Source organism: Janthinobacterium sp. 13, from assembly GCF_002749695.1.
GTDB classification, from domain to species: Bacteria; Pseudomonadota; Gammaproteobacteria; order Burkholderiales; family Burkholderiaceae_D; genus Janthinobacterium; species Janthinobacterium kumbetense.
Map to the genome: position 1 here is coordinate 1774488 of NZ_PEEQ01000001.1, position 57671 is coordinate 1832158.

General features: G+C 61.1%; 49 protein-coding genes. 23 read left to right on the plus strand and 26 right to left on the minus strand.

Features of this window, described 5'->3' with window-relative positions; all coding sequences use genetic code 11:
* Nucleotides 1–9: 9 nt before the first annotated feature.
* The 3 genes from CLU94_RS07830 (at nucleotide 10) to CLU94_RS07840 (ending at nucleotide 2501) form a co-directional block, all read left to right on the plus strand.
* Nucleotides 10–675 carry a DUF1345 domain-containing protein gene (locus CLU94_RS07830; RefSeq protein WP_099665226.1) on the plus strand — a complete coding sequence of 222 codons (666 nt, stop codon included), beginning with the start codon at nucleotides 10–12 and terminating at the stop codon, nucleotides 673–675.
* Between the two features lie 224 nt (nucleotides 676–899).
* A complete protein-coding gene (locus CLU94_RS07835) occupies nucleotides 900–1277 on the plus strand; it encodes an HPF/RaiA family ribosome-associated protein (protein ID WP_034781728.1) in 378 nt (125 codons plus the stop codon).
* A gap of 258 nt (nucleotides 1278–1535) precedes the next feature.
* A complete protein-coding gene (locus CLU94_RS07840) occupies nucleotides 1536–2501 on the plus strand; it encodes a GGDEF domain-containing protein (RefSeq protein ID WP_099389628.1) in 966 nt (321 codons plus the stop codon).
* Nucleotide 2502: 1 nt separating this feature from the next.
* Here the strand turns inward: CLU94_RS07840 and CLU94_RS07845 are convergent, their stop codons facing one another.
* Complete coding sequence (locus tag CLU94_RS07845; RefSeq protein ID WP_257218719.1) at nucleotides 2503–3132, minus strand: DUF5610 domain-containing protein; 630 nt, start codon at nucleotides 3130–3132, stop codon at nucleotides 2503–2505.
* A 147-nt stretch (nucleotides 3133–3279) separates the two neighbouring features.
* On the opposite strand from CLU94_RS07845, the gene sbcB reads away from it, so the two are divergent.
* On the plus strand, nucleotides 3280–4728 hold the full coding sequence (sbcB, locus tag CLU94_RS07850) for an exodeoxyribonuclease I (protein WP_099665228.1): 1449 nt from the start codon (nucleotides 3280–3282) through the stop codon (nucleotides 4726–4728).
* 144 nt (nucleotides 4729–4872) lie between these two features.
* On the opposite strand, the gene pyrF is transcribed toward sbcB, so the two are convergent.
* Nucleotides 4873–5697 carry an orotidine-5'-phosphate decarboxylase gene (pyrF, locus tag CLU94_RS07855; protein ID WP_077400487.1) on the minus strand — a complete coding sequence of 275 codons (825 nt, stop codon included), beginning with the start codon at nucleotides 5695–5697 and terminating at the stop codon, nucleotides 4873–4875.
* A 167-nt stretch (nucleotides 5698–5864) separates the two neighbouring features.
* Between pyrF and CLU94_RS07860 the strand changes: the two genes are divergently transcribed.
* From CLU94_RS07860 to CLU94_RS07880, 5 genes are all read left to right on the plus strand, one after another.
* Nucleotides 5865–6479 carry a LemA family protein gene (locus CLU94_RS07860; RefSeq protein ID WP_099665229.1) on the plus strand — a complete coding sequence of 205 codons (615 nt, stop codon included), beginning with the start codon at nucleotides 5865–5867 and terminating at the stop codon, nucleotides 6477–6479.
* Between the two features lies 1 nt (nucleotide 6480).
* The gene (locus CLU94_RS07865) at nucleotides 6481–7317 is read left to right on the plus strand and encodes a TPM domain-containing protein (RefSeq protein WP_099665230.1); all 837 of its coding nucleotides are present in this window, start codon (nucleotides 6481–6483) and stop codon (nucleotides 7315–7317) included.
* On the plus strand, nucleotides 7317–7838 hold the full coding sequence (locus CLU94_RS07870) for a TPM domain-containing protein (RefSeq protein ID WP_099665231.1): 522 nt from the start codon (nucleotides 7317–7319) through the stop codon (nucleotides 7836–7838). Before CLU94_RS07865 ends, CLU94_RS07870 begins: the two co-directional genes overlap by 1 nt.
* An 87-nt stretch (nucleotides 7839–7925) precedes the next feature.
* Nucleotides 7926–8690 (plus strand): SDR family NAD(P)-dependent oxidoreductase, encoded by a 765-nt coding sequence (locus CLU94_RS07875; protein WP_099665232.1) that lies wholly within the window; start codon nucleotides 7926–7928, stop codon nucleotides 8688–8690.
* A gap of 549 nt (nucleotides 8691–9239) precedes the next feature.
* Nucleotides 9240–9665: a VanZ family protein gene (locus CLU94_RS07880; protein ID WP_257218720.1), complete on the plus strand. Its 426-nt coding sequence runs from the start codon at nucleotides 9240–9242 to the stop codon at nucleotides 9663–9665.
* Between the two features lie 21 nt (nucleotides 9666–9686).
* On the opposite strand, the gene CLU94_RS07885 is transcribed toward CLU94_RS07880, so the two are convergent.
* Nucleotides 9687–9965 (minus strand): hypothetical protein, encoded by a 279-nt coding sequence (locus tag CLU94_RS07885; RefSeq protein ID WP_143451371.1) that lies wholly within the window; start codon nucleotides 9963–9965, stop codon nucleotides 9687–9689.
* A 220-nt stretch (nucleotides 9966–10185) separates the two neighbouring features.
* On the opposite strand from CLU94_RS07885, the gene CLU94_RS07890 reads away from it, so the two are divergent.
* The gene (locus tag CLU94_RS07890) at nucleotides 10186–10674 is read left to right on the plus strand and encodes a hypothetical protein (RefSeq protein WP_099665234.1); all 489 of its coding nucleotides are present in this window, start codon (nucleotides 10186–10188) and stop codon (nucleotides 10672–10674) included.
* Between the two features lie 95 nt (nucleotides 10675–10769).
* Here the strand turns inward: CLU94_RS07890 and CLU94_RS07895 are convergent, their stop codons facing one another.
* Nucleotides 10770–11897: a M24 family metallopeptidase gene (locus CLU94_RS07895; protein ID WP_099665235.1), complete on the minus strand. Its 1128-nt coding sequence runs from the start codon at nucleotides 11895–11897 to the stop codon at nucleotides 10770–10772.
* 194 nt (nucleotides 11898–12091) lie between these two features.
* Entirely contained in the window at nucleotides 12092–13597 is a 1506-nt protein-coding gene (locus CLU94_RS07900; protein WP_099665236.1) for a dipeptidase, read from the minus strand.
* Nucleotides 13598–13811: 214 nt separating this feature from the next.
* Between CLU94_RS07900 and CLU94_RS07905 the strand changes: the two genes are divergently transcribed.
* Together CLU94_RS07905 and CLU94_RS07910 are read left to right on the plus strand one after the other, a co-directional pair.
* Nucleotides 13812–14810 (plus strand): LLM class flavin-dependent oxidoreductase, encoded by a 999-nt coding sequence (locus CLU94_RS07905; protein ID WP_099665237.1) that lies wholly within the window; start codon nucleotides 13812–13814, stop codon nucleotides 14808–14810.
* A 195-nt stretch (nucleotides 14811–15005) separates the two neighbouring features.
* Entirely contained in the window at nucleotides 15006–16226 is a 1221-nt protein-coding gene (locus CLU94_RS07910) for an MFS transporter (protein ID WP_099665238.1), read from the plus strand.
* A gap of 46 nt (nucleotides 16227–16272) precedes the next feature.
* On the opposite strand, the gene CLU94_RS07915 is transcribed toward CLU94_RS07910, so the two are convergent.
* The 6 genes from CLU94_RS07915 to CLU94_RS07940 all read right to left on the minus strand — a co-directional run bounded on the left by CLU94_RS07915 (nucleotide 16273) and on the right by CLU94_RS07940 (nucleotide 23607).
* Nucleotides 16273–17895, minus strand: coding sequence for a M28 family peptidase (locus CLU94_RS07915; RefSeq protein ID WP_099665239.1), 1623 nt, complete (start codon nucleotides 17893–17895; stop codon nucleotides 16273–16275).
* Nucleotides 17896–18045: 150 nt separating this feature from the next.
* A complete protein-coding gene (locus CLU94_RS07920) occupies nucleotides 18046–18882 on the minus strand; it encodes an HDOD domain-containing protein (protein ID WP_077400451.1) in 837 nt (278 codons plus the stop codon).
* A 121-nt stretch (nucleotides 18883–19003) separates the two neighbouring features.
* Nucleotides 19004–20080, minus strand: a complete 1077-nt coding sequence (locus tag CLU94_RS07925; RefSeq protein WP_099665240.1) for a BMP family ABC transporter substrate-binding protein — start codon at nucleotides 20078–20080, stop codon at nucleotides 19004–19006.
* 21 nt (nucleotides 20081–20101) lie between these two features.
* Entirely contained in the window at nucleotides 20102–21031 is a 930-nt protein-coding gene (locus tag CLU94_RS07930; RefSeq protein ID WP_099665241.1) for an ABC transporter permease, read from the minus strand.
* The gene (locus CLU94_RS07935; protein WP_099665242.1) at nucleotides 21024–22100 is read right to left on the minus strand and encodes an ABC transporter permease; all 1077 of its coding nucleotides are present in this window, start codon (nucleotides 22098–22100) and stop codon (nucleotides 21024–21026) included. Before CLU94_RS07935 ends, CLU94_RS07930 begins: the two co-directional genes overlap by 8 nt.
* Entirely contained in the window at nucleotides 22093–23607 is a 1515-nt protein-coding gene (locus CLU94_RS07940) for an ABC transporter ATP-binding protein (RefSeq protein ID WP_099665243.1), read from the minus strand. The genes CLU94_RS07935 and CLU94_RS07940 overlap by 8 nt, the downstream gene beginning before the upstream one ends.
* 440 nt (nucleotides 23608–24047) lie before the next feature.
* On the opposite strand from CLU94_RS07940, the gene CLU94_RS07945 reads away from it, so the two are divergent.
* The 9 genes from CLU94_RS07945 (at nucleotide 24048) to gluQRS (ending at nucleotide 32918) form a co-directional block, all read left to right on the plus strand.
* Nucleotides 24048–24860: an outer envelope protein gene (locus tag CLU94_RS07945; RefSeq protein WP_081922859.1), complete on the plus strand. Its 813-nt coding sequence runs from the start codon at nucleotides 24048–24050 to the stop codon at nucleotides 24858–24860.
* A gap of 78 nt (nucleotides 24861–24938) precedes the next feature.
* Nucleotides 24939–26804, plus strand: coding sequence for a type VI secretion system baseplate subunit TssF (gene tssF / locus CLU94_RS07950; protein WP_099665244.1), 1866 nt, complete (start codon nucleotides 24939–24941; stop codon nucleotides 26802–26804).
* Nucleotides 26768–27808 (plus strand): type VI secretion system baseplate subunit TssG, encoded by a 1041-nt coding sequence (gene tssG / locus CLU94_RS07955; RefSeq protein WP_099665245.1) that lies wholly within the window; start codon nucleotides 26768–26770, stop codon nucleotides 27806–27808. Before tssF ends, tssG begins: the two co-directional genes overlap by 37 nt.
* Before the next feature lie 171 nt (nucleotides 27809–27979).
* Complete coding sequence (locus tag CLU94_RS07960; RefSeq protein WP_099665246.1) at nucleotides 27980–29305, plus strand: RHS repeat-associated core domain-containing protein; 1326 nt, start codon at nucleotides 27980–27982, stop codon at nucleotides 29303–29305.
* Nucleotides 29302–29766: a hypothetical protein gene (locus tag CLU94_RS27970; protein WP_143451372.1), complete on the plus strand. Its 465-nt coding sequence runs from the start codon at nucleotides 29302–29304 to the stop codon at nucleotides 29764–29766. Before CLU94_RS07960 ends, CLU94_RS27970 begins: the two co-directional genes overlap by 4 nt.
* Before the next feature lie 41 nt (nucleotides 29767–29807).
* Nucleotides 29808–30230: a hypothetical protein gene (locus tag CLU94_RS27975; protein ID WP_143451373.1), complete on the plus strand. Its 423-nt coding sequence runs from the start codon at nucleotides 29808–29810 to the stop codon at nucleotides 30228–30230.
* Nucleotides 30231–30260: 30 nt separating this feature from the next.
* Entirely contained in the window at nucleotides 30261–30557 is a 297-nt protein-coding gene (locus tag CLU94_RS27980) for a hypothetical protein (RefSeq protein ID WP_143451374.1), read from the plus strand.
* Between the two features lie 443 nt (nucleotides 30558–31000).
* A complete protein-coding gene (locus CLU94_RS27985; protein ID WP_143451375.1) occupies nucleotides 31001–31456 on the plus strand; it encodes a hypothetical protein in 456 nt (151 codons plus the stop codon).
* A 604-nt stretch (nucleotides 31457–32060) separates the two neighbouring features.
* The gene (gene gluQRS, locus CLU94_RS07965; RefSeq protein ID WP_257218721.1) at nucleotides 32061–32918 is read left to right on the plus strand and encodes a tRNA glutamyl-Q(34) synthetase GluQRS; all 858 of its coding nucleotides are present in this window, start codon (nucleotides 32061–32063) and stop codon (nucleotides 32916–32918) included.
* Nucleotides 32919–32992: 74 nt separating this feature from the next.
* Here gluQRS and CLU94_RS07970 read toward each other — a convergent pair whose 3' ends face one another.
* Complete coding sequence (locus CLU94_RS07970; protein ID WP_099665248.1) at nucleotides 32993–35218, minus strand: TonB-dependent receptor; 2226 nt, start codon at nucleotides 35216–35218, stop codon at nucleotides 32993–32995.
* A gap of 508 nt (nucleotides 35219–35726) precedes the next feature.
* On the opposite strand from CLU94_RS07970, the gene CLU94_RS07975 reads away from it, so the two are divergent.
* A complete protein-coding gene (locus CLU94_RS07975; protein ID WP_180278615.1) occupies nucleotides 35727–38402 on the plus strand; it encodes a hybrid sensor histidine kinase/response regulator in 2676 nt (891 codons plus the stop codon).
* Complete coding sequence (bla, locus tag CLU94_RS07980) at nucleotides 38395–39288, plus strand: class A beta-lactamase (RefSeq protein ID WP_099665250.1); 894 nt, start codon at nucleotides 38395–38397, stop codon at nucleotides 39286–39288. The genes CLU94_RS07975 and bla overlap by 8 nt, the downstream gene beginning before the upstream one ends.
* Here the strand turns inward: bla and CLU94_RS07985 are convergent, their stop codons facing one another.
* The 14 genes from CLU94_RS07985 to CLU94_RS08050 all read right to left on the minus strand — a co-directional run bounded on the left by CLU94_RS07985 (nucleotide 39289) and on the right by CLU94_RS08050 (nucleotide 57387).
* On the minus strand, nucleotides 39289–39723 hold the full coding sequence (locus CLU94_RS07985; protein WP_099665251.1) for a DUF695 domain-containing protein: 435 nt from the start codon (nucleotides 39721–39723) through the stop codon (nucleotides 39289–39291).
* A gap of 38 nt (nucleotides 39724–39761) precedes the next feature.
* On the minus strand, nucleotides 39762–40424 hold the full coding sequence (locus CLU94_RS07990) for a hypothetical protein (protein WP_143451377.1): 663 nt from the start codon (nucleotides 40422–40424) through the stop codon (nucleotides 39762–39764).
* Nucleotides 40425–40520: 96 nt separating this feature from the next.
* Nucleotides 40521–40787, minus strand: a complete 267-nt coding sequence (locus CLU94_RS07995) for a PAAR domain-containing protein (protein ID WP_099665253.1) — start codon at nucleotides 40785–40787, stop codon at nucleotides 40521–40523.
* 13 nt (nucleotides 40788–40800) lie between these two features.
* Complete coding sequence (locus CLU94_RS08000; RefSeq protein ID WP_099665254.1) at nucleotides 40801–42417, minus strand: type VI lipase adapter Tla3 domain-containing protein; 1617 nt, start codon at nucleotides 42415–42417, stop codon at nucleotides 40801–40803.
* 57 nt (nucleotides 42418–42474) lie between these two features.
* Nucleotides 42475–44769: a T6SS effector phospholipase Tle3 domain-containing protein gene (locus CLU94_RS08005; protein ID WP_099665255.1), complete on the minus strand. Its 2295-nt coding sequence runs from the start codon at nucleotides 44767–44769 to the stop codon at nucleotides 42475–42477.
* Nucleotides 44770–44787: 18 nt separating this feature from the next.
* Nucleotides 44788–47583, minus strand: a complete 2796-nt coding sequence (locus CLU94_RS08010; protein WP_099665256.1) for a type VI secretion system Vgr family protein — start codon at nucleotides 47581–47583, stop codon at nucleotides 44788–44790.
* A 242-nt stretch (nucleotides 47584–47825) separates the two neighbouring features.
* Nucleotides 47826–48689, minus strand: a complete 864-nt coding sequence (locus CLU94_RS08015; RefSeq protein ID WP_099668207.1) for a hypothetical protein — start codon at nucleotides 48687–48689, stop codon at nucleotides 47826–47828.
* 74 nt (nucleotides 48690–48763) lie between these two features.
* Nucleotides 48764–49759 carry an extracellular catalytic domain type 1 short-chain-length polyhydroxyalkanoate depolymerase gene (locus CLU94_RS08020; protein WP_099665257.1) on the minus strand — a complete coding sequence of 332 codons (996 nt, stop codon included), beginning with the start codon at nucleotides 49757–49759 and terminating at the stop codon, nucleotides 48764–48766.
* A gap of 84 nt (nucleotides 49760–49843) precedes the next feature.
* On the minus strand, nucleotides 49844–52048 hold the full coding sequence (locus tag CLU94_RS08025; protein WP_099665258.1) for a TonB-dependent receptor: 2205 nt from the start codon (nucleotides 52046–52048) through the stop codon (nucleotides 49844–49846).
* 148 nt (nucleotides 52049–52196) lie between these two features.
* Nucleotides 52197–53003, minus strand: coding sequence for an alpha/beta fold hydrolase (locus CLU94_RS08030; RefSeq protein WP_099665259.1), 807 nt, complete (start codon nucleotides 53001–53003; stop codon nucleotides 52197–52199).
* A gap of 116 nt (nucleotides 53004–53119) precedes the next feature.
* Nucleotides 53120–53758, minus strand: coding sequence for a TetR/AcrR family transcriptional regulator (locus CLU94_RS08035; protein ID WP_218965280.1), 639 nt, complete (start codon nucleotides 53756–53758; stop codon nucleotides 53120–53122).
* Nucleotides 53759–53865: 107 nt separating this feature from the next.
* Nucleotides 53866–54822: a bifunctional helix-turn-helix transcriptional regulator/GNAT family N-acetyltransferase gene (locus tag CLU94_RS08040; RefSeq protein WP_099665261.1), complete on the minus strand. Its 957-nt coding sequence runs from the start codon at nucleotides 54820–54822 to the stop codon at nucleotides 53866–53868.
* Nucleotides 54823–54896: 74 nt separating this feature from the next.
* Complete coding sequence (locus CLU94_RS08045) at nucleotides 54897–55325, minus strand: hypothetical protein (protein WP_099665262.1); 429 nt, start codon at nucleotides 55323–55325, stop codon at nucleotides 54897–54899.
* Nucleotides 55326–55431: 106 nt separating this feature from the next.
* Entirely contained in the window at nucleotides 55432–57387 is a 1956-nt protein-coding gene (locus CLU94_RS08050; protein ID WP_143451378.1) for a PKD domain-containing protein, read from the minus strand.
* Between the last annotated feature and the right edge of the window lie 284 nt (nucleotides 57388–57671).

The window sequence follows — 57671 nt, forward strand, 5'->3', positions numbered from 1 at the left end:
ATCCGCACCATGAAAATCACGCTTCCATTCCACGGCTTCATCCGCAGCCGCCCCCACCTGAGCATGGCTACGGCCATCGGCGTGGCGGCCGGCCTGCTGCTGCCCGCATCCTGGCAACAGATGACGCGTTTGCTGACGGCGTGGAATGTCGCCGTCTGGTTCTACCTGGCGACGATGGCCTGGATGATGATGCGCGCCAACCACCACAAGGTCAAAGCCATGGCGGCGCGCCAGGATGAGCGGGCGGCAACCGTCCTGTCGGCCCTGTCCGTCGCATCCGTGATGAGCCTGGTGGCCATCGTTTCGCAGCTGTCCTCGATGAAAGACATGGCGCCGGACGAGCGCGCGCTGCATTACGGCCTGACGATCCTCACCCTGGTCGGTTCCTGGTTCCTCGTCGGCACCCTGTTCTGCTTTCATTACGCCCACCTGTACTACCAGGCCGATCCCGCGCTGCGCCCCCTGAAGTTTCCCGACGACGAGCAAAGCCCCGATTACTGGGATTTCCTGTATTTCGCCTTCACCATCGCCGTCGCCGTGCAAACGTCGGACGTTTCCGTGCAGACGCGCATGATGCGGCAAATCGTGCTGGGACAATCCGTGCTGAGCTTTTTCTTCAACCTGGTCGTGCTGGGACTGTCGATCAATATCGCGGCCGGTCTCATCAATGGCTGAGGGTAAATAATTTCGTAGTGGAAACTTGACCTGGCTGAAGGGTTAAGCTCATCTTAATCGTGCGCACCCTCTTGAAATACTGGAAAGAGGAGTAAGATAAGTCATGCACAGGGATCAAGTGCATGAGGCAAGAACCAGGCGCCGACGCGCCCCGGCAGCGGGTTTGACCACTGCCATGCAAGGCGCCTGAGATGGGTTTTTTTTGAATTGACAGGAGTAAGCATATGCAAATCAATATTCATACCGACAGCACCATCGCCAACACCGCTGGACTGAACGAACATGTGCAATCCGTACTTGAAAGCGCACTGAACCGCTTCCGCGACAACCTGACCCGCATCGAAGTCCACATCAGCGACACGAATGGCCCGAAAGGCGGCGCCGACGATATCCGCTGCGTCATGGAAGCACGCGTTGCTGGCTATCAACCGATCGCCGTGACCGAACAGAACGCCACCGTGCATCAATCCGTTGCCGGCGCCACCGACAAACTGAAACGCGCCATCGATAGCGCCCTGGGCCGCCTGCAAGACAGCAAGCGCCACGCCACCGGCAAGAATGCCGTGATCGATACGGCCGAAGCGGAAGAAACCGCCGAGTAATCCCCACCCGCAGGATTTCCAGAGACTGAGGCAGCCGTTCAAGGCTGCCTTTGCACATCCGGCCCGCCTTTCGCGCGCGGCAACATCCATAACAAAACCGCAAGCATTCCTGCGTATTGACGCGGCAATGAAATAATTGTCGTATTTCTCACAGTAAGTGACCTCAAGCAAGCCTTTGGCGTTACAGCCAAGGCCGCTTTACGCTATCATGAAGCTACCGGCCCCCTGCTCGCGCGCCGGCTTTTTGAAAGTGTGATTGTGGAACAGATCGGCAACTTCGGCGCTTCAGGCTGCAACATCGGCGATTTACAGCTATTTCGCGATGGGGCGGATAGCCAGACGGCCGCCATGCTGGCGCCCTGCCCCGTGATGCGCCTGGAAGCGGGCGAAGCCATTGCCGACACGCAAGGCGCCAGCCTGTACATCGTCCTGCGCGGCTCGCTGGCCGTGGCCGCCGACACCCACACGGGCATGGATGACGGCACCGTCAGCAAGGTCTTGCCCGGCGAAAGCGTGGGCGAACAATCGGTGCTCGATGAAGCGAGCAACCTGGCCGCCATTTCCGCCCTGGAAGAAACCGATTTGCTGGTGATCGACGCGGCCATCGTCTGGGAATTGATCGAACAGTCGAACGGCCTGGCGCGCAACCTGCTGCGGCTGCTGTCCTTCCGCATCCGCGCCGCCAATGCCCTGCTGCGCCGGCGCCAAAAACTGGGCGAATTCTACCGCCAGCTGTCGATGGTCGACAGCCTGACGGGCTTGTACAACCGCGCCTGGCTGACGGATTTACTGCCCAACATGATCGTCACGGCCCACGCCAGCGGCTCGCCGCTGTCGCTGGTGATGATAGACCTCGACCATTTCAAGCGCTTCAACGACACGCACGGCCACCAGGCGGGCGACCAGGCACTGCGCATCGCCGCGCAAGTGCTGGGCGCAGCCCTGCGGCCCACGGATTTTGCCGTGCGCTACGGTGGCGAGGAAATGATGGTGATCTTGCCCGATACCAACGAACACGTGGCCTTGCGGGTGGCCGAGCGCTTGTGCGAGCGCATGCAGCTCGCCGTCATCTTCGCCGACATGCGCAGCGCCTTGCCGCACATCACGGGTTCCTTCGGCGTGGCCAGCCTGGCGGCCGAACAGGACGACCATGCGCTGATCGCCGCAGCCGACGCGGCGCTCTATCGCGCCAAAGCATCGGGCCGCAACAGGGTCATGCTGTAGTTCAGGCAGCCTTGCTGTCGGCCGGCTTGCCAGCATCCGGCTTGGCGGCATCATCCTTCTTGCTGCTGTGCGCGGCGATGAAGTCGGCATAGCCCTTTTGCACCAGCTCGTACGTCTTGTCGATATTGCCGGCGATGTCGCCATTCAGCACTTTCAAGCCGCCCAGGATGTCGCGCGCTTCCTTGAAGCCTTTTTCCATGCCGCCGCTGATGGTGTCCATGAACTTGGTCAAGGCCGTATCGTCGTCCAGGCCGGGATTCTGTTTCTTGAAAGCATCAAAAAATCCCGTCGACAGCGATACAATGCGGTTCGCCGTCGCTTCGGCGCTGTTATCCTGCGAGGCCGCGTTCTGGATCGCGTCCTCGCCGTACTGGCCCTTCAGCGCTTCATTGATGTTGGTGATGGCCGTCTTGTACAGCAGCGCCAGCGGCTCGTTCTCGGAACCGATCGACACGTTCAGCGACGCCTGCATGATGGAAGCGTTCAATTGCAGCTTGGTGCGGTCATTCACGCTCATTTCAGCGTTGACGCCGTCCTTTTGCTGGACTTTATCGTCCTTGCCGGCAACGCCCGTACTGACGGAAGTCACGGAAGGGGTGGAATTGCCGCTTGCGGCGATGGGAATTGACACGATAGACCTCCTTGAACGGGCAATATATGCCACCATGCGGGAAACGCGATGATGACCATCCTCTCGTGTAGTATCGGCAGGTTTTCAGAAAACTGTAGCAGCGGCCGCTTTTGGCGGCCCGGATAACCAATCAAGCAACGACCATCAATGACTAACCAGACCTTTCTTTGGCACGACTACGAAACCTTTGGCGCCCAGCCGCGCCGCGACCGCCCGGCCCAGTTCGCCGCCATCCGCACGGATGCCGACCTCAACGAGATCGGCGAACCCATCATGCTGTATTGTCAGCCTGCCAATGATTTCCTGCCCGACCCGCAATCGTGCCTGATCACGGGCATCACGCCGCAGCAGTGTCTGCAGCTGGGCGTGCCCGAACACCAGTTCGCCGCCACCATCGAAGCGGCCTTTTCGGAGCCAGGCACCATCGGCGTGGGCTACAACACCATCCGTTTCGACGATGAAGTCACGCGTTTCCTGTTCTGGCGCAACCTGATCGACCCGTATGCGCGCGAATGGAAGAACCATTGCGGCCGCTGGGACATCCTCGACGTGGTGCGCATGACACACGCGCTGCGCCCGGAAGGCATCGCATGGCCGAAGCGCGACGATGGCCAGACCAGTTTTAAACTGGAACACTTGAGCAAGGCCAATGGCCTGGTCCACGAAGCGGCGCATGATGCACTGTCCGACGTGCGCGCCACCATCGCCCTGGCACGCCTGATCAAGGAAAAGCAGCCGAAACTGTTCGAATTCTGCCTGGCGCTGCACAAGAAGGACAGGGTCGCCAGCGAAATGGGCATGCACCTGGCCGCCGGCGAGCGCCAACCCTTCCTGCACGTGTCGGGCATGTTCCCCGCCGAACGGGGCTGCCTGGGCGTCGTCTGGCCGCTGGCCACGCATCCGAGCAATAAAAATGAAATCCTCGTCTGGGATTGCGCCTACGACCCGCGCGAACTGTTTACCCTGGACGCCGACACCATCCGCACGCGCCTGTTCACGCGCAAGGACGCCATGCCGGAAGGCATGACGCGCCTGCCCGTGAAAAGCGTGCACCTGAACAAGTCGCCCATGCTGGTCGGCAATTTAAAGACCTTGTCGCCGGCCATGGCCGCGCAATGGGGCATCGATCTGGACGCGGCGAAGGTCAACGCGCAATTCGCCGCCACGGCGCCGAACATGGATGCCGTCTGGGCCGAAGTGTTCCAGCGCCCGGGCGCGAATGCCGCGCTGGACGTGGATGAGGATTTGTACAATGGTTTCGTCAGCAACGACGACCGCCGCCTGCTCGAATCCTTGCGCCGCGACACGCCGGCCAAGCTGGCCACGGCCCGCCCCTCGTTTGCCGATGAACGCCTGCAGGAACTGCTGTTCCGCTACCGCGCCCGCAATTTCCCGCAAACCCTGAGCGAAGCGGAAAGCCTGCGCTGGGAACAGCACCGCGCCGCCCGCCTGTTCGACGGCGACGCCGGCGCCCGCACCATCGAAATGCTGTTTACGGAAATCGACGTGCTGTCGGAATCCGTCGATGAGCGGGGCGAGGAAATTCTGGGAGAACTCTACGATTACGCGGAGATCGTTGCCCCGCAGCGCGATTAGTCGCACCTAACCAAACCTACTGCGCGTCGGTATAGGTGGCCTGCGATGCTCACCGTACTCCAGTACGGTTGCGCTTCTCGGCCACCTCTCCCTTCCGCTCGCTACGGTTTTGTTAGGCGCTGTGAGGCTGACTGTATATCGTTTTTAAACCGAACGGTGCGCGTTGATGGCATCGCGCGTTTCAATGGCCACGCGGCGCGCCGCGTCGGCGAAGTCTTCGCCCGCCTGCGGCGTGGCGTAGATGATGGCGCGCGACGAGCTGATCATCATGCCCATGCCGTTCGCCGTCTGGCCCGCGCCGACGGTGGCGGCGATGTCGCCGCCCTGGGCGCCGATGCCCGGCACCAGCAGCGGCATGTCGCCGACGATGGCGCGCACCTGCGCCAGTTCTTCAGGGAAGGTGGCGCCGACGACGAGCGCGCACTGGCCGTTTTTATTCCACTTTTCGGCCACCAGGCGCGCCACGCGCTGGTACAGCGGTTCGCCGTCCGTATTCAGGAATTGCAGGTCCGAGCCGCCCGGGTTCGACGTGCGGCACAGGATGATCACGCCGCGGTCTTTCCACGCCAGGTAGGGATCGAGCGAATCCTCGCCCATGTACGGGTTCACGGTGACGGCATCGGCGCCGTAGCGCTCGAACGCTTCGCGCGCGTATTGCGTGGCTGTCGCGCCGATGTCGCCCCGTTTCGCGTCGAGGATCAGGGGGATGTGCGGATAATTCTCGCGCACGTAGCGGCAGATGTCTTCCAGCTGCTTTTCCGCGCCCAGCGCGGCAAAATACGCGATCTGCGGCTTGAAGGCGCAAGCCAGGTCGGCCGTGGCATCGATGATGCGCGTGCAAAAGGTGGTGATTCCATCAGGCAGGTCGCGCAGTTCGGCCGGCAGTTTCGCCAGGTCGGGGTCCAGGCCCACGCACAGCAGGGAATTATTGGCCGTCCACGCGGCGGATAATTTATTGATGAAATTCACGGCACACCTTCTCTATATTCAGTTGCAAACCCCGTATTGTAACGCGGCGCAGGCTTGCCACGGCGTCACAAGGCGGTCGGGGCCGGCGGCCGGCGCTTATTAAACCGACATTACGGGCCGTTTCAGGTATATTTGCCTCACCTCCCTTACTCTGCACGGAACCCATCATGCAAATCACCAATCAATTCACCAAATGGCTGCGCCTGGCGCTGAGCGTCACCGTCCTGGCCGGCGTCCTGACGGGCTGCGGCTACAACGACTTCCAGAGCAAGGATGAAGCCACCAAGGCCGCCTGGGGCGAAGTGGTCAACCAGTACCAGCGCCGCGCCGACCTGATCCCCAACCTGGTGAACACCGTCAAGGGCTACGCCACGCATGAAAAGGAAACACTGGAAGCGGTGACCAAGGCGCGCGCCGCCGCCACCAGTTTCCAGATCACGCCAGAAGTGCTGAACGACCCGGCCGCGTTCGAAAAATTCCAGCAAGTGCAGGGGCAGCTGTCGTCGGCCCTGTCGCGCCTGATGGTGGTGTCCGAGAAGTACCCGGACTTGAAGGCCGACACCAGCTTCCGCGACTTGCAGTCGCAGCTGGAAGGCACGGAAAACCGCATCACCGTGGCGCGCCAGCGCTACATCGTTGCCGTGCAGGATTACAACGTGCATGCGCGCAGCTTCCCGAACAACCTGACGGCCATGGTCTTCGGCTACAAGGTCAAGCCATCGTTCACGGTGGAAAATGAAAAAGCCATCTCGACCGCACCGACCGTCAACTTTGGCAAATAAGATGAAAGCCTGGTCCTATCTCGCGGCGCTGGCGACGGCGCTGCTGCTGTGGACGATGCCGCCAGCCGGCGCACAGGGCTTGCAGCCCGTGCCGCCGCTGGCCGCGCGCGTGACGGACAACGCCGGCATGCTGGACGCCAATCAAAAGGCGGCGCTGGAAGGCGTGCTGGCCGATTATGAAGCCAAGACGGGCAGCCAGATCGCCGTGCTGCTGGTCAAGAGCACGGAACCGGAAGCCATCGAGCAATACAGCATCCGCGTGACGGATGCCTGGAAGCTGGGCCGCAAGGGCGTCGATGACGGCGTGCTGCTGATGGTAGCGAAGGACAACCCCTCGTCCCTGCGCCGCCTGCGCATCGAGGCGGGCCGCGGCGTGCAGGGCGTGCTGACGGATGCGCAATCGAAACGCATCCTGCAAGACGTGATCGCCCCCCATTTCAAGCAAAACGATTACTACGGCGGCCTGGTGGCCGGCGTGGGGTCGATTGCCACCCTGCTGAACCAGGAGCAATTCCCCGCTGCGGCGCAGCAGAAGGCGCCAGCCACCGTGGAAGCGGGCGGCATGACTTTCTGGCTGCCGCTGCTGTTCTTCGGCTTCCTCGTCGTGCTGACCCTGTTCCGCTCGCGCGGCGGACCGACGCGCCTGCAGCGCGGCAGCAACTGGTCCAGCGGCGCCACGGGCGTCGTGCTGGGTAGCATCCTCAGCCAGGCGCTGAACAACCGCGGCGGTGGCGGCTTCGGCGGCGGCGGTGGTTTTGGCGGTGGCAGCGGTGGCGGCGGTGGTTTCGGTGGCGGCGGCGGCGGTTTTGACGGCGGCGGCGCCTCGGGAGATTGGTAATGACGAAACAACTGACATTCGGACAACGCTGCGGACGGGCCTTGAAACATTTGCGGGGCACGCCGGCGACGGCGCGCCACGCCTTTCCGGAACGCACCCTGAAAGCCATCGAGACGACGATTGCCGACGGTGAAGCGATGCACCAGGCGGAAGTGCGCCTGATCGTCGAAGCGGCCCTGACGCCGGGCATGGCGTACCAGGGCGTGAGCAACCGCGAGCGGGCGCGCGAACTGTTCGCCCAGTATGGCGTGTGGGATACGGAAGACAACGTCGGCGTGCTGATCTACATCAACCTGGCCGAGCACCAGGTCGATATCGTGGCCGACCGCAACGTGGGGCGCCGCGTCACGCCGGAACAGTGGCAAGCCGTGTGCCGCACCATGACCAAAGGGTTCAAGGATGGCAATTACCACGACAGCACCCTGGAAGCGCTGGCGCAGCTCAATACCCTGCTGCAAAGCCACTTCCCCGCCAACGGCACGCGCGGCAACCAGTTGCCGAACGAGCCCATCCTCCTCTGATTCCTGCCCAGGGATTAAAATCTGCCCATTGCCGCGCGGGCTGGTGTTCCTGGCAGCGCGGCCCCCATACCCCGCCGAGGAGCACACATGAAATTAGTCAATAAAACCGCCATCGTCACGGGCGCCACGCAAGGCATCGGCCTGGCTTGCGCCACCCGCCTGATCGCCGAAGGGGCGCAAGTGATGCTGGTCGACATCAAGGAAGAAGGCGCGCAGGCGGCCGCCGCCCTCGGCCCGCAGGCGCGCTTCTTTTGCGCCGACGTCAGCCAGAAGGCGGACGTGGACGCCATGCTGAAGGAAACCCTGGCGCAGTTCGGCCACATCGATATCCTCGTCAACAATGCGGGCGTCACGCACGCGGCCGACTTCCTCGACGTCTGCGAAGACGATTTCGACCGGGTCATGCGCATCAACCTGAAATCGATGTTCCTGTGCGGCCAGGCCGTGGCGCGCGAAATGGTCAAGCGCAACAGCGGCTGCATCATCAACATGTCCAGCGTGAATGCGGAACTGGCCATTCCGAACCAGGTGCCGTACGTGGTGTCGAAGGGCGCCATCAACCAGCTGACCAAGGTCATGGCCCTGAACCTGGCCTCGCACGGCGTGCGCGTCAACGGCATCGGGCCGGGCACCATCCTGACGGAACTGGCCAAGCAGGCGGTGCTGTCGAGCCCGGAAGCGCGCCACACGATTTTGTCGCGCACGCCGCTGGGCCGCTGCGGCGAACCGGAAGAAGTGGCCGGCATCGCCGCCTTCCTGGCCAGCGACGACGCCACCTACATGACGGGCCAGACCATCTATGTCGATGGCGGGCGCATGGCGCTCAATTACACGGTGGCCGTGAAGGAATGAAGGCAGGCGCGGCAAGTTATATCGAAAAAGAATAATGGTTATCCGAAAAGATCATTAGACACATATCGTGCAACGCAGCATAATGCACCTGTCTCCACTATTCTCCTCCAAGAAAATAGTTTTAAGCCCGCTTTCACCAGCGGGCTTTTTTTTCGCTATCAGTCTTGAAACATGGCTATTCTTGCCATGCTCCACACTCTTTCCGACAATTTGCGCTGCCGCAAAAAAATGTTGCGGCGTGTCATCAGGCCGTCATCTTCGCCCCCTATACTTGCTTCATCTGCTGTACAGGCAACCGATATGCCTGACTACAGACAGGTGTGCCGCGATGGCACACCACTCCCCTTTCATGACCGTGGCGGGCGCCTGCAAGGCGCGCGACATGGTAAGTACCGAGCAACTCTCAACTCTTGACCCATTTCATTTGGGTTTTTGGCCCGCGCCCCCGCGGGCCTTTTTTTTGCCTGTCCAGCAAGCTCTTGCGCAAAAACACGGTGGCCCGCCACGCGCATGATATTGTGGCGTCCTTTCCACCTGTCCTGACGCCTCATGCCTGCACCCTTGCCCGAACTGTGTTTTGCCGACCGTTACGAACGCCTGCGCTACCGCACCGCGCTGGTGCTATATGTGCTGGTGATCCTGATCGGCGATATTCCCGGCGTGCGCGCGGACGTGGGCCAGTATGCGTCGGGCGGCGTGCTGCATTCCTTCGGTTATGGCGTGCTGGCCCTGATCCTGTTCAGCGGCACGGGCGGCGGCATGGCGCGCCGGGCACTGCTGTCGGTGCTGATGGTGGCGGCCATGGGCGCGCTGGACGAATTCATCCAGAGTTTCCTGCCCTACCGCCATGGCGCCGTCAGCGACTGGGTGGTCGATGTCACGGCCGCCACGGCGGTCTGCCTGCCGCTGTATTTCCTGTGGCCGAAAATGGTCGCCGCTGCCCTTGGCAAGGACGCGCCGCTGCCCGAAGCCTGAACGGGGGATGGCTCGCGCCCGTCAGGCGCGGTCCGCTTCGCTATCTTGCAATGCCAGCCGCAACTGTCCCTGGCCCCGCTTGCCCAGGCGCCGCATCAGGGCGCGCGTCTCGCGCCGGCTGCCGGCCCCCATGGCGCGTGCCGTATCGCGCTGCATCTCCAGCAACTGTTCCGAGCGCGCCAGCCGCACCAGGCCATGCAAGGCCTGGGCCAGCACATGGCGCGCACGGACATCGTGCGCAGTGCCGCCGATGGCCAGCACCAATTCATCGATCAGTTTTGCTGTAGGGCCAGATGACATTTTTTCTCCCGATTGAACAGTGAGGAAACGTGCAGCCGCACGAAGTGGTAATTGCCAGCATCGTTTATACCAAGCACGGCAATTAGACACTTGATCTAGCTCAATCGACAATGACGGCCGCCGAACATCCCTGTTCCGCCATGCTCTTACATGCAGCAATCGCCGCCATCCGCATCACCGCGGGTGCCGATCCTGAGTGTGCGACCATGAGGAGACCAAGATGAGATCAAAAACCACCCTGCTGCTGACCGGCCTGACATGCGCCTTGCTGGCAGCCTGCCATTCCACGGACAAGACCAGTCTGGCGCGCAGCAATAGCGGCGAAACCTATGCCGCGCCGGCCGGCACGACGCCGCAAAGCAGCACGGCCAGCACCGCCAGCAGCACGGCCGCCGATACGAACAACGCCCAGAGCAGCATGGGCAGCGACATGCGCAACGACGCGAACCAGTCCACCATGAACATCAGCTCGGCCACAGTGCAGTCGATAGAAACCGTGCCGCGCAGCATGGAGCAAGGCAGTGGCGACATGCAGGCGGGCACGTCGGGCACGGCCGGCAGCACTTCGGGGGCGGCGGGCAACATGCTGTACCGCGTCACCTTGCGCCTGGACGACGGCACGACGCGCACCTTTGTGCAAAACACCCAGCCCGCCTTCCAGATCGGCGACCGGGTCAGCGTGCAAAAAGGCGTGATGCAGCGCTATTGATCGGTATATTGATCGATATCAACGCTGGCCGGCGTTGGCCGATTTCCTCCACGCCTGACCGCACTTGGCACGTATTTGGCACGCAGTTATCATTTTCAAGCCAAGGCCAGGGTCAGCGGCCGGCTGCGCCCCTGCACCAGGGCCGAGGGCCAGGCCGGGTCATGCGTCAGGTTGTGCAATTGGCTGCCGTCGAGCAAAAACGTGTCTTCCACCGTGCTGCCGGGCAGGCTGGGGTGGAAGGCCAGCGCCATGCCCCGCTTGAGGATGATTTCCGTGTGCGCGCCGGCCGCCACTTCGGGCGCCAGGTAGCCGTGGATGCCGCCCTGCCGGCTGGTGCGTACCGTGTCGGGCTGGCCTGCATACGCGTAGGCGCTGTCGAGCGCGTGATACACCATGCTCAGCGCATGGCCCGTTTCGCAAGCGTCGAGCGCCACCGCTTCCAGCGCCAGCATGGCCGCATCGGCATCGTCCATGACCACCGCCGCGCCATCGGCGCGATGCTGCGCCGGGCCGAAGCGCCGTTGACGGCTGAGGCTAGCGCACAGGCCGAAACGCCGCGCGCACAGGGCCAGCACGGCTTGCGGGCCCAACTCCACCTGGGCTGGCGGTGCGCGACGATACCGCTGTTGACGCTCCGCCCCGCTGACCAGCACGTGCACGGCCTGCAAGCCCCGCAGCCACAGCGCGCGCGCGCAGGCGGCAGCCAGTTCCAGCTCGCTCCAGTCGGGGCGGGCCTGGCGCAGCGCATCCGCGGCCGCGCGGGCAGCCAGCTGCCCCACCTGCCGGTAGCGCAGCTGTTCCGATTCCAGCAGCACCAGCCGCTCTTCGCGCAAGGCCACGGGCAGGCTGCGTTCGTGCAAACCCGGCCGGTCGGACAGGACCGGCGCGCCCCCGGCCGCATGCTGCACGAAATGCTCGCGCAATTCATACAGCTGCGGCTGCATCCAGGGCGACACTTGCCACGTCCATGGCCCGCGCACTTCTTCCTCGCGCATGCGCATGGCTTCCGCTTCGTCCGTCAAGATATAGGCGGCGTCGCGCGTCACCAGCACTTCCGCGCAGCCGCACTCGGCCGTATGGTAGTGGCTGTTCGACGCGCCCGCCGTGGCCCACGCAAACCAGTCCCCGCCGCGCAGGCGCACGGCGCCGGCACGCTGGTCTTCCAGCCAGCCCCGCATCTGCGCCAGCTTGTGCGCCACTTCCAGTTCCAGCGGCCAGTTCATGACCGCCCCTCGTGCGGGCTCCGGCGCGGCGCGACGCCGCCTGCCCTGCCTGGCGCCAGCCGGGTCTCCTGTTGTGCATGCATAGCTGCTCCCTTCCTACATGGAAACGTAAGACCGGCGCCCCCATCAAAAGTTCAGTGCCCGGATGCGTCTCAGGCTTGCAGTCTATGACTTCCCTCTGTTTTTGCAAGCCGCTATTTCGCCAGCTCGATCAGGACAGCCGTGTACATCTGCAGATTCAGCAACAGCTGTTTTTCCGTGATGAACTCGTGTTCGGAATGCCCCGTGTACACCGTGTGCGGCATGGCCGGGCCGAAGCTGACGGCGTTCGGGAACAGGCGCGAATTGGTGCCGCCGCCGATGGCGACCGGTTGCGGATGCGCGATGCCCGTGTAGTGCCCGAACACGGACAGCAGGGTGGGAATCTGCGGCGCGTCCGTCTGCAGCCACGGTTCGCCGATCTGCACCTGCAGGGTAGCGGGCACCTGGCGCCGCGCCTTCCAGCCATCGAAGGCGGCCGTCACCTGCTGCTGCAGCAAGGCCGCCGTCTTGCCTTGCGGACGGCGCAGGTTGATGTTCAGTTCCAGCGCGCCGCCATCTTGCTTGAGCACGGTAGGCGCTACCGTCATCGGTCCCATGAAGCCGTCGCGGTAGGCGATCTGGCCGAAGCGCTCACCGTAGATGCCGGTGCCCACCAGTTCATTCAGGAACGACAGCATGTCGGCCGCCTGCGTGCCCTGCCACGGCTGCACGGCCAGCGCGTCGGCCAGCATGCTGATGGCGTTGACGCCGTCTTCCGGCTTCGACGAGTGGGCCGACACGCCCAGCGCCGTTACCGTCAAGGTATCGCCAGTGCGCGCGTAGCTGTAGCGCACGCCCTGCTGGCCCTGCGCGCGGGCGCGGATGGCCGCTTCCAGCGCGGCTGGCGCGTGGTCGATCACGGCTTGTGCGTCTTCCGGGATCTGGCTGCCGAAAAAGCCGCCCGCCAGCTTCGCCAGCACGGGTCCGCCCTTGGCCGGCAAGGCCGTGCGCGGCGGCAGGGTCAGCTTGATGGAACCGTAGCCCTTCTCGGCCGTCACCACCGGGTATTCCGCATCGATGGTGATGTTGACCTGCGGCGGCGTATGCGTTTTCAGGAATTGTTTCAACGGTTCCCAGTCCGATTCCTCGGCCATGTACACGTACAGCTCGATGCGCTTGCTCAGCGGCACCTGCTTATCCTGGATGGCTTTCATCGCGTACAGGGCCGTGGCGATGGGCCCCTTGTCGTCTTCCGTGCCCCGTCCCAGCAGCTTGCCCGGTTCGCTGCCGCGGTCCAGCTCGAACGGCGAACGGGCCCATTTCGCGGGGTTCACCGGCTGCACGTCGCCATGCGTGATCACGCCCACCCGTTCGCTGCCGCTGCCCATGCCGATGATGAGCACGTGGCCGTGATCCTGGAAATCGAATCCCAGGCGCTGCGCCTCGGCCGCCAGGTAGCGCTTGAAGCCCGTGTGCTGTGGATTGTCGGCAAAGGGCACGGCCGGGTCGGCCACCGTGTTGTAGCTGATCATCTTCGCCAGGCTGGCGATCAGCGGTTCCGGATAGGTGGCCAGCGCGTAGCGGGCCGTGTCCTGCGCCTGCTGGCTGACGGGCGCGGCGTGAACGGAGGGCTGCAGCAGCAGACTCATCAAAGTCAGCAGGATGGGTTTCTTGAACATGGCGGGACGCATAAAGTGGGGAGGCCAACTCTAGCATCGCCCGCGCCGATTTCCAATCGATACGAGTTTTTTACCGATCAGTACGCAAATTCCCGATTCGCATTATCATGTGCACAGCCTGTCATCCCTGCCGCTTCCAAGGCCGACCCTACTGGGGTCAGGGGATAGACAAATCGTCCATTGTGATTTTCCACCACGTCCCGATATCGCTACCATGATTCCATTTTCCATACTCGACCTGGCCCCCATCGCCGAAGGCAGCGACGCCAGCCAGTCGTTCAAGAACACGCTCGACCTGGCGCAGCACGGCGAGCGCTGGGGCTACAACCGCTACTGGCTGGCCGAACACCACGGCATGCCCGGCATCGCCAGCGCCGCCACGGCCGTCGTGATCGCCCATGTGGCGGCCGGTACCAAGACCATCCGCGTGGGCGCGGGCGGCGTGATGCTGCCGAACCACTCGCCGCTGGTCATCGCGGAACAGTTCGGCACCCTGGAAGCGCTGCATCCGGGCCGCATCGACCTGGGCCTGGGCCGCGCGCCCGGCTCCGACCAGACGACGGCGCGCGCCCTGCGCCGCGACCTGCAATCCGACGCGGAACAGTTCCCGCAAGACGTGCTGGAATTGATCGACTACATGTCCGACGAGCCGCGCCAGCGCGTGCTGGCCGTGCCCGGCAAGGGCGCGAAAGTGCCCGTGTGGATACTCGGGTCCAGCCTGTTCGGCGCCCAGCTGGCCGCCCACCTGGGCTTGCCGTATGCATTCGCCTCGCACTTCGCGCCGCAGATGATGATGCAAGCCGTGGCGTATTACCGCGAACACTTCAAGCCGTCAAAACAATTGGCGAAACCATACGTGATGCTGGGCTTTAACGTGTTTGCCGCCGACACGGATGAGCAAGCGCACCTGCGCGCCACGTCGATGCAGCAAGCGTTCGTCAACCTGCGCACGGGCCGCCCGTCGCGCCTGCAGCCGCCCGTGCCCGGTTACCTGGAGCAATTGGGTCCGCAGGAACGCGCCATGCTCGACTCCGTCCTGTCGTGCACGGCCATCGGCGCGCCGGACACCGTCAAGGCGAAGATGGCCGCCTTCATCGCCGAAACGGGCGCTGACGAGCTGATGATCACTTCGCAGATCTTCGACCACCAGCACCGGCTGCGCTCGTATGAAATCACGGCGCAGGTGCACGCGGAGCTGGCGCGCGCTCGTTAAGTTTTAACTCTCCCCCGGTATATCCCCCTATACCCTTTTCCCGGCCGTCGGCAACGATCGCCGGGATTTTTTTGCCTGCCGTTTTGCCTGCCGTCTTGCCTGCCCCCTGCCGCAAAATCGGCCCTGCCCGGCAGGAAATGTGCAGCCCCGCTATCATGCTCATCCAAAAGCATTATTCCAAGAAAGCTGTACCGCATGAAATCTGCAAGCTCTTCCGTCGATGCCAGCACCCTGCTGAGCTCCACCCGCATCCTGTTGTTCGCCCTGTCCGCCGGCGTGCTCGTCGCCAGCCTGTATTACGTGCAGCCGCTCACGTCCATGCTGGCCGCTTCGTTCGGCGTCAGCGTGCCGCAAGCCGGTTACCTGGTCACGGCCACGCAGATCGGCTACGTGCTGGGCATCGTGTTCCTCGTGCCCCTCAGCGACGTGCTGAACCGCCGTCAGTTGCTAACGTGGATGCTGATCGCCAAGATCGGCGCCCTGCTGTTGGCCGCTACCAGCCAGAATATTATCGTCTTTGCCATCGCCAGCGTCTTGATGGGGATCACGTCCAGCGCATTGATGGTGGTCACGGCCATGGTGGCGTCGTATGCGCCGGATCACAGCCGGGGCCGCATGGTGGGCACCGTCATGACGGGCTTGTTGCTGGGCATCTTGCTGGCGCGTACCGTGTCCGGCACGGTGTCGCAGATCAGCGGCGGCTGGCGCACCGTCTACGTGCTGGCCGCCATCGTCGTGGCCGCCCTGCTCGTCATGCTGCGCCGCATCCTGCCAAACGAGGCGCCACGCGGCAAGCTGCAATACGGAAAATTGATGGCCTCGCTGGCCGACATCATCCACCAGGAACCGCTGCTGCGCCAGCGCGCCCTGTTCTCGGGCCTGGGCCTGGGCACCTTCAGCGTGTTCTGGACGGGCCTGACCTTCTTGCTGAGCGGCGCGCCATATCACTACTCGGAAATGCAGATCGGCCTGTTCGGCCTGGCCGGCGCCACGGGCGCCTTTGCCGCGAATACGGCGGGCCGCATGGCCGACCGCGGCTATGCGCGCCAGGCCACCTGGCTGCTGGCCGTCGCCTCGATCGCAGGCTGGGCCTTGATCGGCTTTGGCGCCCATTCGCTGGTGCTGTTGTTGATCGGCATCGTCCTGCTGGACATGGGCGTGATGGGCCTGCAAGTAACGCACCAATCCATCATCTATAAACTGGCGCCGCATGCGCGGGCAAGGGTTACCACCGTCTTCATCGCGGGCGGCTTCATCGGCGCCTCGGCAGGTTCGGCCCTGGCCAGCGCCAGCTTTGCCGCCGGCGGCTGGCCCGCCCTGTGCATGGTGGGCGGCGCCATGCCGCTGCTGATGCTACTGGTGTGGAGCAAGTATCGCCACACGCAGCGCCGGCTGGAACGGGCAAGCGCCACCTGAACCAGCGCGAAAAAAAACCGCTCGGCCGAGCGGTTTTTTTACGTCCCTATTTCGCTGGCGCGCGCGCCTTGCCGAATGCATCGCCCGCCTTCCAGGCCGGCATCTTCGCGCCATTTGCCACGGCTTGCCCCAGGTTCAGGGTGAACTGCGCCTGCTGCGTCATGCCGGACAAATCCCAACTGGCGTCGTACTCATCCGTGACTTGATGGTAGCGGGGGCCGTAGGCGGCCGCCTTGGCTTTCGATGCCTCGACATCCTTGATGTACTCGCGTCCGCCATTGATGGAAAACGCGGGCACGCCCGCCTTGGCAAAACTGAAATGGTCGCTGCGGAAATAACCGCCGGCCAGGTCGGGACGGGCTGGCGCGATGTGCATGCCCATGGCTTTCGCCACCGTGGCGGCGATCGCGCCCAATTCCGTGCGCTCGCTGCCCTGCGCGCCGATGTCGTGCGTGGCGCCCACGAAGTTCAGGCTGTCGAGGTTGAGCGCGGCGGCCGTCTTGTCCAGCGGCCACAGCGGATCGGCCGCGTAGGCGGCGCTGCCCAGCAAGCCTTGTTCCTCGGCCGCTACCCACAGGAAGATCTGCGTGCGCTTCGCGGGTTGCTTGACGGCTTCCTGCGCCATGGCCAGCAAGCCGGCCGTGCCGGAGGCGTTGTCGACGGCGCCGTTGTAGATGGTGTCGCCCGCTTTTTCGTCATCCTTGCCCTGCTTGCCCAGGTGGTCCCAGTGGCCGCTGTAGATGACGGCTTCATCCTTCAGTTTCGGGTCCGTGCCCGGTACCATGCCGGCGATATTGAATTGCTCCACCTTGCGCACGGCCGACTTCATTTCGCCCGACAGTTTGGCGTTCAGCGCGACGGCCTTGAAGTCCTTGTTTTCCGCCTGCGCGCGCAAGGCGTCCAGATCCTGCCCGCCGGCCGCAAACAGACGGCGCGCAGCGTCTTCCGCGATCCAGCCCTGCAGCGGCGTGCCGGCAGTGCGGTCCGCCAATTGGAAGCGCTCGCTGCCGCTCCAACTGTTCTGCACCACGCTCCAGTCATACGAAGCCGACGGTTTCGTGTGGATCAGCAACACGCCTGCCGCGCCCTGGCGCCTGGCTTCCTCGAATTTGTACGTCCAGCGGCCGTAATAGGTCAGCGCCTTGCCGGCAAAACGGTTCGGATCAAGCGCAGTCGGTTGCGGGTCGTTGACCATCATGACGACGATCTTGTTTTTGACATCGACACCCTTGAAATCGTTCCAGCCTTCTTCCGGCGCCGTGATGCCGTAGCCGACGAACACGAGCGGCGCATCGAAGGTATGCGCGGCAACGGAGTCGCCCGTGGCCCACACCCAGTCCGGGCCGAACGCCAGCGGCACGGCCTTGCCGCCCGCCACGACTTGCAGGCTGCTCTCTTGCGGGAGGGATTTCACGCCGGCAATTTGCACGCTCTGGCGGTAGCTGTTGCCGCGCACGGGTTGCAGCCCGGCCATCTGCGCCTGGGTTTCCAGGTAAGCCACCGTCAGGTCGGCGCCGCGCTGGCCCGTGCCCCGGCCTTCCAATAAATCGTTGGACAGGAAGGCCAGGTGGGCGCGCAGGGGCGCTTCCTGCACGATGGGCAAACCGCTGGCGGCTTGGGCGGAAAACGCCAGCGCAGTCAGGGCGAGGGAAGAAAACAGCTTCTGCATAATATCCTTTGGGTAAGAGGAGGAAAGCGGTCCGGCGGATGGCCGAGCCGGCGATTGTATGCCATGGGGAAAGATGGATCAAAATGCGGACGAAAAAAATCCCCGCGGCAAGGGCGGGGATGGGCGATGGAAGCTGCGTCAGACCAGCAATTACACGAGCAAGGCCGCCGCCAGCGATTCGATCTCTTCCGCCGATTCGTCGAGGATGGTGTGCAAGGTGCTGCCGCCGATGCCGAAGTCGATCTTCGCGGCCGCCTGGCGCCGCGCGGCGCTTTCCGGCGGATGCAGGGGCGAGCCGACAGGCGACAGATCGTTGGCCAGCACCAGGGTCGCGCCCAGGGTGCGGGGCGGGAACGGGCTGCCGCCATGCCACATGCCTTCCACGGCCTGCAAGACCATGTCGGGCACCTGCAGCTGGCGCAGCACGCCGCGGCCGATCAGCTTTTCGCCGTATTCGATCCAGTCTTCGGTATTGTCGTCCAGCAAACCCGGATATTCCTCGGCGCGCGACAGCAGATAAAAGCCGCCCACTTCGTGCACGATGGCGGCGAACATGGCCGTTTCCACATCGACATGCGTGACTTTCCGCGCGATCACCTGGCTCAGCGCGGCCACGTGGGCCGTGTGTTCCCACAGCTTGGCCGCCTTGGCGCGCAATTGCGGGTCCGTGATCTGGCTGCCCAGCTGGCGCACGATGACGGACGCCACCATCGACTTTAACGTGGCAAAGCCCAGGCGCGAGACGGCCGCGCGCACGTTGGCGATTTCATTGCCGGAACGGTTGTAGGCGGCCGAGTTGGCCAAGGCCACGACCCTGGCCGACAACAGCGGCTCGGCCATGACCATGCGGGCGGCCGCTTCGATATGGCAATCGGGGTCGTCCAGCGCTTCCTGCAGCTTCAAGGTGGCCTTGACGTTGGCGGGGAACGTCAGCTCGCCCTTGCTCGCTTGCAGCGCGATAATCTTGAATACTTCCAGTCTATCCATGGGTCAATCTCCGGTACGGGCTTGTTCAAGCTCTGCTCTGTGGGTGGGCCGGGAACGCGCATGTATCCCCGGCCCTGCTCCCGTTTCCGGCAATATTACAGCAAGTTTATACTCAAACCTATTACTTTCCGGAAACTTTCCCTGCCACGCCTTCGACAAAATAATCCATCTTCGTCAGCGCTGCATCGTCCAGCACGCCTTTGTCCAGGCGCACTTTGCCATCGTTATCCTTGATCGGCGCGCTGAAAGGATTGAGCTTGCCAGCTACCAAGTCTTTCTCGCGCGCCAATACAAACTGTTTCACATCGGCGGGCACGGCGGCGTTGATGCCTTCCAGCTTGACCATGCCATCCTTGATGCCGCCCCAGGTGCTGCTGGACTTCCACGTGCCGTCCAGCACGGCTTGCGCCTGCTTCGTATAGTAGTCGCCCCAATGGTGGGTGACGGCGGCCAGCTGCGCCTTCGGACCGTACTTTTTCATGTCCGAGTGGTAGGCGATCGCATACTTGCCCTTCTCTTCCGCCGCTTGCACCACGGCGGTCGAGTCCGTGTGGTGGGTGACCACGTCGGCGCCCTGGCCGATCAGCGTGATGGCCGCGTCGCGCTCCTTGCCCGGGTCGAACCAGCTATTCACCCACACCACTTTCACTTCCGCCTTCGGGTCGACGCTGCGCATCCCGCGCGTGAAAGCGTTCACTCCCTGCAACACTTCAGGGATCGGGAACGCCGCCACATAACCGGCCACATGGGTCTTGCTCATCTTGCCCGCCAACACGCCTGCCAGGTAGCGGCCTTCATAAAAACGCGCATTCGTGTTGGCCACGTTGACGGCGGTCTTGTAGCCAGTCAGGTGGATGAACTTCACATTAGGAAATTGCTTCGCCACTTTCAAGGTGGGATTCATGTAGCCGAACGAAGTCGTGATGACGAGCTTGCTGCCCGTTTGCGCCAGGTCGCGGATCACCCGTTCCGCATCGGCGCTCTCCGGCACGTTTTCCACATACTTGGTGGTGATCTTGCTGCCCAGCGCCTTTTCCATTTCCTTGCGGGCCAGGTCATGCTGGGTGGTCCAGCCCGCGTCGCCGATGGGGCTGATATACACGAAGCCGACATTCAGCGGCGCCGTCGCGGGAGCGGCGGCCATGACGGGCATCAAAACAGCACTGCAAACGGCGGCGCATACTAGTTTCTTGGACATGGTTTTCCTTGTGGTGAGTGATTAATTTCCGGGATTGAAATTTTTCCCCAACGAAGCGGGCATGTTGAGCTTGATGTAATTGGCATTGCTGGAAATAAGCACCAGCACGACGATGGCCGCCAGGTACGGCAGCATCGACAGCAGTTGCGACGCGATGGGCACGCCCAGCGCCTGCGCGTGGAAAGTCAATATCGTGATGCCGCCGAACAGGTAGGCACCGCCCACCACGCGCGCCGGGCGCCAGGTGGCAAAGGTGGTCAGCGCCAGCGCGATCCAGCCCCGCCCCGCCACCATGCCCTCGACCCACAGGGGCGTGTAGACGAGCGACAAAAAGGCGCCGGCCAGGCCGCAGCAGGCGCCGCCGAACAGCACGGCCGCCAGGCGGATGCGCCGCACGGGATAGCCGAGCGCATGCGCGGAAGCGGGCGACTCGCCCACGGCGCGCAGCACGAGGCCCGCCCGCGTGCGGTACAGGAACCAGGCGATGGCCACGCACAGCAGCAAGGACAGATACACCATCGCATGCTGGCGGAACAGGGCCGGCCCCAGCACGGGAATGTCTTCCAGGTAAGGGATGCCGAAGCGGCCATTCTGCAAGCTGTTGCCCACATACTTCAAGCCGATGTACGTGGACGCGCCCGCGCCGAACAGAGACAGGGCCAGGCCCGTCGCGTACTGGTTCGTGCCCAGCCATACGGTCAGCCAGGCAAAGAAGCCGGACAGCAGCATGCTGGCGCCCGCTCCCGCGAGAAAGCCCAGGGTGGGACTGCCTGTGTTGACGGCCACGGCAAAGCCCGTGATGGCGGAGACCAGCATCATGCCTTCCGCGCCCAGGTTCACCACGCCCGCCTTTTCATTCACCAATAAACCGAGGGCGGCCAACATCAGCGGCGTGCCCGCATTGATGCTGGCGGCGATCAGGGGCGCGATGGTGAAAGCCAGGTTATCCATGTTTCCTCCAGCGCAGTTTGTATTGGATCAGCACGTCGCAAGCGAGCAAGGCGAACAGCAAGATGCCCTGGAACACGCCCGTGATGGCGCTGGGCAAGCCGAGGCGCGATTGCGCCAGTTCGCCGCCGATATAAAACAGGGCCATGACGAAGCTGGAAAAAATCACGCCCACGGGATGCAGCCGCCCCACGAAGGCGACGATGATGGCGGCAAAGCCGTAGCCGGGCGACACCGTGGGCGTCAACTGTCCCATCGGCCCCAGCACTTCGCAGGCGCCCGCCAGGCCGGACAGGGCGCCGCAGATCAGCAGGGACGACCACAAGGTCTTGCGCGAGGAAAAACCCGCATAGCGGGCCGCGGCCGGCGCCATGCCGCCCACGCGCAGGCGAAAACCCGAAATGCTGCGCGACAGATACAGCCAGCCGCCCAAGGAGGCCAGCAAGGCGAACACGATGCCGATGTGCAAGCGCGTATCGCTGATCACCATCGGCAACAGCAAGCCATCGGACAGCAGTTTCGACTGGGGGAAATTAAACCCTTCCGGGTCGCGCAGCACGCCATATACGAGATAACTGAGCAGCAATTGGGCGATGTAGACGAGCATCAGCGAGACGAGGATTTCGCTGGCGTTGTAGCGGTCGCGCAGCCAGGCCACCAGGCCCGCCCACACCATGCCGCCGGCCATGCCGGCCAGCAAGGACACGCCGATGATGGCCGCGCCGCCCACGCCGTCGTCGAGGTACAGGGCGGCCGCGCCGCCGCAGATGGCGCCCAGGGTCAGCTGCCCTTCCGCGCCGATGTTGTAGATGTTGGCGCGAAAGCAGATGGCCAGGCCCACGGCGATCAAGAGCAGGGGCGCCACCTTGATGCCCAGCTCGGACCAGCCATGCGCGTCGCGCAAGGGTTCCACGAAGAAGACGGCCAGTCCCGCCAGCGGATCGTGTCCCAGCGCAAGAAACAACAGCGCGCCGCACAGCACCGTGAGCAGCACGGCCAGCACGGGCGACAGCCACGACATCAACCGCGACGGTGTGGGACGGGCTTCCAGCCGCAAGGCGAACTTAGCCATGGATAGCCTCCTGTGGCCACAGCCCACTCATCCATTGCCCCACCTGCGCCACGCTGGCTTCGCCCACGTCGAGGGACGGCGAAATTTTTCCCTTTGCCATCACCAGCAAGCGGTCGCTGATGTCGAACAATTCATCGAGTTCCTCCGACACGACCAGCAGCGCGCAACCCGCGTCGCGCAGCGCCAGCAGTTCGGCGCGGATTTGCGCGGCCGCGCCCACGTCCACGCCCCAGGTCGGCTGCGCCACCACCAGCACGGTGGGTTCGCGCATGACTTCGCGCCCAACTATGTATTTCTGCAAGTTGCCGCCCGACAGGCTGCGCGCCAGCGCCTGCGGCCCGCCCGCCTTCACCTGGAAGCGGGCGATGATGGCGGCCGCCCGCTGCGCGATGACCTTGTGGCGCACGAAGCCGTGGCGGATGGTGGCCGGTGTCTGCAAGCTCAACAGCACATTGTCGGCCAGTCCCATGTCGGGCACGGCGCCCCGTCCCAACCTTTCTTCCGGCACGAAGCCGAAGCCCAGGGCGCGCCGGCGTCCCGGCGGCAAGCGGCCCGCCGGCGTGCCGTTCAGCACGATGCTGCCGGCGGCCGCGCGCATGTCCTCGCCCGACAACGCGGCCAGCAATTCCTGCTGGCCATTGCCGGACACGCCCGCGATGCCGACAATTTCTCCCGCGCGCACGTCGAAATTGATATCCGTCAATTGCGTGGCGAACGGGTGGCTCTTCGGCAGGTCCAGCTGCCGCACGCTCAGCATGGCAGCGCCCGGCGTGCGCGCCACGCGCGTGACGGCGGGCGGCTCGGCGCCGATCATCATGCGCGACAGGCTGGCCGCCGACTCTTGCGAGGGGTCGCACACGCCCGCGTTCTTGCCGGCGCGCACCACCGTACAGGTATGGCACAGGGCGCGGATCTCGTCGAGCTTGTGGCTGATATACAGGATGCTGCAGCCTTCCGCCGCCAGCTGGCGCAAGGTGGTAAACAGTTTTTCCACGGCGCCCGGCGTCAGCACGGACGTCGGTTCATCGAGGATCAGCAGTTGCGGCTTGGCCAGCAAGGCGCGCACGATTTCCACGCGCTGGCATTCGCCGACGGAAAGCGTGTGCACGTGGCGCTGCGGTTCCAGGTCCAGGCCGTACTGGCGCGCCGTCGCTTCGATGCGCTGCGCCAGCTCCGCCATGTTGGTACCAGCCGGCAAGCCGAGGGCGATGTTTTCCGCCACCGTCAAAGTGTCGAACAGGGAAAAGTGCTGGAACACCATGGCGATACCGAGCGCGCGCGCGGCCGACGGGTTGGCGATCTCGACTTCACGGCCATTCCACAGGATGCGGCCGCCGTCTGGTTGCACGGCGCCGTAGATGATTTTCATCAAGGTCGATTTGCCGGCGCCGTTTTCGCCCAGCACGGCGTGGATCTGTCCGGACGCGACGGTGAGGCAGATGCCGTCATTGGCCACCACGGCCGGATAGCGCTTGCTGATATCGAGTAATTCCAGGCGTGCCGTCATTGTTTTTTTCGTGCCTCGCTGCAAGGTCGCCGGCATCGTCGCCGGTGGAGAAATTCAAGCTCTTGTCTCTATCGTATCGGCATCCGCGGCGCTTGGGGGATGACGCGGCGGCGCGCATTTCTATTTCCACAAAAAAACAACACCTGTATACAATTTTGAAAAAAATTATCAGCTTTACAGCGGCCGCCTTGCCCCGCAAGGGCGAGAAGGTGCGATGATTATATGCAAGAACTGATAGTAAGTATGCAGCCAAGACATATCGCCCGACGCGGCGCTTCTCGCATCATGGATTGAACGGCGCGCAATATGCCCCATCGCAGCGCTTCATGCGGGCTACGCCCCCTGCTATTTCATTTCCCGTTTTCCAACACCGCCATCAGGAGCCGAAAGTGCCAAAAACCATACCGTGTCTGTTGCTCTGCCTCACTACCACCCTGGGCATGGGCGCGACCGCCCAGGCTGCCGAATGGAGCGATACCGCGCTGAGCTGGCGCGCCGGCAATGACTACCGCGAGCCGTTCAATCCGGACGACATCAAGAAAAACATCTTTGCCATCACGCACGCCAGCGGCTACAAATACGGCAGCAACTTCGTCAACCTCGATTTCCTCATGTCTGACAGCAAGGACCCTGGCGCACTCGGTAAAACCTCCGGCGCGCAAGAGGCGTACCTGGTCTACCGCAACACCATCGACATCGGCAAGGTGCGCGGCAGCGACATCAAGTTCGGCCCCGTGCGCGGCGTCGGCGTCACCCTGGGCTTCGACGTCAACACGAAAAATGACGTCGGCTACAACTCGCGCAAGCGCATGCTGGTGGCCGGCCCCACCCTGATGTGGGACGTGCCCGGCTTCTTCAACACCAGCCTGCTGTTGCTGCGCGAAAGCAACGCCCCCAGCGGCGCCTTCCCTCCCATCTCGCAAGTGACGGGCCGCTACACGTACAAAACGCACGCCATGCTGACGGGCGCCTGGGGCATCCCCCTGTCGCCGCTGTTCTCGTTCGAGGGATTCTTCAATCTCATCGATTCAAAAGGCAACGATGAAGTGGGGCGCAAGACGGCGGTGGAAACGAATATCGACATGCAAGTGATGTTCGACGTGGGCGCGGCCCTGGGCAGCGCCAAGAACACCTTCCGCGTGGGCCTGGAATACCAGTACTGGAAGAACAAGTTCGGCAACTCGCCCGCCACCACGGGCAACGTGGGCCAGACGGCGAAGACGCCGATGATACGCGCGGAGTACCATTTCTAAAATTCATTGTTACGCATCAACACACACGGTCGCGCCTGATGCCAGCATGGAGCTTTCCTGCTGGCGGAGAGCGCGACCGTGGAACAACTATTGCCGTATTACGAGCGTGAGCTGGGCCTGTTCCGCCAGTACACGCGCGAGTTTTCCAGCCGCTATCCGAAGGCGGCCGGGCGCCTGCTGATCGCCGGCGAGACGTGCGAAGACCCGCACATCGAGCGCCTGATCCAGTCCGTCGCCCTGCTCACGGCCAGGGTCGCCAAGCGCCTCGACGACGCCTATCCGCAATTTACCCATTCCCTGCTCGAAACCCTGTATCCGCACTACCTGCGACCGTTTCCCTCGTGCTCCATCGTGCGCATCGCCGCCGACGAAGCACCGGGTGGAGGCCAACTGGCCCAGCTTGCGCATGTGGCGCGCGGCACGGTGCTGCGCTCGCAGCCCGTGCAGGGCGTGGCTTGCAAGTTCACCAGCGCGTATGACGTGACCCTCGCGCCGCTGACCATTTCTCGCCTGCATTTCTCACCGCTCCTCGACGCGCCGCCCGGCCTGCGCCTGCCCGCCGGCGCCAGCGCCTTGCTGAGCATTCAGTTCACCAGCAGCAGCGAGCAGTACCACCTGGACCAGGCCGGCTTTTCCAGCCTGCGCCTGTTTGCCGATGGCGAACCGTCCGTGCGCGCGGCCCTGCTCGACGCCCTGTTCCTGCACGGCGCGGGCGCCTACGTGGCGCTGGACGAACACGGGCCGTGGCAAGCCGTCGCCGGTACCTTGCTGGCGCCGGCCGGCTATGCGGACGACGACGCGCTGATTCCCATTTCCGCCCGTTCGCACCCGGCCCTGCGCCTGCTGACCGAATACTTTGCCTTTCCGGAAAAATTTCACTTCATCGATATCGGATGGTCGCTGCTGGCACCGCTGCTGCCGAAACAGTGCCGCCAATTCACCTTGCACCTGCCGCTCAAGGGCGTGCGCAGCGACAGCCACGAAGCGCGCCTCTTGTCCGGCGCCAGCCGCGACAACCTGCTGCTCGGCTGCACGCCCGTCGTCAACCTGTTTGCCAAGTCCGGCGTGCCGATCCGCCTCACGCATACCGAGCCCGACTACGCCCTGGTGGCCGATGCCACGCATGCGTTTGCCTACGACATCCACAGCATCGAAGCCGTCACCGTGGTGCGCAAGGATCAGGCCGGCGATCGCCTGAGCGCCTTCCTGCCGCTGTATGCCTCGCTGCAAGGCGCCCAGGGCGAATATGACCAGGAGCGTGGCCAGGAATATGGTCAATACTGGCTGGCGCGCCGCGACGAAGCCGTGGCCGCCATCAGCCCCGGCCATGAAATGCGCCTGAGCCTGATCGACCCGCAATTCTCCCCGGACAGCGCAGCCTGCGCCACCGTCTCGACGCAGCTGCTGTGCAGCAACCGCGACTTGCCCGTGCAGTTGCATTACGGCTTGCCCGGCGGCGACCTGCTGGCCGAAGACGTGCCCGACGGCATCCCCGCACGCTTCCTGCGCAAACCGTCACCGAGCATGCGCTTTCAGGCGGACACGCACTGGCGCCTGATTGCACACCTGTCGCTCAATTACTCGAGCCTGACGCAAGCGGGCCTGGGCGAATTCCAGAAAATGCTCAGTCTGTACGACCTGCCTCGCTCGCCCGCCACGCAGCGCCTGATCCAGGGCATCGTCACGCTTGAGCACGGCAGCACGCGCGCGTGGATGCCCACCGTACCGTTTCCCACGCTGATGCCCGGCATCGCCATCCGCCTGGACATCGACGAGCAAGCTTTCGTCGGCAGCAGCATCTATATTTTTGCCCAGGTGCTGCAGCGCTATTTCGCCCTGAACAGCCAGCTCAACTGCTTTAGCCAACTGACGCTGCGGTCCCAACGCAGCGGCGAGGAAATCCTGCGATGCCCGGAACGCAGCGCCGACGCCACGCCAGCGTGATCCAGCAATTGCTCGACGCGCCGCAGCGCTTCGAGTGCTTCCAGGCGCTGCGCCTGCTGCTGGCGTGGCTGGCCGCACACGGCGTCGACGAGCACACGGCGCTGACAAAGTTCGTGCGCTTCGACAATAGCGTCTCGCTGCGCTTTCCCGCCAGCCAGGTCGAGGCGCTCACGACCGGCGGCATAGCCGATGCCGATACCCTGCTGCAAGCGCTGCTGTCCGGTCACGGCCAGCCCATCCACCTCACACCCGCCTTCATGGGCCTGCTGGGTTGCCAGGGCAGCTTGCCCAGCCACTATTCGGAGCGCATCGCCGCGCACCAGCATAGCGAACGCGAGAATGGCCCGCGCGCTTTTCTCGACCTATTTTCCAGCCGCGCCGTCGCCCTGTTTTACCAGGCCTGGCAAAAATACCGCATCGAACAAGCCGGCCATGCCAAGGACTTCCTGTCGCGCCTGCTGGCCCTGGCCGCTTGCCGCCCGGGCCAGGACGAGGCGGCGGCCGGCCTGTACAGCGGCCTGCTCCAGCAGCACGACGTCTCATCCATCGTCATGGCGCGCGTCCTCGGCGACCATTTCGGCGTGCCCTGCCACATCGACGAGGCGACGGGCGCCATGGCCGTACTGGCGCCGCGCGAACAAACGGCGCTGGGCAGGGAAAACGCCGTGCTGGGCCAGCGCGCCCTCGTCGGCGCGCGCTGCCGCCGCCCCGACCTGGCCGTGCGCCTGCGCCTCGGCCCGCTCACGGCGCAGCAGCACGCCAGTTTCCTGCCCCGTGCCCCGGCCAGCCAGGCGCTGCGCCGCATGTTGATGCTGTTCGGCCAGCCGCTCGTGCGCTACGACATCGTGCTGGTGCTGCGCGCCAACGAGGTGCGGGGAATGGCGCTGACGGCCGCGCCACAAGGCGGCCTCGGTTGCAACAGTTTCCTCGGCGATACGGCAGCGCCACGCCACCGCGATGACATGCACTACGAAATGCAATTGATGCCCTCATTCAACGATTGAACCTTGCGGCCGCGCAAAACGCTTGTGTTCGCTATTGCTACAGTCGGCCAACGATCCCTACCGTGAAGCGATGCACGATGAGCCAGTTCCCCGATACGACGGCGGCATTGATGGCAATAACGGGCGACATGCAGGGCCAGCGCCTGCTGCGCCTGCACTTTCCGCAGGGCGATGGCCCCGCCGGTATCCAGTTTCTGGCCAACAGCCTGGGAATCGACCTGGAGCGACCTGGCGCTTGTATACGACGCCGAAAACCGCCTCAGCCACACCACCAGGACAGAACGCCAGTCGCGCCACCGCGCCCGCTATTTTTATGACGCCTTCAGCCGCCGCATCGCCAAGCGGGTAGAAGAAGCACACTGGAGCAATCGGCAAGACATCACCAAAGACCAGCCCGCACGCACTAGCGCCGCCACCACATTCTTCGTCTGGGACGGTGACACGCTGGCGCAGGAACTTGGGCACGACGAGACTGTCACATATTTGTACGAGCCGGACAGCTTCGTGCCGCTGGCCAGGATCAGTTCGCCAACCTGCCGCCAGGCAAGTGCGGTCTACCTGCCGCGCATCGCGCAATGGGATTTACCCGCCACCCGGCACGACGTCGAACTGCAGGCAGCCATTGCGCAAGAACAGGCGGACATTGAAGCGCATCATGTATCGGCATGGCAAGGTATCCAGGCAGCAGCTGACGGCGCCGCAGCACACGACCGCATCACCCACTACCATTGCGACCACCTGGGCACGCCACGCGAGCTGACAGATGCGCAAGGAAACGTGGTCTGGAGCGGGCGCTACAAGGCTTGGGGGCGCTTGCTTTATGTGGAAGGGGAAATCGAGCAGCCGCTGCGGTTTCAGGGGCAGTATGAGGATCAAGAGACTGGGCTGTTTTATAACCGGTATCGCTACTATGACTCGGATGTAGCTCGGTATGTGACGCAAGATCCGGTTGGCTTGCTTGGTGGACTGAACAGCTATCAATACGCGCCAAACCCGATTTTGTGGATTGATCCATTAGGACTGGCGAAAAACGCAAAGAATTGTCCTAAAAATCCGATTTGTAACGCATGTACAGGTCGTGATCCGGCTAGTGAAGCAAGAAATTGGCAAGGTCCGCATAATTATCCATATTTAGGTCAAGATATTTATACCAATGTTGTCGTAAAAAAGGGAACCGTGTTATTTACTTTATATCCACATGGACCTGCACCGGGAAACTACTTCTCCAAGGCGGATGCAGTTTTGGCAAACGGTGAGGCGAGAAAATTCAACGACGCGGTACAGGTAGCACATGCAGATAATTCCAAGCATAAAGGGGTTCGCCCCATGCGTACAAAACTTCATGTCTACGTATTAAAGGAAGATACTTGCATGGCAGAGGGAATATCAAGAAACAATCCAAATTTTGGGCCAGGAGGTGCGCAACAATTATTTTTAGAAAATAGAGATAAAAAAAATTTATTTGATACTGGGAAAATAATATCTTTAAAAAAATGAAAAAAATATCCTTTGACACAAAAAATGGTTATCTTCTATTGAATGATATCATAATTGCACCACTTAACGAGTATGAATTTACTAAAATCGCGGAAGAAAATAACATTGAAATAGAAAACAATCAAACAAATACCTATGTGCATAATTTATCAACGTGCGGAAGTTTGAATGAATTTGAATTTGGCATAAATTTTACCTTTGAAAATTATTTCATGACGAGTGTTTGGCTATCGTGGGATGGAGGAAACACAAAAAAATATGGACACAACACAACAGAAAACCAGTTAATATCCGATGAGAACAGCCTAGCCAGTTTACTTATTAAAGTCTTGGGCAAATATCCTGATGAGATAAAAAAAACATTTTCCGCATTTAATTTCTCATGGGGCAATATTTCAGCTTCAGCATCTCTTCAATCATCGATAACATCCATTGGAATGTCTTGGAAAAGAGTTGATTGATCTGAAAGGGGTAGCAGTATGGTAGAATTTAAAAAGTAATTATGAATATTCACCATAACACTAAATTTAAACGTGGATATTTTTTCGCAAGCGAATCAATTATTTTATTCAGAGGAATGAAAAGAGAAAATTTGCACTCGATGGATCAATACTGGAAAACATGGATAAAGCATGAGGAGGAAGTCATCGCCTACAAAACAAGTTTCAAACTAAATAATTTTAAAATAATAGTTATTTGTTTTTTTGAAAAAGATGATGGCCCCATAAAATATTGGGATTTTGGTCCTGAAAATTGCATGGATGGTTTTCAGTCTGAACCTGAAGGAAAGTACACAAGAAGATTGAGACGTTGGTTCCTGGATGAATTTGGCATCAAACTGCCGCAATCAGGGGCGTGGGGAGAAATAGATGCCTGTCACGACCCACACAATCGTACTACATCAGTTCTTTGTACCTATCAATAAAACCAATATTGAATTCGGATAACTATGTGCATGAATATTTCAGATGCGGCACAAGAGATGTCAATTTTAAACATTCCATCAAATGCCTTTTCGATTGGCGATCCAAGTCAAGATGAAAGTTTTTGCATCAGAGAAAGGAATGGAGATTGGGAGGTTTTTTACTATGAACGAGGAGTAAAGACAGGGCTTCGAATTTTTAGAGAGAAGCATGAAGCCTGTGAAAATTTCTTATCCAGAATAAAATCTTGGCATGCATTATTTGCAATAATATTTTTCATACTGGAACCCACCTCAATTAAATCCATTAAATTCAGAAAAGATATTTGAATTTTAGATAGCATCAACGTAGAAATACTTTTCCTGAATTTTTGACGAGGTAAAAAACTTTACATTGATAATCTCGGATTTCATATTACGATGAATAGAATTATTCAATGTGATTCAGGTACCAGTCGTCGCCTGACGATGGCGCATGCATCCAACAAAAATTTCTCAATAGAATTTATCCATCCTTCAAGCATTGAGCAAGCACATCGCGTAGGTAGCAAAGGTGGCACAATTAATTTATTCACTTTACCAACGAAAAATATTGACATACTCAAGGAGCGACTGGGGAAAACTGCTTTTTTTCGTCAATTATGTAGAGGTTCCCTACGCGAGTTTTCTAAGCGTGGAAGATCCGATGGAAAACAATATTTTCCTCTACGAACCGTGCTGACCACTAAGATCATTCATTTCAAGATGCTTCATTAGAAATTATGCATAATACAGTGAAGAAATTTGAAATACCAGGCTCTTTTTTTGATTTCATTGATGGATCATTTATCATCAATGGAGAGGTTACATTGTCGAAAAAAACTCCAGCAAAACATTTCATAAACAATATTATCAATATATTCCATATCCAACCCACGACAACAGGGTCTGGAGTATATGTTTTTGAAATTAATGGTTGGGTAGGCGATCACATTATCGAGTTAATTATTGCAAAAGAAAAGCTCCTCAAAATAGATTGCATATTGATTCATTATTTCGAAAATAATACTGTAGACAACGGCGTGAGTGAATCATCGTTAGTCAAAAAAATTCAAATAAAGTCTGGCATTCCCGGTCACATGAAGGGACTATCAGAAATAGCATTTCAATTTTCGTGGGGGATCGTTATCGTACAGCATGACATAAAAGCATCATCCTCCTGCATGATCTTGCAGTACAAAACAGCCTGAAAATCAGCCATCATGTCGGAAATAAATGACGATTACAAATTAAATGACGATTACAAATCGCACGTCAATATAGAAAAATCGATAGAGGTGCAGAAACGAATAATGGAATTCATAAAAAATGGTGAAACTTTTTTCCCAAAATCAAGTGATATACGATGGCTGATTTTATTGAAGAAACTACCTCTAAAATTAAGAATATGTATCCTTGATGAAATTTCTTTTGGAAGTTCCTTGATAGCATTGCATTCTTCCGACTGGCCAGAGAAGGGGAGCGTTGTAGCACTGTTAAGTAGCAAGTTCAGAACGAAGGAATTCGACAAGGATTTCCATTTCAGAATGCTCAACGATCCGCATTATTGCAACGAAGAAATTTCATATATTGAAGATAACGTTACGCATTTAATTATAAATTAAGCAACACAAAGAATAGTCCAAGATTTGACTTGCCCAACGCCCTGCACGATACTTGCCGCTGTCGCCAAAGCTCTCCGCCCGGAGCAATAAACCATCAGCAGCTGTCACCACCATCCGCACTCACCGCATGCCCTCTCCCACCTCCCCCTACATCGGCCGCTTCGCCCCCTCCCCCTCAGGCCCACTGCACATGGGTTCGCTCGTTGCCGCCATGGCCAGTTATCTCGATGCGAAGGTGCATCAAGGAACGTGGCTGCTGCGTATCGAGGATCTGGACTACGACCGCAATGTCGAGGGTGCCGATCTGGGCATCCTGGCCAGCCTGCAGCGCTGTGGCATGCACTGGGATGGCGAGGCGACGTGGCAGAGCAGGCGCTTGCCGCTGTACGAGGCGGCGCTGAAACAGTTGCAGGACGATGGCCTCGTGTATGCGTGCGGCTGTTCGCGCAAGGAAATCCAGGATTCGGTGTTGCAGGCGGGAGGCCCCAAGGGTGGGGCCGCCGTCTATCCGGGCACTTGCCGCCATGGCTTGGCGCCGGGCAAGGCGGCACGGGCCTTGCGGCTGCGGGTGCCGCAGGGGGCCGATGCGGTGTACGCTTTTGCCGACCGCTGGGCGGGTCCGCAGCGGCAAGACCTGGCCAGCGAGGTGGGCGACTTCATCGTGCTGCGCGGCGATGGTTACTGGGCGTACCAGCTGGCCGTCGTGGTCGACGATGGCGCGCAGGGCATCACGCAGGTGGTGCGCGGCGCGGACTTGCTCGATTCCACGCCGCGCCAGCTGTATCTGCAGGATGTACTGGGCTTGCCCCACCCTGGCTTCCTGCACGTGCCTGTCGTCACGAACGACAGCGGCGAAAAGCTGTCCAAGCAGACAGGCGCCCTCGCCTTTGATACGGCAAGCAATGCTACCGACCTGCTGGCGTCGGCGCTGCTGCCGGCGGCCCGCTTCCTCGGCCTCGACGTGCGTGCCAACAAGGTGGAAGACTTCTGGCGGCAAGCCATTCCCGCCTGGGCGCAGCGGCTGGCGCAGCTTCCCGAGCACCCATAAAAAAACCCGCCGCGGCGAACCGGGCGGGTAGCAATGCAGGCGCCAGCACATGGCCGGCACCTGGTATCAGGCAATTAGAAGTTGCCCTTGAACTGCACGCCAAACTGACGTGGCTCATTGATGAAGCCCGTGCGGTTGTTAAAGTCGATGGCGCCCGTGATACGCTGGGTGTCGGTGATGTTGCGGCCAAAAACGGCCATTTCATACTTGCCGGCATCCCAGGTGTAGCCCACGCGCAAGCCACCTTCGACCATCGGCTTGCCGGTGAACTCGGTGGACTCGTACAGGAAGAAGTTGATCTTGCTGCGGTAAGCCCAGTCCGTGAAGACGAAGAATTCGCCGTTTTCCATCGGGATCGAATAACGGCCCGTGGCGGTGATCGTCCACTTCGGCGCTTGCGGCAACGGATTGCCATTGATGATGGCGAAGCCGGCGGCGTTTTTCGGATCGGTCACGGTGCAGCTGCGGCACGTGGCCACCGACAGGCTCGGATCCTTGATTTCCGTGAAGTTGTAGCTGCCGCCCAGGGACATCTTCAGGCTAGGCGTGACAAAACCTTCCAGTTCCAGTTCCGCGCCGCGGCCATTCGTCTTGGCTGCATTGATCAAACGCGTCACGTTCGAGGTGCCGCCCACGACCGTCAGTTGCTGGTTTTTCACCTGGTAGTTGTACAGGCTGAAAGCAACGCGGGCACGGCGCTCGAACAGGTCGGCCTTGATGCCCGCTTCGACCGAGGTGATGGTTTCCGCGTCGGCAACCGTTACGGACACCTTGTCGCTGGCTGGCGCGATACTTGGCGCGCGGAAACCGGTAGCGATACGGCCGTAGAAATTCACGTCCTTGTTGTACTTGTAGGTACCGCTCAGGTCCCAGTTGACCTTGGCTTTGCTGACATCGGCGCTGGTCGGAGAAATCTGGACGATACGGTCCGCTTCAACGGTGTTGAAATCCTTCTTGTCCTTGGTGTAGCGCAAGCCGGCACGCAGCATGAAGTCATCGTTGACGGCATAGTTGACGGAACCGAAGGTGGCCCAGGCACTGTTTTTCTGGCGGCTGGCCAGGTGCGAAACGAGCGCATGGTCGCTACCGCCGAAATTATCCGTGTAGCCGTTGGCATCTTCGTTGAAGTAGTACACGCCGGCCTGCCAATTGAGCGGACCGGCATTTTTCGATTCGGCGCGGAATTCTTGCGAGTACTGTTTCACGCTCTTGATGCCGCCAGCAGTTTCCACCGGGAATGGAATCGCTGGCACCATGCCTTTTGCGCCGCCATCGATGTCGCCATGCGACACATACTTGCCCACGCGTTCGAAACCGGTGATCGAGTACAGCTTGACGCCATCGAGTTCCCAGCTCAGGCGGGCGCTGGCGCCATTGGTGCGCAGTTCCTGGAAGTTCAAGGCATCGGTATAGGATTTGGTCGGATTGAAACCGTCGACCAGGTCATTCGTGCCCAGCTTGATGGCGTTGGCGAAGAACACGCGCGCGCTGCCCGTGGTGCTGCGCTGATGTACGTTGAACAGGGCGTTGAACGTGCCGTTCGGCGCATACATCAATTGCACGCGTTCCGCGTGTTCGTTGTAGCCGTCCAGCGCGTTTTTCTGGCCCGTAAACGTGTTATCGACGTAATCGTCGCGGTGCTGGCGCAAGGTCGAGACACGCATCGCCCATTCTTTGCTCAGCGGCACGTTGACGGCGCCGTCGAAATTGGTGGTGTTGTGCGTGGCGGCGGAAACGTTGTAATAGCCTTCAACCTTGTCCAGGTTCGGCTTGACGGATTCGAACTTGACCACGCCGGCAGGCGTATTGCGGCCGAACAAGGTGCCTTGCGGGCCGCGCAGCACTTCCACGCCAGCCACGTCGAAAATCGGATAGCCCTTGAGGATAGGGTTTTCTTGCACGACATCGTCGTAAATCAGGGAAACAGGTTGCGATGCAAAGATGTTGAAGTCGGTATTGCCGTAGCCGCGGATGTAGAAGCGGGGGAAGGTGCGGCCATTCGACGATTCCACGTTCAGGCTCGGCACTTTGCCGGCCAGCACGCGAATGTCTTGTCCACCGGACACCAGCACGTCGAGCTTTTCATCACGCAGCAGCGACACGGAGACGGGCACGTCGCGGATATTTTCCTTGCGGCGCTGCGCCGTCACGGTCACGGTTTCCAGCTGGCTGGCGGCAGGGGTCGTATCAGCAGCGACTTCATCAGCATAAGCCGAGCCGATAGGCAAGGCAGCGGACAGTGCCAGCATAGCAGCGCTTTTGGCGCACAAACGCTTGTGCATCTTGGACATCTTGATCATGTTGTTTCCCAGAAGTTTAAAAAAGAATTGCGAAACCTGTCTCCGGGTTATGTACGGCGCTGGATGATCGTTTGCACCATTTTGGTGCAACAGCGCGAGCGGATGTTTCTCCACTCTCGGCGTCACTGGCTCTGCCCTGGCTGTCGTCCAAGCTGACAGCGGTTCTGGCCGCATCTCCGGGATGTCTGATGAACACCAACTTTTAAGTAAGGCGCCAATTTAATTCAAGCGCCTTATGCGCTGCAAGAATATTGTTATGTAAAATATTCATTCATCAACATAAAGGCCAGACTAGTGGTTATTCAGCCACAATAGCGTGCTCGCCTTGCTATTTCCTCCGATGCCATGCCGCGTGACGCACCTTTTCGCCAGGCCAGCCGAAAGCGGAATTGCTGCCCTGCGAGACAGCCCCGAGGGTAAAAATAGTTGTAATATCGCCAGAATGAAGTTGCCAGACCGCCCCATTCCAGTGCGGCGGCGGCCCCCTGCACCATCGTCGATAGCCTCCATGCCAGAACCCAGCCAGCCCAGCAACGCCGTCCCGTCCTCCACCGTCGCCGCCCAGGCGGCGCATCTGCTGCTGAGCGCCCATTGCGACATCGTCTGGAGCACGAAAACCTTCGGCCAGTTCGATGCCGACCAGCCGTCCTGGCGCGCCTTCACGGGCCAGACCGAGGCCGAACTGCTGGGCCGCGGCTGGGTCAATGCCCTGCATCCGGACGACCGCAACTTGCCTTACGTCATGCCATCGCACCTGACCAGCGTGTTCGAAGCGGAATACCGGCTGCGCCACGTCAGCGGCGCCTACCGCAACATGCTCGTGCGCATGCTGCCCGTGCTGGCGCCCGACGGCAGCATCGTTGAATGGCTGGGCTCGCATAGCGACGTGACGCGGCAACGGCAGACGGAACAGCGGCTGCGCCTGGCCATGCAGGGCGGCCGCATGGGCACGTGGGAGATCGACCTGGGCAGCGGCAGCATGGCCGGCTCCGACGCCTTCAAGGCGAACCTGGGCCTGCCGCCTGACAGCCCCATCGATTACGCGCAGCTGACGGGCGCCATGCTCGACGGCGACCTGCAGCACTGGCAGACGGTGGTGCACGCGGCCATCGCCAGCGCCAGCGATTTCGAAATCGACATCCGCGTGCGCTGGCCCGACGGTTCACTGCACTGGGCGCACATGCGCGGCACCTGCGCCAGCGATGGCGCCGGCAACGTGATCGCCCTGTCCGGCATTTCGCTCGACCTGACGACCAGCAAGCAGAACGAGGAAACCCTGCGCCTGACCCTGGCGGCTGGCGAAGTGGCCACCTGGAACTGGGACATCGTTGCCGACCGGGTCACGGCCGACAGCAATATGGCGCGCTTGTTCCCCGTCAATGCCGATGCGGCCACGGCGGCGCCGCTGGCGCGCTACCTGGAGATCATCCATCCCGATGACCGCGAGCAAGTCAGCGCGCAGATTACCCAGGCGCTGCAGGCGCACACGCCGTTCGAGGCCAGCTACCGCGTCGGCGCCGGCGATGGCCAGTACCGCTCGGTCATTGCACGGGGCCGCGCGGAATACGCGCCCGATGGCACGCCCCTGCAATTGCCCGGCGTCTTGCTCGACATCACGCGCCAGAAACAGGTGGAAGATGCGCTGCGCCGCAGCGAGGAGCGCTACCGCACCCTGATCGAGCTGATGGACCAGGCGTTTTGCGTCATCGAAATGCTGTACGACGAGCAAGGCCGCCCCATCGATTTCCGCTACCTGGAAGGCAACCCCGCCTTCGTCAAGCAGTCGGGACTGGACAATGCCATCGGCAAGACCATCCGCAGCTTCGTGCCCGACCACGACCAGCACTGGTTCGACCTGTACGACCAAGTCGTCAAGACCGGCGAGCCCGTGCGCTACGAAAACGAAGCCGTGGCCATGGAGCGCTGGTTCGAAGTCTTCGCCGCGCGCCTGGGCGGCCCCGGCAGCCGCCTGCTAACGGTGCTGTTCAGCGACATCAGCGAGCGCAAGCGTTCTGAGCAGCAATTGCGCCAGCTGGCCGACAACCTGTCCGAAATGGACCGGCGCAAGACGGAATTCCTGGCCACGCTGGCGCACGAACTGCGCAACCCGCTGGCGCCCATCCGCAACGGCTTGCAAATCATGCGCCTGGCCGCCGACAAGCCCGCGACCGTGGCACGCGTACGCGACGTGATGGAACGGCAAGTCAATCAGATGGTGCATCTGGTCAATGATTTACTGGACGTGGCCCGCATCACGCGGGGGCAGATCGAACTCAAGCTGGAACGCGCGGACTTGAAAACCATCATCGCCAGCGCCGTGGAAACGAGCATGCCGCTGATCGAGGCCAGCCGCCATCAATTGCAGGTGCAAGTCGATGAGCAAGCGCTGCCGCTCGAGGCCGACCCCACGCGCCTGGCGCAAGTGCTGGGCAATCTGCTCAACAATGCCGCCAAGTACACGCCGGCCGGCGGCCAGATCAGCTTGCGCGCGCGGCACGACGGCAACGAGGCATTGATCGAGGTCAAGGACAGCGGCGTCGGCATCCCCGCCGAGTCGATCACGACCGTGTTTGACATGTTCACCCAGGTGGGACAGAACATGGGCCGCGCGCAGGGCGGGCTGGGTATCGGCCTGTCGCTGGTGCGGCGCCTGGCCGAGTTGCATGGGGGCAGCGCCACGGCGGCCAGTCCCGGCGCCGGCCTGGGCAGCACCTTCAGCGTGCGCCTGCCCCTGCTGGCGGAGGCAGCGGCAGCGCCCGCAACAGTGACCACGCCCGCCAGTGCCGCCGGCGGCCCGCATTTCCGCGTGCTGGTGGTCGACGACAATGTCGATGCGGCCGATACCCTTGCCGCCGTGCTCGACATGATGGGCCATGTCACGCAAGTGGCCCACGACGGCGCGCAGGCCCTGGCCGTGGCGCCGCAATTTTTGCCGGACGTCATCTTCCTCGACATCGGCTTGCCCGGCATGAACGGCTACGAAGTGGCGCGCGCGCTGCGCCGGATACCGGCCGGCGCCAACGTCGTGCTCGTTGCATTGACGGGCTGGGGCGCCGAAAACGACCGCAGCCAGTCGAGTGCGGCCGGCTTCGACCACCATCTGACCAAACCGGCCAACCTGCTTGCCATCGGCGAACTGCTGGCTACCCTTTCCACTCCAACAACACTGACCGACCATGACTGAATCCCTGAACCACGTCCGCCGCCACCTCCTGCTGGCCGGCGGCACCGCCCTGCTGTGCCCGACACCGCTGCTGTTTGCCGCGCCCGCCACCGGCATCGCCGCCGCACAGACGCAGCTGGCCGCGCTGGAACAGGCCGCAGGCGGACGCCTCGGCGTTGCCGCCTGGCGCCACGGCAGCGAACAGCGCGTTGCCTATCGCGCCGACGAACGCTTTCCCCTGGCCAGCACCTTCAAGGCCATGCTGGCGGGCGCCGTGCTGGCCCGCAGCGTCAGCCAACCGGGTTTGCTGGACCAGCACGTGCGCTACGAGAAAAAAGAACTGGTCACGTATTCGCCCATCACGGAAAAGCATCTGGCCGACGGCATGAACGTGGCCGACCTGTGCGCCGCCACCTTGCAGTACAGCGACAATAGCGCGGCTAATTTCTTGATGAAAATATTGGGCGGACCGCAAGCCGTGACGGCGTTTGCGCGCAGCATTGGCAATACGGTGTTCCAGCTGGAACGCTGGGAAACGGAATTGAATAGCGCCATCCCCGGCGAAGTGCGCGACACGGCCAGCCCCGCGTCCATGGCGCACAGCTTGCAGCAATTGTTATTGGGAAATAGCTTGCCGGCACCGCAGCGCCAGCAACTGGACGCGTGGATGCGCGGCAACACGACGGGCGACAAGCGCATCCGCGCCGGCGTGCCTGCCGGCTGGCAGGTGGCGGATAAAACGGGTTCGGGCGCGTATGGCAGCGTCAACGACATCGGCGTCGCCTACCCGGCCAGCGGCGCGCCGCTGATCATCGCCGTGTACTACACGCGCGAACAGAAAAAAGCCGACACGAACCAGGACATCATCACGGCCGCCACGCGCATCGTGTCGGCCGCATTGACGTAATTACTTCGGCAGCGCGGCCATGAAGCCTGCATACGTGGACCAGGCGGGGTCGGCCGCGCTGCGGATTTCAATCGGGAACTTTGGACGCGGCGCCAGCGCCATGTTCAGGCGATTGAAAAACTCTTCGCCCGACTGCGTGTAATAGATCCATTCGCGCAAGTTCTCGCCCGTCGACACCAGCGCCAGCGTGGCGAAGCCTTGCTCTTCCACCACGGGCGCCAGCGCCGCTTCCAGCTCTTCCATGTGCTCGCGCTCGTTCGGCGCGGGCATGCCCGTCTCGTCCTCATAGCGCCAGGCGATGATGATGCGGTCCGGCTGCGACGACAGATCCCAATCGTCATGGAAGGTGTCGACATAGCGGTAGATGATGGCCATCTCGTCGCTATGCGTGACGATGGTGCCCCAGCTGCGGGCGGAAGTGGAATTTTCGTTCATGGTTGCAACAGTCAAAAAAACAATCGAGGGGGCGCAGCTTACAGCACTGGCGGGCAAGTCACATTCCACGCGTCATACTGGGCACCGCTCTTGCGCAGCCAGACGCGGGCGTAGCTGTCGCGGTCGCTCTTGAACACGAGCGCATAGCGCTCTTCGGCACGCGGTGCGGCGGCGCCCACGTCGACGGCCGCCAGCGAAAACTTCAGCGCCCGCAACGGGGCGCAGGCCGTATTGCCCGCCATCAATAAGCGCGCCCGCTCCAGCAGCGGCTTCTGGTACAGCAGCACGCCTTCCAGTTCCGCATCGGGGACGCGCTGCAGCATGCGCACGGGTTCGGCCACGGGGCGGCAAGTGCCGCGGTCGAGCCAGGCAAAATATTCCATGCCCGCCTCCTGCCAGCGCGCCTGCTTGCCCTCGCCGTGCAGCACGAACTTGGTGCGCTGCGTGCGGCACAGCGCGCCATGACCGCGATACGGCGCCGTTTCCACGCTGCCCACCACTTCGCTGCCACGTCCGCCCACCACGGGCACGCTCTCGAACACAGTGCGCGCAGCCGGCTCGCCCGGATATTGCTGCGCATAAAATTCCAGCAAGGACGCGCGCTGCTGCGCATCCACCGCCACCGCCTCGGCGGCACTGGCAGAGAGGCACACAGCCGACACTACGCACAGCGCCAAGGGGCGCACGATATATCTAGGCATGGATCCAGGCATGGCATTCCTTCATCGACGTTCAAGGGCGGGTATCGCCCAAGCGCAGATTATATAGTTACCAGGAAATACCAGGAGGAGCGGACGTCAGGACGTGCGGAAGCTGGCGCCGCCAGCGAGCAACTTGGCGCCGCAGGTGGTGCTATCGCCTTCGAAGGCGATAGCGATGCCGTTGATGCTGTGCCGGGATGAGCCGCTGGCAATCTTGCAACCCTGATGTCCCTTGATGGGGCAGCTGCACAAGTCCCCGACGCAGGCGACAGGAATCCCATTGACCGTAAAATGCGTGGCGGCACAACTGAGCACCTTGCCGCCGTGCGAAGTGGCGTCGCCCAACCTGATGACTTTGCGCATGCTGCCTCCAGAATCATTGTCCCGCCTGGTTTTCCAGGATGGCTTCCACCGATGGCGCCGCGTAGTTTGCGGGGTCGACGGCTGGCGTGATACGGCTGCGGAAGATATCGCCGCCGGCATCCTGTTTCTTGCGGGTTGCGTCCGATGGCGGCGTGATGAAGATAATGCTCGCCTCGTTATTGTCACGCAGATTGATCGCCGCACTGGCGCCACCGTCGCGATAGCTGCCCATCACGCCGATGGCCATCTGCATGAACCAGGTGGCCGCACCGGTATTGCCCAGGCGATGATCGGTATTGATGAACTGCGCGCTCTTGCCGCTGTCGATTTCCGGGCCGCCCTGTGCCGCGTAGTCATGCAACATGCCTTCCAGCATCAGCAACTGTTCCGGCTGCTTGCCCGTACCGGCCACGACGCGCGCCGGCCCCTTGCCGCGCTCCGCTTCCGGCAAGGTCTGCAGTGCCTGCTGCCAGCCCGCATTGAATATCTTCTGGCGCGCATCACGCCGCGTGACGGGCTTGCCTTCCTCATCCGTAAATTTGACGAATACGGGCCGGTGCACGAAACCGAACGAGGGCAAGCGGTCGAAGGTTTCCATCTGTTCCCGGTTCCATGGAATGGGGAACCACGGCGTCGGCTTCCAGTCGCGCGGCGGACGATTTTCCCATGGGTTGAGTTTATCGAAGGTATGCAAGCCCACGCCGCGGATATCGGGCCGCTGAGCGAAGGCGGCGGCGGCGGCGAGCCATTCGGCGACGGTGGGTTGACGCTCGCTGAAGGCGTCAGGTCGTTTCTGTTTCTCGCGTGAGGGAAGCGATTGCATCAGTTCGTTGTACATGGCACGGAGTTGTTCCCTAACGAATTTATTCGCTGGGTCATCCCATACAAAAGGGCGCAACGGTTCTATTCGCTCTCGGCGCGCAAGGATAAATACTGCCGTGGCATCGGGCATATCTGGAATGAAATATCCGTTTGCCAATTTCCTTGCAGTACCTGGCTTCCGGTTGCCATCCCGCGTACCAACGCTGTCCTCCGAGTGTAAGGCGACGTAGGGTACGTCAGGATGCTTATCGAAAAAATCAAAAACATCAATCAACAATTGATCGGGATGTTCATCCAACTTCCATGAAGCCACGGAAAATAGATGCAAGGGCATGCCCCCCGTACCAGCGCCAGCCACGAGTCCCGCCATCGGCTCTATCAAGCTCGGTTGTGCGGCCGGGTCGAGGATGGGAGTACCTGCATAGAAGGATGGCAAGCCCCAGTTCATCGGAGTGAAATTGATGCCATTTTCCAGCGCATCGTAGGCCCTACTGCCGCCCTCCCCATCCTTGTCATCACCCGTCCATGGGTATTTCTTGGGGTCTTGTTCGCGTATGCTGGTATAAGCACTTCCTTTTTGCAAAGTTTCCCACAATTTTCCCTGACGGTATTTGTCCACCGTCACACCGAATCCGATCACTTCCAGCACGTATTCTTGCCCAGATTCCACAGGTTTCGTTGGCTGTTGCGCCTGCAACTGGGATGCAATTTCACGCGCCTGACTCTTCGATAAGGCATTGAGCCATAAAAAACCAAAAAATAAAATTACAACAACTAATGATATTCCCAACCAACGAAGCGTCATCATAGCTATCACCTTTTGGTCTGCAATTCCGGCGAGACAATATTCGGCCCAGGCAAGTTGCTACCGACGGGGCTTCGACAATTCTTTTATTTTGCTTTTTTCACTCACTATTTTTATGTTTTTTGTTTGTGACACTACAATTTTCCACAACGGCCCTGATAGCAAGGGCAATCCTACAGGCAAGATCCCAGTGTTGTAATAGTCAATGCTGCCATTGATCGCAGCACTTCTCCATCCAGGTTCTACGGATAAATAGGGAGCAAACTCCAATATGAATTTATCTTTTATCCGTATTCCCTTACGCCCTTTTTCGTTGCTCTTCAGGTTCTTCACCCGCCAATCCGCCACCGCACACAGATACGCATAAAACTGCGGATCCGACGACGCCTTGCCACTGCCAATGGCCACGTCATACGCCGTCACTTGGCGATGATTCTTCGCGCTACCGATAATGGAACTGTGGAAAGATTTGGCACTGACCTCGCGCTGCCAGCGCAAGCGCGCCTCGTTCGGACTTTCCTGAATTTTCGCCACGACGTTGCTGTCAGGGTAGCGTAGCGCGGACACGATTTCACGTTGATCAAGCTTGTCTTTCACGTGCAGTCCCTGTTCTTTGTTGTAGCTTGCCGTCATCAATGCCAACTCTCGTGGATTAAGGTGTTCTAGCCGCTCGGGAAACTTTTGATAGCCTCCCGGATCAGGACGATATTCGCTACGTAACTGCATGCCAGTCCCGCTCGTCAGTGCGACCGTAGCATCGCAAGGATCAACCTCCTCCGTGGGTCCCTGATCGGCAACAGGACGGTTTCTCATCATGGACGTTGCCGGGATACTCGCAGGATCGATTTGCGACATGCCGCGTAAATCGGCGGCCACCGGCTGCTTCAATGCTTCGCCCGTAATGGTGCGTATGCCATTGCGCTGCTCCATCTTTCCCAACCGGGCATTGACAGGCCAGGCCACCGCCTGATGTTGTGCACGGTGTTTTCGCAGCGAAACCTCCACGTGCGACTGCTCCGTTTCCGTCGGCAGGCGCAACGGAAAATCAAAAGGCGGCGGCTTGCCCACCAATGAAACCGTGGTCTTGCCAGTGGCCGGATCCAGCCTGGTCTTCTCGCTGAATACGCGCTGATAAAATCTGCCCCCCAGTTCCGCCAGCGCGCCGCGTACCTGCTTGTGTTCCACCATCTTGGTATGTCCGGAAGAAATACTGTACCCATCAAGACTGGATGTCTCCTCTTCTTCCATCAATTCACTTCCCGACGCATAATCGGGCACGCCATCCCATCCTATGCCCTGGATGTTATCCAGCGCCACGGTCATATCTTCAGGGCAAAAATACAGATAGACTTTGCGGCGATTGTCGCGGTCGTCGGCACTCTGCCAGCGGCTGCCGACCATGCCACGATGTTCGTCCTTTTTCAGGTCGGAAAACGGCGGCTTGCATGCCTGGCCGTTGCCCTTCGCCACGCCGGTAACTATATTCACCAAGGTCTTCAGGCGCGCGCCCAAGGTCTGCGCACCACTGAGCAAATGGTAGTAGGGCTTCATTGCCGCATCCTCGCCGCCATCGAACCAGGCGGCACCTCGCATCAACAGAGGCAGGCTGTCCACCAGGCTGTACGGCGGATGCGTGAGTATCAGATTATCGGCCGGCGCCAGCCCCTTTTCCATCAGCATGGCTTGCGCCAGCAGCGACAGCAGGCAACCCTGGCTGTGAGCAACGATGCTGACAGTGTCTTCCGCGTCATAATCGCGGATCATGGAAATGAGTGCGGCCAGGCGCTGCGCCGCCAGCACCATGTACATACGCCCGGGCGCCGTCCTCAGTGGCCGCAAAGCATCGCCCATGGGATCCGCAGGTGCATACATGCCCGGGCGCCACATGTCGGGCAAGCTGCTGGTGGCGTTGCCGAACGGCCCGCCTTCCTTGGATAAATCCTTGTCCAGGCGGTTACCGTAGCGATCAACAAACTGTCCATTGACGACATCAATTTTGTCCTTCACTTCACGGTAGCCCCAGTAAAATGGAATCACGGGACTGTTAGTATTCTTGTCGATGGTGCGCTTGAAAAAGACGGCGTCGGGATCGTCTTCCAGCCTGTCCTTGTCCGCCGCCACAGGCATGCGGTAAGACGCGGCCGTAAAGCCGCGACCCAGCCTTTGCGTCAGTCCTTCGCACAAGCCATCTTCCACCGCCTTGTAGCTGACGCCCACATCGTTGACGCCATGAATGACGATGATATTGCCCGGCAGATTGCGGCGTATCTTGACCTTCTTGCACACGCTGCGTTCGCAATGCAGGATCGCCACATCGTCGCCCACGACATACGGCACTGTCGGATAACTGCCCATCGCACTCTCCTGGCGTCATCAATCCTTGTTGTTGAACACTTCGATGGCGGCCAGATGCATCGCCGTGCGCTCCAGCACGTCCGTCTTGCCGCTCCCATCGCTGCGGCCATCCGTCGCTGAACCATCGCCCAGCTTCACTGCAAAGTGCGCCTGCGGCGCCAGCTGCGGTTCTTGCGGCACGCCATCGACGGGACTGTCGTCGCCCTCGTATTGAAAAATGAATTGCTGGTCGGTCTTGCCCTCGGCAAAGTTTGGCAATTGCACCGCCATGCTCTGCGGATCATTGAAAACGAAGTTGGGTGCATTGAAATTCAGCGGCGACTTGCTGCCGAAGGTGATGCCATCGGCGATGCGGATAAAGGCGCCGTGCTTGGAGATCAACACGATTTCATCGGCCATGCCAGTCAGCTTGCCGTCGCTGGCCGTCAGTTTCAGGTTTTTCCCCGCATTCAGTTCCATGTCGTCATGCTGGCTTTGCAGCAGGAACTTGCCATGGTGCGCGATGGCGCGGATGCCGTCCGCATGGGAAAACAGCGATATGCCCTTGCCCGCATTCACGCTATAGCGCTGGCCCGCGACCGCTTGCAGATGCTGCTGCGCCACCGTATCGATATTGCTGGCGGCGTAGCTGACGATGGCCTTCGAACTGGCAAAGCTGATGCCGGCGGGCGCCGTGACGGCAATCGCCGCCGCACCGCCCAGTTCGGCACGGGGCTCCGTATTGCTGCCGCCTTCCCAACTTTTTAAACTTTGCTGCAATGCCTGCTGCGCCTGGTCTTCCTGTTCCAGTGCCTGATGCGCCACCGCATAGCTGCCCAGCGAGCGAAACAATTCCAGGCAGTTTTCCATCAGGCCCAGATATTCGCTGCGTGCCATATGGCTGCCATCGCCATTCAGGCGCTTCCAGGCCGAAATCAGCATGCCCTTGCCCGCCCGCATAGCCATTTGCTCGTCGGTACGCAACTCGGCACCCTCGCCGCGCGCCGTGCCCTGGCCGTTGCGCCTATCCTGCGTCAGCCAGCCCAGGTTGAGCTGGGTGGAACCATGATCGCTGGCAAGCTGGGCATTGATTTGCCCATGGACATCATCGAAGCGCAGCTGGTTGCCACGCGTGCCCTTGATTTCGCGGCTTTTGATGCCGGACAAGTAACGGTTACCGGGCAAGTCGCCTGCCTTGCTCAGGGCGATCGGCTGCGCGTTGTGGTTGTATAGCTGGCCGACGACGATAGGCCGGTCCGGATCGCCGCCGAGAAAGGCCAGCAGGACTTCGCTGCCCACGCGGGGCAAGCCCAGGTAGCCGCATTGCTGCATGCTGCCAGGTCCGTTCCCCGCCCAGTTCGACGCGACGCGTATCCAGGCCGAATCGGCATCCGTGTCGGAGGCGCCCGTGCCGCCCGCATGCTCGTGGTCCAGCTTGCGCGTGGCGGGAAAGCGAACCTTGACCCGGCCCATCGCGTCGCAATGGACTTCCTCATTCGCCGGTCCCACCACCACGGCGCTATGCATGGTGACTGGCGGCAGGTCGATGCGCGTGTCATAGGATGGGACGATGGGCACGCCGCGCCGCACAGCAGTCAGTGCAATATGCATGCGCAAGGGGCCATCATCCACCACCGCCGCCAGTTCGCGCTGCGACAGCGCTATGTCATCGGCCAGCCAGCGGTTGCGCGCAAACAGGCGTGCTACCCTGGCGGCAAGCTCTCGGGGTAAGTTATTTTGCGCTGCCACCTGCAGCGATGTAACGACAAAATCACGCTCGGCCACCGGCAAGGCGTCAATGTCCGGGTGCTCGGCCAGGCTGAAGTATTCGCCCGGGCACAGGTCGCGCACACTGCCTTCGGCGTGAAAGCAATGGCTCTCGTAATCGTGCTGCTGCATGGCCAGCATGCCCAGCTGGCACAAGGCCTCATGATCGATGCCCGCGCGCGGCGGCAGTACGCGGTAATCATCAAGCGTGGCGGCAACGGCATTGCCATGCATGCCCTGCTGTCCACGCCCCAAGGCATCGGCAGTCATGAACGGCCGCGCGCGCGGGTGTTCTTCATTCCAGCTATGGCGCGTCACCTTGCCCGCCTGCAGCTTGCGCACTTCGCTCCACGACGTCAGGGTGTCGCGCTGTTCCGTCGCGCGGTCCGCGTGATAGCGCACGGTATCCGCCATGTTTTTCCGCAAGCCATCGGCATGGTTGAATAGCACCAGGGTATGCGCCGGCTCGGCATGCGTATCCGTATTGCCCACCGCACGAAAAAACCAGGCGACGCCGCTACGCTTGAGCAAGCGGCGCACGAAGGCTGCATCGGATTCATTGTGCTGCATGACAAATTCACGCTGCGGATACATTTGCGCCTCGAAGAAATCGGCAAATGCATACTGGAAGGCGTGCGCCAGCACGGTATTGCTGCGTATCCACTCGTCGAGCAGGGTCTTGACGATCTCGATATCCGTCAGGCGCCGGAAGACGCGCGTATTGCAGCGCTTCTCCATGATGGCGAAGGCATCCGTCAGCACCAACTGGTAGCTGGCCAGCCCACCGTCGCTGTCGCCGGCACTGGCTTGCGTGACGAGGCCGCAGATACTGCGCAGCCTGCCCTGATCCGTCACGAGATCGATGGCGGCGGGCAAGGCAATCAAACTACTGAGCGGCAAGTCGGCATGCGTCGAAACACACAGCACACGGTACTCGATACCGCCACAGATCGCCTCGCTGCCGGCGATACGCTGTGGTATCAGCACGCCGGCGGGCACCTTGGGCGAGACACCCAGGCGCAGGCGCAAGGGACGCTGGGCACCAGATATCGACTCGTCACCGTCCATGGAGTTCTCCTCATTCGCACTTGCATTTAGAGCCTATCCCAGTAGATGAATACATCTCCCGCTGGCGCGCCTCAGAAGCGGGGACTGCGTTGATCGTCGTTGCGTGGCTCGCCACGCGTCCTCCTCACGCCTTGTCCGCGCTCCTGATGTGCTGCCAGCAGAAGACGCTCCCTACTGGGATATGCTCTTAATCAAGCTGGAGAACCGACAATGCCATGAGATTGCAAGGAAATACTTGATATTTAGTAAGAATCCGCCAAGGTTCCCACTACTTCCGTCAAGCTTTGCCGCTTGGCCGCCAGCGCCGCATCCGCCAGGCTCCATTGCTCCAGCCGCAACGCATACGCGGGCGTCATCATCCAGCCGAACACTTCCGCCTTGTCTTCCTCGGGGCCGTAGGCGGCGTACAGGCTGACGAGGCCCGGCTGCGGGTGGCCCAGGTTCTGGAAGCCCTTGCCATAGGCCGTGGCGCCGCCCTGGCCGTAGGCTGTGCCGGGCGGGTTCAGGGCCAGCCAGGCTGGGTCGCGGTAATAGAAATCGTTGAACAGCCGGTATTCGATGAAGTGGTAGTACTCGTGGTGCACGCGCAGCTCCATGCCGGACGGACACATCGCGGCCAGAAGGTTGTCGGCGTAGACGACACTGTCGATTTCCGGCGCCGGCATGGCCAGGCGGCGCTGGCCGTCCACGCTCAAATCCTTGACCAGGACGACGTGGCGCAAGCCCGTGCGCGCGAAGACGCCTGCCGGATAGCGCTCCATGGCCGGCAAAACGATGCTGAGCAGCAATTGCAGCCCGGCACGGTCTTGCTCCGACTCCGTAAAGGCGTGCGCCGCGCTGCCGGGCATGGACAAGGTCCAGGCGGGCGCCAGTTGCAAGGCCGCCAGGCGCGCAGTGGCGATCGCCTGCAACTGCGCCACGCTGGCGTCCCTGGGCGCGACGGGGGCGTAGCGCACGTTCCAGTCGCATTCGCTGCGCATGCTGTCTTGCTGGGCGGCACGCTCGAACGCTTGCGCCTCGGCGGCCGATGGCGCGGGCGGGCCGCCACTGGCACAGGCGGACAGCAAGGCGACGGCAAGGCAGGACAGCAGGCGGCAAGCGGGCATGGGATTTTTCACAGGCATAAAATGGGGCGCAATCGCGGCGCCCCATTCTACAAGATGGAAATTTCCCTACGCCATCAGCGCTGGTAATTCTTGAAGAAATTCCAGCTGATCACGGTGGCGTCCGGGCCCAGCTCGTCGCTGAATGGCCAGCCGGGAGGGCCGCCGCTCCACGCGTGGTTCATGCCCTCGACCGTGTACTTTTGCGCGATGACGGCGCCGTTGTGCAAATACGTGTCGATGGAATAGCTGCGGCCATACGGCACCGTCTGGCGCACGATGCTGTCGGCACGGTAGCGCACGCTGTCATTGTCGAGGCCATCGTCGCCGTAATCGCTCGTTTGCAGGAATTGCTCGATGGTTTGCTCGCCATTGATCGGGTTGACGACGATGTCGGAAGTGCCGTGGAACACCATCGTCGGCATCAATCGGCGCGGCGACCCCGAGCAGCGCCAGGCATCCTTGCCGCGCACTTTCGGGTCGAAGGAGCTGCCGTTGAACAGGGAATCGGCGGCCGTGACCATGCCCGTGGCGCCCTTGTACATGCCGCCCGAATGCACCATCACGGCGGCGAACACGTCCGAGTAGCAGGCGGCCATGATGGACGCCATGGCGCCGCCGGCCGAGATGCCCGTCACATACACGCGGCTGTCCTGCACCGCATACTTGCTCTTGACCTTGTTCAAGATGCCCATCAGCACGGCCGGTTCGCCCGTGCCCCGCTCCTGGTTCAGCGGCAACATGAAATTCCAGCAGCGCATCGGGTTGGCCGTGACGTTCTGGCGCGGATAGACGACGATGAAGTTTTCGCTGTCGGCCAGCTGGTTGTAGCGGCTGACGGCGGCCATGCTGTTGGGCTCGGAGCCGCAGCCGTGCAGCATCAGCACGACGGGCAGCGGCGTATTCGGATTGTAGTTGCTCGGTAGCCAGACCTGGTATTCGCGCGAACCCCACAGGCTCGCGTACAGGCCGAAGTCCCACTGGCCGGCTGCGGCCGGCAGCGCGGCCAGCAAGCCGCAGGCGGCGATGAGTGCAGATAATAAGTGACGCAGTTGCTGATTCAGATGTGCCATGCCAGTCTCCTGATTATTATTAAGGACGAAAACAGCGACAACAAACCGGCTTGATGCATATCAAGCCGGCACTTCTACAAGCGCTTAAAATTTGTAGCCTGCCTTGGCGATGATCTGGCGCGGCGGGCCATAGAAACCGTCGAGGATGAACAGCGCAGGAATGTTGTAGCCGTCCGTGCGGTAGCGTTTATTGCCCAGGTTGCTGCCGTGCAAACTGAAGGTCCAGTTCTTCGGCGCTTCCCATACGACGCCAGCCGTCCACATGCTGTAGCCGCCCTGCGCCAGCACTTCGCTCAAGTCCGTGGTCGGATACACCTTGCTGCGGTAGCCATAGCCGACCATGCTGCGCAGGGCGCCGCCAAACACGTCGCGGTCCGTGCGCGTCAGGTTCAGGCCCACTTGCCGGCGCGGCGTATTGCTGAACTTTTGCGTATCCGCAATGTTCTTGCCGCCGCTCATGAACTCGTCATAGCTGGCGTTCAGCAGCGCGAGGAAACCGTTGACTTCCCACTGGCGGTTCGGCCGCCATGAAAATTCGAACTCCGCGCCTTTGACTGTCGCCTTGCCCGCATTCGTGAAGTCGCCATAGAAACCGGGCAAGCCGCCCGGCTGCACGTAGCTGGTGAAGACGGACAACTGGATATCCTTGTAGCGGTTGTAGAACAGGGCGACGTTGGCGTCGAAGGTATCGTCCGGCGCCGCGTACTTCATGCCCACTTCCAGCGCATCGAGTTTTTCATCCTTGTACGGGCGCGCGGAATCGGGTACCACCAGGTTGTTGGCGCGCACGTTGTAGCCGCCCGACTTGAAGCCGCGCGACAAGTTGCTGTAGAAATTCGTCGTCTTCGACGCTTCATAGCGCACGGACAGTTTCGGCGAGGTATTGCTGACCGACAAAGATTTGTCGAAATCGGCCGCCGTCTGGATCGGGCGCGTAAAGCCCACGTCGGCAAAAGCACGGTTGAGCACGATGGCGCGCTTTTCCTCGCGCGTGTGGCGCAAGCCCGCATTGATGCTCCACGCCTTGCCCACGGGCCAGGTCCAGTCCGTGTACAGCGCCGTGCTGTCCGTCTCCACCGTGCTGACGGCGGCCTGGAACTGGCGTCCCAGGAAATTGTTGTAGATGCCGCCGCCGGCCGTGCCTTCGAAGCGGTACAGGCCGATCACACCGGCGCCATAGTCGCCGCTGTAGGACGCCTGCAATTCCAGGCTTTTCTGCTCGTCGCGCGAGTCGCCGAACACGTCGGCGATGGGTTGCGGCAAGCCGTCGAAGTCGATGGTTTGCTCGGACGTGCTGCGCCGCTTGGCACCGATCACTTTCACGGACCAGTCGTTCGACAGCGTGTAGTTGGCCACCAGCGAACCGCCCCGGTTGTGCGTGAAGTTGTTGCCCCGCATGCCGCTCTGGATATCGTAGGCGCTGGTGCTCGGTGGCCGCCTGAGCGGATCGAAAGCGCTCACGCCCATGCGCTGGAAACCGCGCACGCCCGATTTGTCGTCCGTGGCGTCCAGGCTCAGCACGACGGTCAAAGGGATGTCCTGCGGGAAGTAACCGACGGACAGGCGCGCGGCCGTGCTGTCCTGGTCGCTGACCTGTTCGCCGTTAAACGTGTTGCGGCCGAAACCGTCACGGTCCAGCTTGGCGGCCGCCAGGCGCGCGCGCCACGTGCCGTTTTCATTGGCCACATTGAAGGCGGCCTTGAAGTTGCGCTGGTTGTAGTTGCCGATGCCCACTTCCGCCGAGGCGCCGTTTTCCTTCGCCAATGGGCGCGAGATGTACTTGATGGCGCCGCCGATGGTGTTCTTGCCGTACAGGGTGCCTTGCGGGCCGCGCAACACTTCGATGCGCTGCACGTCGAACACGTCGAGCAGCGCGCCTTGCGGACGGGCCATGTAGACGTCGTCGAAATAAATGCCCACGCCCGGGTCCACGCCCCAGACGGGGTCGGCCTGGCCGACGCCGCGGATGAACGCCGTCAGGGTGGTGTTCGTGCCGCGCGAAGCGTACACGGTCAGGTTCGGCACGCGCTCCTGCAAGTCGGCCAGGTTCTGGATATTCGCCCGTTCCAGGGCCTTGGCGGAGAACGCCGTGACGGCGAGCGGCACGTCCTGCAGGCGCTCTTCGCGGCGGCGGGCGGAGACCGTCACGGTTTCCATGCGTTCCTTCGCATCGCTGGCTTCCTGGGCGCTGACGGCAGTTGCCGGGTTGGCTTCCTGCGCCTGGGCCTGGGTGGCAAACGCGCCGGCAACGGCGAGGGCGGCGGGCATCAATTTCAAAGCAAGTTTCATAGCGTCTCCAATGTCAGGCTTGCTTACCGCCAGGGAAAACGGCCGGATTCCAGAATCGCAAGACGTAACGGTACCCGCGCGCAAAAAGCGTGCACCTTCCCTGCGATGACTGTGTTCCGGCCCGCGGCCCGTGCGGCGAGTGGCCTGTTTATTTTGAATTTATGGTAAGGAAGGACTGCAACAAGGTATTCACACGCTGCGCCTGGTCCAGGGGCGTGGCGTGGCGCGAGTTCGCGATGATCTCGATCTCGCACTGCTGAAACTGTGCGGCAAAGGCCCGCTTGCTGGCGACGGGCGTGTAATCCTGGTCCGCCGCCATGATCAGGACGGGCATGGCCAGGGCCTGGAAATGGATGTCGATATCCCAGTGGAAAATGGCGTCCAGCGCGGCCAGGTAGGCGCGCTTGTCCATGCCCGCCATCTGCGTGGCAAAGCGCTCGACGAGGGCTTGCTGTTCAGGGTCGGGAAACAGTTTCTTGCCGATGATCTTGCCCATGGCTTTCAAGCCGAAGGTGGCGATCACCGTGCGGCGCAGCCAGTAGGCAAACAGCAGCGCGGCCGGTTTGCTGCCCTGGAACGGCTGGGAATTGATCAGGCACAAACTGGCGACCCGGCCGGGGGCGCGGTTGGCCATTTCCAGGCCCACCATGCCGCCCAGCGAAAAGCCGACGATGTGCGCGCGCGCCACGTCGAGCTGGTCCATCAGGTTGAAGAGGTCGTTGGCGAAGTCGCCGATCTGCCAGTCGCCGTTGGGCGCGGGACTGGCGCCATGGCCGCGCAGGTCGGGCACGATCAGGCGATGGCTGCTGCCGAGGGCGTCGATTTGCGGGCGCCAGTCTTCGGCGCAGGAACCGAGGCCGTGCAACAAAAACACGGGATCGCCCTGCCCTGCCTGTGTGCCGGGACCGAGGTCGAGATAATGCAATGGAACATCGGATGTCGTGTGACGCCGCATTCTGTCTCCTTGCTGTTGAACATGCTTTGTGTTCAGGTGCAGGAATATATTTTCCTGCTGTTGGAAAACATAATACGGAATCCGAATTCCGATTTCAAGTTAAATCGGTAAATATCTCAAGTCAGGTAATTTAAAGCAACACGTACCAGCTCGTCTTCCAGCGCGGCCGCCGACAGGAAGGACAGCGAACCCGACAACACGTGCTGGTTCAGGATGCCCAGCAGCACGGGCGGCACCACCATCATCGCCTGCGTGGGATTCGGATGGCGGATGCTGGCCGACTTGCTGGCCAGCACGGCGACCGTGCGCTGCGAGATCAGATGGTTGATCTGGTGCACCTTGTCGCGGAACTGCGCATCCTGCGAGCAGCGCGTGATCAGGGCGCGCAGCACGCCGCGCCGGCCCATGTTGACGGCCACGAACATGGCCACCATGGCGCGGATGAAGTCTTCCAGGCTGCGCCCTTCCCACTGGCGCAGCTCCGTCAGGGTTTCGACCTTTTCCACCATGTCGGAAAAAAAGCGCTGCAGCAGCAAGCGGCTCAAGGTGTCCTTGTCGCCCAATAAACGGTAAAACGTGCCCACCGAGGTTTCCGCCAGTTTTGCCAGGTCGGCCACGCCGATTTCATCGAAACGGTTTTCCGCCAGCAACTGTTCCCCTACCAGCAGCAAGCGCTCGAAGGCCAGCTTGCTGCGCGCCTGGGTGGGCTCGGGTGGAACGATCAACTGCGGAAAGGGCATCGGGAAGGAAGGCATGCGGCGTCGGCGTCTCGGAATAGTGGAACCTAAGTTCCGTTATGGATGCGCGTATTGTAACGCGGGAGACGGCCGATGGGGAGCGCCGCGTGGCGCCCTCGCGTGCGCTAGCGGCCCTGCCACTCCATGTAGACGTCGGCGCGCTGGTAATGGGCGTCGCCGGCGGGCCGCGCCACGTGCGTAAAACCGCTGCTTTCATACAGGCGGATGGCTGGCGCCAGCTTGCTGTTCGATTCCAGGAACAGCAATTGCGCGCCGCTGGCCTCGAAGGCGTCGAAAGCCCGCTCGATCAGGCGACGCGCGATGCCCAGGCCCTGGCACTCGGGGGTGACGGCCATCTTCGACAGCTCGATGCTGGCGTCGCCGGCGCGGATCAGGGCGCAGGTGCCGACGATGCGGCCATCGAGGCGCGCGAGGAAGATCTGCCCGCCAGCGTCGAGAATCGAGCGTTGCGGGTCGGACAGCACCTTGTCGTCCAGCGCCTCGACATAGAAATACCGCTCCAGCCAGGCGATATTCAGCCGCTTGAAGTCTGCCGCGTATTGGGCGGCGTAATCGATGATCTCGACGGCGGCCCGCTCGCGCTGACGCCGGCAGGCGGCGATCGTTTCGCCGAAACCTTGCGCCTGCAGGCGCGCTTCGGCCCGGTCCAGGCTGGCCATCAGCTGCGGCGTCCCCTGCTCGAACACCGTATCGACGGCCGCACGCACGTCGTCCCACAGGGGTGCCATGTTGCGCAGCAACGCTTGCCCGGCGTCGGACAGCGCCAGCAGCCGGCGCCGCTCATCCTTGGCGTCCGGCATCTCCGCCACCACGCCGGCATCGAGCAGCTTGCGCCCCAGCTGCACCACCACCGGGTGCGTCTGCCCGATCTGCGCGGCCAGGGCCGTGATCGCCGTCGGGCCGTTGTCGCGCAGCAGCAATAACAGGGGGAAACAACGCGACGTCAGCTCGACGCCAGCGGCCAGATAGCTGGTATCGACGCCCGCATACAGTTGATCGGAAAGACGGCGCAGGCGGCTGGCCAGCATCAGGGAGCCGTAGGTTTGCAAGTTGGAAGACATGTTGGGCGGGATATATGTAAGTAGTTACGTATACCCTAACGTAAACGGGCTTTCCAAGTCAAGGGCAGGCTTGCCTAGTCCTCATCTTCCGCCAGCGCCTCCTGCAGCCTGGCCTGAAACACGGTCTCGACCAGCTCTTCCAGTCCCGGCCACACCTGCGTCAGCCAGCGCTTGCCCTCTGCACTCACCGCCACATACGGCGCATCGCGCGTGGCGCAGGCCAGGCCGATGGCGATGACTTGCCCCGCATCGTCCAGGCCGCCCGCGATCATGGCGTCGATCGGCAAGGCGATCAGCTCGGCGGTCAGATGCGGACGCAGCAGGCAGGCGGGCGCGATGATGGCGAACGATGCTTCCACGTAACTCCAGCAGTTGGTGGGCCAGTGGGCGGCTTTGACGGCGTCGAGAAAGGCCGCGTCGCCGATGGCACCCGGATGGGCTTGCGCCTGCGCATAAAAGCCGGCCAGGGCGACGAGTTGTGGAGGGGAAGTCCAGGTGAGCATGGGGCAAGTGGGCAAGTGGGGCTGGCGAACGCGGAACCGAAGCCCGGCGTTCGCCATATTACATCACTGAGTTACATCATTTAGTTACATCACTGAGTTACATCACTTAGTTTGACGTGAAGTCGGCGTTATAAACGAAAGACTGGCCCGTTTCCGCCACAAAGAACTTGTAGCTCAGTTTAGCCGTTGCGCCATTCGTCTTGGGCGACACCAGCGAGAAGGTGGCGCTGCTGCCGGCAGGAATGACCTGGCCCGACACCAGACCGACGATGGCCGGAACGACCTTGCCGGTACTGTCGACGGCCGTCACATTGGTAATCATGAAGCTCGTCCCGGCGGCGGCCACCTTGAAGGTATCGACCGTAAAGTTGGCCGCGCACGATCCCGAGCACGACTTCTGTACCGTCGCATTGGCGAGGTAAGGCAAGCCGGCCTTCGTCTCGACCGGACCGGCCCCATTGTCCTGCACCTGGTATAAATTGAGCAGATTCGGCGTCGCCGTTACCGTGACATTATCTTCGCCACTATTCACCGAGCCATCGTTGACGATTAATGTCGCGACATAATCACCGGCCATATCTGCGACAAATGTCGGCTGCGCGTCAGTCAGCGATGACAGCACGGCCGCACTGCCAGCAGGCTTGCTCTTCAACTGCCAGCGGTATGTCAACACATCGCGGTCCGCATCCGTACTGCCAAGTCCCGTCAAACGCACGGTCGTTCCTGGTGCGACAACCTGATCTATGCCCGCATTGGCCATCGGCTCCGCATTGGTCGAGCTTGCAGTGGCAATAATGGTGGCGGTTGATGGTGCACTGTCGACCGTACCGTCATTGACGACAAGGCTGACGACATAGGTTCCCGGCACATTCGCCCAAAATCTGCTGACTGCCTGGCTGCGGTACAATTCGCCGGGAAACGGTTGCAGCATGCTATTTGCAGGCACGGAGATGAACGTCCATTTATAGCTGAGATTGTCGCCGTCCGCATCCGAACTGCCCCTGCCATCGAGGATCACACCATACGCACCTGCCAGCACACGCTGATCCACCCCGGCATTCGCCACCGGAGCGGCATTCGTGGACGTCGCCGTAATCGTGACGCTCATTGAATCGCTCGATGTCGTTGCGTCCCACACACGCAACGTGGCGACGTACGTGCCAGCCTTGTCGGCGATAAAAGAGGGTTTCACCAGCGTTGCGGACGACAACGTGGCAGTACTCCCCGCAGGACGGTAAGTCAGGGTCCAGTAATACGTCAGGGCATCGCCATTCGCATCGGAACTTGCGCTGCCATCAAGAATGACGGTGTTCCCCTTGAGCACGTTCTGCGCCACGCCCGCATTGGCCAATGGCCGGGCATTGCCGACAACCGCCGTCGTCGTCACGAAAGCCGGCGCACTATCGACCTTGCCATCGTTGACAACCAGGCTCAGTTCATAGGCACCCGGCAAATCCACGCCGACATACGGACGCACGGAGTTTGCATCCACGATCCGTACAGTACTGCCGGCAGGCTTCGATACCAGGCTCCATTTATAGGTGAGGATATCGCCATTCGCATCGCTGCTTGCGCTACCATCCAACATGATACCCATACCCGCAACAATGGTCATTGACTGCCCCGCGTTGGCGACAGGCGGGGCATTGGCTACCGACGCGGCAACCGTCACCGACGACAGCTCGCTGCTGATCTTGCCATCATTGACCATCAGCGTGGCCACGTACACGCCCTCCACATCAGCGGTAAAAGTCGGTTTCACGGCAGATAAGGAATCCAGGACAGCGGCGCTGGATGCAGGTTTGGAGCTGATCACCCATTTGTAGGTCAAGGCATCGCCATTCGCATCGGAGCTGGTGCTCGCGTCCAAGGTCACGACGCTGCCGACCACCACGCTTTGGGCGGGCCCGGCCTGCGCGACGGGCGCCGTATTCGCCACCGGAATGGAAGGGGTAACGGGTGGCACGACTGCGCCGCCATTGTCCGCCGAGTTATTACTTCCGCCGCCACAGGCCGACAAGGCAGCAAAAGCCAACGCACAAAATAAAATTCTACTATTCACGTGATATTCCGATCAGGTTAATGATATTTCACTCGACCCGAATTATTCACGATAAGTAAAAAATATGATAGGCAACCGCTGAATTGAACGGCATAAAAATATATTAATTCCAGCGCCGCCTTCTTATTATCCATTTCAAGCAGAGAAAAATATCGCGCCACAACCACCTAATAAAATTCATTTGTAACGATGAGTCACCACAGGAAGCCGAATTAATAAACACGAAAACAAGGACGATGCATTTTGATCGAAAAGAAATCTGCCACCATCAATAAAATCACGGG

Coding starts and splice junctions, on each gene's coding strand:
- CLU94_RS07920 (WP_077400451.1), bottom strand. CDS start 18,882: ATGGATAGACTGGAAGTATTCAAGATTATCGCGCTGCAAGCGAGCAAG.
- CLU94_RS07875 (WP_099665232.1), top strand. CDS start 7,926: ATGAAATTAGTCAATAAAACCGCCATCGTCACGGGCGCCACGCAAGGC.
- CLU94_RS08035 (WP_218965280.1), bottom strand. CDS start 53,758: ATGCCTTCCTTCCCGATGCCCTTTCCGCAGTTGATCGTTCCACCCGAG.
- sbcB (WP_099665228.1), top strand. CDS start 3,280: ATGACTAACCAGACCTTTCTTTGGCACGACTACGAAACCTTTGGCGCC.
- CLU94_RS08010 (WP_099665256.1), bottom strand. CDS start 47,583: ATGGACGGTGACGAGTCGATATCTGGTGCCCAGCGTCCCTTGCGCCTG.
- CLU94_RS07910 (WP_099665238.1), top strand. CDS start 15,006: ATGAAATCTGCAAGCTCTTCCGTCGATGCCAGCACCCTGCTGAGCTCC.
- CLU94_RS08020 (WP_099665257.1), bottom strand. CDS start 49,759: ATGGCACATCTGAATCAGCAACTGCGTCACTTATTATCTGCACTCATC.
- CLU94_RS08000 (WP_099665254.1), bottom strand. CDS start 42,417: ATGATGACGCTTCGTTGGTTGGGAATATCATTAGTTGTTGTAATTTTA.
- CLU94_RS07870 (WP_099665231.1), top strand. CDS start 7,317: ATGACGAAACAACTGACATTCGGACAACGCTGCGGACGGGCCTTGAAA.
- CLU94_RS07990 (WP_143451377.1), bottom strand. CDS start 40,424: ATGCCTAGATATATCGTGCGCCCCTTGGCGCTGTGCGTAGTGTCGGCT.
- CLU94_RS07925 (WP_099665240.1), bottom strand. CDS start 20,080: ATGTCCAAGAAACTAGTATGCGCCGCCGTTTGCAGTGCTGTTTTGATG.
- CLU94_RS08025 (WP_099665258.1), bottom strand. CDS start 52,048: ATGAAACTTGCTTTGAAATTGATGCCCGCCGCCCTCGCCGTTGCCGGC.
- CLU94_RS08005 (WP_099665255.1), bottom strand. CDS start 44,769: ATGGGCAGTTATCCGACAGTGCCGTATGTCGTGGGCGACGATGTGGCG.
- CLU94_RS07890 (WP_099665234.1), top strand. CDS start 10,186: ATGAGATCAAAAACCACCCTGCTGCTGACCGGCCTGACATGCGCCTTG.
- CLU94_RS07865 (WP_099665230.1), top strand. CDS start 6,481: ATGAAAGCCTGGTCCTATCTCGCGGCGCTGGCGACGGCGCTGCTGCTG.
- CLU94_RS07975 (WP_180278615.1), top strand. CDS start 35,727: ATGCCAGAACCCAGCCAGCCCAGCAACGCCGTCCCGTCCTCCACCGTC.
- CLU94_RS08015 (WP_099668207.1), bottom strand. CDS start 48,689: ATGCCCGCTTGCCGCCTGCTGTCCTGCCTTGCCGTCGCCTTGCTGTCC.
- CLU94_RS07985 (WP_099665251.1), bottom strand. CDS start 39,723: ATGAACGAAAATTCCACTTCCGCCCGCAGCTGGGGCACCATCGTCACG.
- CLU94_RS07930 (WP_099665241.1), bottom strand. CDS start 21,031: ATGGATAACCTGGCTTTCACCATCGCGCCCCTGATCGCCGCCAGCATC.
- bla (WP_099665250.1), top strand. CDS start 38,395: ATGACTGAATCCCTGAACCACGTCCGCCGCCACCTCCTGCTGGCCGGC.
- CLU94_RS07935 (WP_099665242.1), bottom strand. CDS start 22,100: ATGGCTAAGTTCGCCTTGCGGCTGGAAGCCCGTCCCACACCGTCGCGG.
- gluQRS (WP_257218721.1), top strand. CDS start 32,061: ATGGGTTCGCTCGTTGCCGCCATGGCCAGTTATCTCGATGCGAAGGTG.
- CLU94_RS07945 (WP_081922859.1), top strand. CDS start 24,048: ATGGGCGCGACCGCCCAGGCTGCCGAATGGAGCGATACCGCGCTGAGC.
- CLU94_RS27980 (WP_143451374.1), top strand. CDS start 30,261: ATGAATATTTCAGATGCGGCACAAGAGATGTCAATTTTAAACATTCCA.
- CLU94_RS27970 (WP_143451372.1), top strand. CDS start 29,302: ATGAAAAAAATATCCTTTGACACAAAAAATGGTTATCTTCTATTGAAT.
- CLU94_RS08040 (WP_099665261.1), bottom strand. CDS start 54,822: ATGTCTTCCAACTTGCAAACCTACGGCTCCCTGATGCTGGCCAGCCGC.
- CLU94_RS07895 (WP_099665235.1), bottom strand. CDS start 11,897: ATGAACTGGCCGCTGGAACTGGAAGTGGCGCACAAGCTGGCGCAGATG.
- CLU94_RS07960 (WP_099665246.1), top strand. CDS start 27,980: ATGGCCCCGCCGGTATCCAGTTTCTGGCCAACAGCCTGGGAATCGACC.
- CLU94_RS07860 (WP_099665229.1), top strand. CDS start 5,865: ATGCAAATCACCAATCAATTCACCAAATGGCTGCGCCTGGCGCTGAGC.
- CLU94_RS07830 (WP_099665226.1), top strand. CDS start 10: ATGAAAATCACGCTTCCATTCCACGGCTTCATCCGCAGCCGCCCCCAC.
- CLU94_RS07900 (WP_099665236.1), bottom strand. CDS start 13,597: ATGTTCAAGAAACCCATCCTGCTGACTTTGATGAGTCTGCTGCTGCAG.
- CLU94_RS07880 (WP_257218720.1), top strand. CDS start 9,240: ATGCCTGCACCCTTGCCCGAACTGTGTTTTGCCGACCGTTACGAACGC.
- CLU94_RS27975 (WP_143451373.1), top strand. CDS start 29,808: ATGAATATTCACCATAACACTAAATTTAAACGTGGATATTTTTTCGCA.
- CLU94_RS07915 (WP_099665239.1), bottom strand. CDS start 17,895: ATGCAGAAGCTGTTTTCTTCCCTCGCCCTGACTGCGCTGGCGTTTTCC.
- CLU94_RS07835 (WP_034781728.1), top strand. CDS start 900: ATGCAAATCAATATTCATACCGACAGCACCATCGCCAACACCGCTGGA.
- CLU94_RS07940 (WP_099665243.1), bottom strand. CDS start 23,607: ATGACGGCACGCCTGGAATTACTCGATATCAGCAAGCGCTATCCGGCC.
- tssG (WP_099665245.1), top strand. CDS start 26,768: ATGCCCGGAACGCAGCGCCGACGCCACGCCAGCGTGATCCAGCAATTG.
- CLU94_RS07970 (WP_099665248.1), bottom strand. CDS start 35,218: ATGATCAAGATGTCCAAGATGCACAAGCGTTTGTGCGCCAAAAGCGCT.
- CLU94_RS08045 (WP_099665262.1), bottom strand. CDS start 55,325: ATGCTCACCTGGACTTCCCCTCCACAACTCGTCGCCCTGGCCGGCTTT.
- CLU94_RS08030 (WP_099665259.1), bottom strand. CDS start 53,003: ATGCGGCGTCACACGACATCCGATGTTCCATTGCATTATCTCGACCTC.
- CLU94_RS07905 (WP_099665237.1), top strand. CDS start 13,812: ATGATTCCATTTTCCATACTCGACCTGGCCCCCATCGCCGAAGGCAGC.
- CLU94_RS07995 (WP_099665253.1), bottom strand. CDS start 40,787: ATGCGCAAAGTCATCAGGTTGGGCGACGCCACTTCGCACGGCGGCAAG.
- CLU94_RS07885 (WP_143451371.1), bottom strand. CDS start 9,965: ATGTCATCTGGCCCTACAGCAAAACTGATCGATGAATTGGTGCTGGCC.